The following is a 57,671-nucleotide window of genomic DNA, read 5'->3' as shown; positions in this document are numbered from 1 at the left end:
GTACGACTTGCCCACAACGAAAGCCAACACGTTCTCGAATTAAGGTTACGAGCGCACGTAATACAAATACGATAAGGAGCAGTACAAAGGGGGTAACCAATTGTTCCCGAGGGATATGATCCATAATCAGTGCTTGCAGTATCACCGCTAAGAACCATGCTTGAGCGATAATGAGCAGGCCACTAACAACGCCTAATAGCATAGAAATGCGTAACCAGCGTTTTGCCGATGTACTATGCTGTTTTAACCAACGTACCAATTCAGTCTGTCTTGTTTTATCCATAATGATCAGTGTGCAGGTATAGTTTTATATTGAGAGTGTGCCGCTAGCTAAAATAAGTGATAGGTTACAGCATAACGGAATTTTTTATCTATCATAACAGCTTCTTTGCGATATGTTGCATAATAAAAGTGTGTTATTAAAACAGCCCAGATAATTGTTATTGATATGTTTTATAAAGGTAAAGAACAATCGACGGTTATTTGAAATTAAAATCAAGAGAATGAATAAATAATTTATCGGTATCCTCTAATCGTGCCATTGATATATGAAGTTAAGGGGAGCCTAAGCAATTCCATCATATTTAATTGGGAATAAATATAATAGTAGGTAATAGCTTTACTTATCAGTATTGCTATTACCTCCAGTGTTAACTTGATTATTTTGGCACAATTTGACGCCATTCTTTAGGTGCTAAGCCAAATTGCCCATTTAACAGTTTATTCCAAGCCGTATTTAGCGATTCTGACGAATCATACTGGTGTGTTTGTGTATCCACAACGAGCCAATTTTCTTCTTTTTGCTGCCAAATAAGACAATCAAAATAATTGCTTTCTTTATATGCATAACACATCACAACGTCATCACGCCCATCTTGGTTGACATCGGCCATAAAACCAAGACAGTTATTAGGCTCAACACTTGCAGTACAGTACCATTCATATGATTTATCACTGATATTCCACCAACTATCAGGCAAATCTGCACTGTTTTTCGCTATTACTAACACATCTTTGAGTGATCTCCTGGATTCGTCATAAGGCATCACCATTTCAAGCTGTTTTTTATAGTCTGGATTCAATTTTAATTGTGCTAAGGCTTGTTTACCGTCGGGACCTAATTGACCTAAATCACGGGCAAGCATTGGGTTAACTTCAATTTTCCCCTTTTCAACACCGGCTAATAGGCTATTTAATGTTATCCGCTGGAAATCAAAAATAGGGCTATTAATGAGCAAAATAGTGGCAATTAAGCCTAAGAGTGCCACTTTGTTAATGGTGCCTAATGTTAGTACCCAACGTTGCCTTTTGAGGATCACCACAACGCTATACGCTAAAACAACAGCAGTGAAAAAGAGTGCGATTGTAGAGGCATATAAACGCTCAACACTCCAACTGTATTGATTGACACGAATAAAAATACCGTAGAGTGATAGGAAGGAGAAAACATTCAGCAAAAGAATGCTCAATAACATAAACGGGGTTAGCCATGAAGGGAGCTGATATTGATAACTACCATCGCCATAAGTTAGGTTAATTAAAATAATATTGAGGAGTAAAAACCACAATAGCGTGATAGAACCAAAATCTGAATATTTCAGTTCCGTAAAAGATGAAAAGAGAAGGCCAATCACGAATACAATGGCAATAACATGTAAAACGATCAAGAAGAAGCGGGCGATATAACTTACGAAATGACTTAATTGAAGCTCAAAGTTGGAGCGTAAAAAAATCAGCCCTATGTTAAAGCCTAATGTAAAGCTTAACCATAAGGTAAATTCATGGCTCAATATATCGTGCAAAAAAAATAAGTTAACAGTTTGAAATAAGAAACTGGCCAGTAAAATGAGTGCGGTCAGTAATCCGCCAATCACTGAGGCCAGTATGCCTAATAGCGTATTTTTGATATAGAAACTAATCAAACAGGCATAATTGATCTGCCATGTACCAGAAAATTGACGCATTTGCATCCAAGGCAGTAAGACGAAAAACAGGATGGTTAATGTCAAAAATGCGAGAAAGAAGTGGGCATCGCTGCTTGATGCTGAGTGCCTAGCCTGCCATAAACTGATCCAAATCGTTAATAAAATGATGATCAAAATATTAAGATAGAAAACGCCTGCTTTAACTTGGGTAAATAAGTAACTGGTGGCAGAAGGAACAAAAATCGCGAGTAATAATGACAAATAAAAATATTGTTCACTTAAGCCAATCTCTTGCTGTACTGAATAATTCGTTGAGTAAAGAATAATCGTTGCTTGCACAATGGCAAGTAGGGCAACAAAAAGATAGGCGTAACGACTAACTGATTCTTTCAGTGTTTGCTGACCCATGAGGTTCCCTTTAGTAGAAGCGTATATTGGCGATGAGTTCATTATAGATTGGAGGCATCAAATACCTATTGAACTTGTTCTGAAAAAAACGGATGTTTCGATGAATTTGAATGAGAGATAGAAATAAAAAAGGCACCAGTTTAAGGTGCCTAATGGTGTTGATACTCGGCTAATATTATTTTTTATCCGCTAAACCATCTAAATAACGTTCTGCATCAAGTGCGGCCATACAGCCAGTACCCGCTGATGTAATTGCTTGGCGATAAATATGATCCATAACATCACCCGCAGCAAAGACGCCAGGAACAGAGGTTTGTGTTGCATTCCCGTGAGTACCGGACTGCACTTTAATATAGCCATTTTCTAAATCTAGCTGGCCATCAAAAATACCCGTATTTGGGCTGTGGCCGATGGCAATAAATGCGCCCATTACGTCCAGTTCTTCAGTTTCATCGCTCTTTGTATTACGTAAGCGAACGCCTGTTACTCCCATATCATCGCCGAGAACTTCATCCAGTGTACGGTCAGTATGCAGGATAATATTACCGTTGTTCACTTTGTCCATTAAACGGTCAACTAGGATTTTTTCAGCGCGGAAGCTATCACGGCGGTGAATTAAGTGAACTTCTGAGGCTATATTGGACAGATAAAGTGCTTCTTCAACAGCAGTATTACCACCACCAACAACGGCAACTTTTTGGTTACGATAGAAGAAACCATCGCAGGTTGCACAAGCGGATACGCCACGGCCTTTAAAGGCTTCTTCAGAAGGCAGGCCGATATAGCGCGCAGATGCACCTGTCGCAATAATCAAAGCGTCACAAGTATATTCTTTTTCATCACCAAAGAGGTGGAAAGGGCGCTGCTTGAGGTCAACTTTATTAATGTGATCAGAAATAATTTCTGTTTGGAATTTGGTCGCGTGTTCATACATACGATCCATCAAACCTGGACCTGTTAGGCCTTCAGGGTCACCCGGCCAGTTTTCAACTTCGGTTGTTGTGGTTAACTGACCACCTTTTTCCACCCCAGTAATCAGTGCGGGACTTAAATTGGCACGAGCAGCGTAGACGGCAGCTGTGTATCCGGCAGGGCCAGAACCCAAAATGATTAACTTGCGATGTATGGCTGTGCTCATGAATACCTCATTTTTAATTAAAAATAGCAATAATGGGATTGTAGGAGAATTGGCTAGCTAAAAAAAGTGATTTAAATACTAAGTAAATTGTAACTGGGCTATTTTTGCGATAGATAATAGTGATTAAAGTAAAAATTTGCTATGGCAAGTATTGTAACATCGGGGAAGCGGATTTTTAGGAATATTCTTGAATCCGGCTAGCGAAACGTTTGAATAGAAAAAAAAGCGAAATCTTGTACTGATTTTTATTCATTTGCTTTGACAATCGGCTGTGCATTTGCGAAAACATCTATGTAAGAGTTAATTATCTAGTGAACCAATGTAAACGGTGCATTTTTGTTCTAGACGGAAAGTTAACTTTACAACACTTATAACTTAACAAACAGGTAATCATTGTGAACAGGGTTTCCGTTCACGTCGATCTCAGCATTGCGCATAAAATTTGCTCCTGAACACGAATACCTAATAAATAAAGTATGAGCGAGGATGGTGCTGTTTTATAGGTGTGGGAAATAACAATTAGAGAAAGAGAGATAAAGAGATGATTGACAATAAAAAGCGTCCTGGAAAAGACCTCGACCGTATTGATAGGAATATTCTAAACGAACTACAGAAAGACGGGCGTATTTCAAACGTAGAATTGTCTAAGCGTGTGGGGTTGTCACCAACGCCATGTTTGGAGCGTGTTCGTCGTTTGGAGAGACAAGGGTTTATTTCTGGCTATACAGCACTACTGAACCCTCACTATTTAGACGCATCACTACTGGTTTTCGTTGAAATCACCTTAAACCGTGGTGCACCAGATGTGTTTGAGCAATTTAATACCGCGGTGCAAAAACTCGAAGAGATCCAAGAATGTCATTTAGTTTCTGGTGACTTCGATTATTTGTTGAAAACGCGTGTGCCTGATATGTCCGCTTATCGTAAGCTACTCGGTGAGACTCTGCTGCGTCTACCAGGTGTTAACGATACGCGTACATATGTAGTTATGGAAGAAGTGAAGCAAAGTAACCGTCTGGTTATTAAAACGCGCTAACTATCTTCGATAGTCTCATTTCTGGGCAACATAACAGATTGTTGCCGCACTGCTGTTTCAACGCTGAGTTTACTCAGCGTTGTTCCGTTTTTGATGTTGGATTTTCTCTCTTTTTAAGTAATTTTCCATCCACTTTCAGTCACGCCGTGCGTTGTTGATATGATTTTTTCTGAAAATACCCTAGATAACCGCAAGTTCTAGTTTCAATCTATTGATATTAAAGCTATAAATAATTAAGATTTTTAACATCAAATAGAAATTGAATCATCAACTGTAAGATGAAATACTGCATCTTGCAGTGCCTATAGTTGTTTAGTTTGCCATAGTGGCAACAAGTCACGCACAAGACGGTGATTGGTGTTAGAATGGCTTTCACAATGTGCTTATCATCATAGCGAATTCCGATGAATTCGTTTCGACATGGGTGACATCATTAGTCAGTAAAGAAACAGTAATGAGCCAAGAATATACAGAAGACAAACACATTCGATTTAAAAAACTCAGTAGCGGCAGACGACTACTCGAAGTCATTTTGCTGGCCATTTGTTTGAGTGCCATATTCTTAATGGTCGCATTGTTGAGTTTCAACCCTTCAGACCCGAGCTGGTCACAGACCACATGGAATGCGCCAGTTAAAAACTTGGGGGGAAGTGTTGGCTCATGGAGTGCGGATATTCTCTTTTCTGCTTTTGGGATCCTTGCATTTGCCATCCCGCCGTTATTGTTGCTTGGTTGCTGGAGCATCTATCGCTATGAAAGCCAGCGTCGTTACATCGACTTTTTCTCACTCTCATTACGTTTGATTGGTGGGTTAGCACTGATCTTATCATCCTGTGGCCTCGCTGCACTTAATTTCGATGATTTGCCCAATTTCTCTTCTGGTGGCGTGATAGGGAGTGTGTTCAGTAACGCTATCATGCCATGGTTCAACGCATTAGGTGCTACACTTGCCTTGCTTTTTCTATGGGCAATCAGCTTTACGCTATTTACAGGCTGGTCTTGGTTGACGATAGCGGAAAAAATTGGTGCTGCGGTACTAATCCCTCTTACGCTGATGACTAACCGTGCACGTGGTGATGATACTGTAGACTATGACGTGGAAGAAGCAGAAGATGCTTTGCAACGGGCACAAGAAGCTGAACGTCAGGCCATCGAAAATTTCGATGCGGATAGCGACGATGTATTATTTTCTTCACCCACAATTAGTGAATTAGCCGCGGTTGACGTGGATGAACCACAAGCGACAACACAACCCGTGGCAATGCAGACTGAACACACGGATACCCCGGTGGCCTCATCCCTAGCAGCAGAGGATGAAAATTTACCCTCATTTTCAGCCACCGAGCAGCAAGAGGCATATCACTTTGAAGTGCCTGACGATTATCAACCAGTTGTGTACGATAGAGATTTTCAATTTAAAACGAATGAAAATCCGCAAGCACCAAGCCACGCGGTACAGCAACCTGAAAATAGTCTCAATGATGTTTCGACTCACTCAATGAATCCAAGTCGTGAACAATCTGTTGATTGGCAATCCTTAAATCATGCACAACCTCAAACAGCATCGCCATCATTAAGTTGGCAACAAGCTGAACAACAAAAGCAAGCACCGATTGAACAGAACACACTTTCTTCATTTTCGGGGCCGTCGGGTGCACAAAATACACCTGAGCCAACAATGCCTATTTCACCGGTAAGCGATGCCGTATCTCAGGCAAATGGGCAATCGATGTCTGATAGGGTTGCCGACCCTGCGGCATTAGCAGCAGCAGGAATTTCTGTTGCGGCACTGGAGCGCCATGCACAGGTAAAACAAAACTTAGAGCCTGAATTACCTCGTCCAAATCCTGTGCGCCTGCCAACGCGTAGAGAGCTGTATGGTATTCGAATTCCTTCACAGCGTGATGCTGAGCTTCAGCGTCGCAAGGAAGAAGCATTACAACGCGAGCAAGTTTATCAGCAATGGTCTTCTTCTGAAGAGAATCAGCAGCAAGATGACGATAACGAACAAGAAAATAGGCTACGTGAGCAATTTTTGCAGCAGCAACGTGAACGTTATGGCGTTGATGAAGATAGTGGCCATGACGATGATGCATCAATCCCTCTCGATATCACGCCATCGGAACCGAGGAGCGAAAAAATTGAGCCAGTTGCTACGCGTTATACTCAACCGGACATCGAGCACCGTTGGCCTACCTCATCAACGCAAGTAGAGCCTCAGGCTCATCAATTGACAACGCCTGATAATGGCCTATCGACTCAACCGTCAGAGCATGATAGAGCCAATGATAGCGTTGAGCCGAATTTTGACCTAAGTGAACATATTTCAGTGCTGGATAGTTTCTCTCCAGTTAATGATCTGGTTAATGAAGAACCGGCGGATCCACTGTTTATGCCATCATTTAGCGCGACAACAACGGCGAGTAACTCAAATACACCTCCAGTCGACAATACAGTAAAAAATGTGTCGCCAATGCTGGACAGCGCTGCTTACCGGACTGATACTGTTGTGCCGCAACAGCCGCAACAGCCGCAACAGCCGCAACAGCCGCAACAGCCGCAACAGCCGCAACAGCCGCAACAGCCGCAACAGCCGCAACAGCCGCAACAGCCGCAACAGCCGCAACAGCCGCAACAGCCGCAACAGCCGCAACAGCCGCAACAGCCGCAACAGCCGCAACAGCCGCAACAGCCGCAACAGCCGCAACAGCCGCAACAGCCGCAACAGCCGCAACAGCCGCAACAGCCGCAACAAGATAGTCTATTTCACCCATTCTTGGTGCGTAATGATCAGCCGTTGCCTAAACCAACAACGCCAATGCCTTCTTTGGACTTGTTAACCACGCCTCCAGCTCAAGAAGAGCCTGTGGATATGTTTACATTAGAGCAGACGGCGAGATTGATTGAAGCGCGTTTAAATGATTATCGTGTTAAAGCTGATGTTGTTGGTTTTTCACCGGGGCCTGTTATTACCCGATTTGAACTGGATTTAGCGCCAGGGGTAAAAGCCGCACGTATTTCGACATTATCACGAGACCTTGCTCGCTCACTTTCAACAACGGCAGTCAGGGTGGTTGAAGTTATCCCAGGTAAACCTTACGTAGGCCTTGAGCTACCTAATGAGAAACGGCAAACCGTTTATCTAAGAGAAGTGTTAGATTGCGAACAATTTAGGCATAGTTCATCACCATTAACCATGGTGTTAGGGAAAGATATTGAAGGGGATCCTGTTATCGCAGATCTGGCAAAAATGCCTCATCTATTGGTCGCGGGAACAACGGGCTCAGGTAAATCTGTAGGGGTCAACGCCATGATCCTCAGTATCCTATATAAATCTAAGCCCGAAGATGTACGCTTTATCATGATCGACCCGAAAATGTTGGAATTGTCTATTTATGAAGGCATTCCTCATTTATTGACGGAAGTTGTTACCGACATGAAAGATGCTGCAAATGCATTACGTTGGTGTGTCAACGAAATGGAACGCCGTTATAAATTAATGTCGGCGCTCGGGGTGCGCAATTTAGCAGGCTACAATGATAAAATTAAAGCCGCTGAGGAGATGGGAAGACCCATTCCAGATCCTCATTGGAAACCGAGCGATAGCATGGAAATGGAACATCCCATGCTGAAAAAAGAGCCGTATATTGTCGTGATGGTTGATGAATTTGCCGACCTAATGATGACTGCCGGTAAAAAAGTTGAAGAGCTGATTGCTCGCCTTGCACAAAAAGCACGTGCGGCAGGTATTCATCTAGTCTTGGCGACACAACGCCCATCGGTGGATATTATTACTGGTTTGATTAAAGCCAATATTCCAACTCGAATTGCATTTACTGTTTCGAGTAAAATTGATTCACGAACCATCCTTGATCAGGGCGGTGCAGAGTCCTTGCTGGGAATGGGGGATATGTTGTATTTACCTCCTAACTCATCGATTCCTGTTCGCGTTCATGGTGCGTTTGTTCGTGACCAAGAAGTGCATGCGGTGGTGAATGACTGGAAAGCACGTGGGCGTCCTCAATATATCGATAGCATCACTAAATGCAGCGATGAAAATGAGGGAGGCGGCTACGATAGTGCGGAAGAGGAGCTCGATCCATTATTTGACCAAGCCGTTGAGTTTGTTGTCGATAAACAACGTGTTTCAATTTCTGGTGTTCAGCGTCAGTTCCGTATCGGTTATAACCGCGCAGCGCGAATTGTCGAACAGATGGAAACACAAGGTATTGTGAGTGAGCCGGGCCATAATGGTAACCGTGAGGTACTCTCTCCGCGGCAAGCTGATTACTAATTTATAGTGTGGGTTGTTGCAAGCGCAATGGCCAAAGCGTAGTGCTTATTACGGTATCAATAAAAGGTCTTTGTTCGATGAAAAAAATGATGTTATTGGGGGCATTAGCCCTAAGTTTACATATCGGCTCAGTGCTGGCAGATGCCAGCAAAGACCTTCAGGAACGTCTGAATAAGGTCAATAGCTTTCATGCTAGCTTCTCTCAAAAAGTCACTAGCCCTGAAGGTGATTTGGTTCAAGAAGGTGTTGGCGAGTTATGGTTACAGCGCCCGAATTTATTTAATTGGAATATGACATCGCCTGATGAGAGTGTCTTAGTCTCTGACGGTAAAAACTTATGGTTTTACAACCCATTTGTAGAACAAGTTACGGTGACAAATCTTGCAGATGCGACCCAAGATACGCCATTTTTATTAATTACCCGCAATAATCCGTCAGATTGGAAACAGTATTCGATTATTCAGCAGGGGAATACGTTTGATTTGAAGCCTAAGCTCACGAATGGCACTTTGAAACGCTTTTCTATTACCGTTTCACCTGAAGGTACCATTGAGAAGTTTTCTGCGATTGAACAAGATGGGCAAACAAGTGCCTACCAACTTAAAGAACAAAAGAATGGGCCTGTTGATAAGCGTCAATTCACCTTTACTGTACCAAAAGGTGTCACACTCGATGATCAACGCTCTGGTGGTCAATAAGAGGAAATAGTGGGTAACCTATCACTCGATTTTTCACAAAATGAATTTCAACCTCTAGCGGCGCGTATGCGCCCAGAGGTGCTTGAACAGTATATAGGACAACAACATTTGCTGGCGGAGGGAAAACCATTACCGCGGGCAATTAAGGCTGGCCATCTACATTCAATGATTTTGTGGGGACCTCCGGGAACAGGTAAAACGACGTTAGCTGAAATTATTGGCCACTATGCTCAAGCCGATATCGAACGGATTTCTGCGGTTACATCCGGTATTAAGGAGATTCGAGAATCGATCGAAAAAGCACGGCAAAACCGTGATGCAGGGCGTCGAACGATTCTATTTGTCGATGAGGTACATCGCTTTAATAAAAGCCAACAAGATGCTTTTTTGCCACATATTGAAGATGGCACGATCACTTTTATCGGCGCAACAACAGAAAATCCCTCATTTGAATTGAATTCAGCGCTTTTGTCTCGTGCACGTGTTTATCTACTCAAATCATTAGATGCCAGTGATATTGAAAAAGTGTTGTTGCAAGCCATGAGCGATACAAAACATGGTTTGGGTGGACAAAATATTATTTTGCCTGAGAGTACTCGTAAATTAATTGCTGAATTAGTGAATGGTGATGCAAGACGCTCTCTCAATTTGCTAGAAATGATGGCGGATATGGCGGAAAGTGATAGCCATGGTCAGCGTGTTTTAACTGCCGAATTGTTAAAAGAAGTCAGTGGAGAACGCGCCGCACGTTTCGATAATAAAGGCGACCGTTATTATGACTTGATTTCAGCCTTACATAAGTCAGTAAGAGGGTCAGCTCCTGATGCTGCTTTATATTGGTATGCGCGTATTATCACTGCGGGGGGCGATCCGTTATATGTGGCCCGTCGCTTGTTAGCAATAGCATCTGAGGATGTTGGTAATGCGGATCCTCGAGCAATGCAGGTCGCAATTTCGGCGTGGGATTGTTTTACCCGTGTAGGGCCTGCGGAAGGTGAGCGAGCAATCGCTCAGGCCATTGTTTATTTAGCATGTGCACCGAAAAGCAATGCGGTGTATACCGCTTATAAGGCGGCATTGGCAGATGCACAGATGCAACCAGACTATGACGTTCCCGCTCATTTGCGCAATGCCCCAACAAAGCTATTGAAAGAGCTGGGAGCTGGAAAAGAATATCGCTACGCTCATGATGAGGAGAATGCGTATGCCGCTGGAGAGGTCTATTTTCCACCTGAAATGCAGCATACCCAATATTACCATCCCACAAATCGGGGTCTGGAAGCGAAAATAGCAGAAAAATTAAACTGGTTAGCGCAACAGGATCAAAATAGCCCAACAAAACGCTATCGCTAATGTGGGCAATGCGGTAAGGTTATAAAATAAGATTTTTTATAAAATTTTTTGAGTCGCATGGTCACCAGCGACTTGAAGGTGTACAGGGTATAATACTGGAACGTGTTATACTCTCTTTCAATATTTACTAACAATAATCACAGGATAAGCATGCTCGATCCCAATTTACTGCGTACGGAGCTAGACGCGGTTGCTGAAAAACTGGCTCGCAGGGGTTTTACCCTTGATGTGGAAAAGCTGCGTGAATTAGAAGAACGCCGCAAAGTTTTACAAGTTGAAACTGAATCCCTGCAAGCAGAGCGTAACTCGCGATCGAAATCCATTGGTGCCGCTAAGGCGCGCGGTGAAGATATTGAGCCTTTACGTCAGGAAGTGAATCAGTTAGGCGAAAAATTGGATGCCGCGAAGGTAGCACTAGATAAGCTACAACAAGAAATCCGTGATATTGCATTAAGCATCCCAAATATGCCTGATGATGCTGTACCTGATGGTAAAGATGATTCAGATAACGTTGAGGTGGCTCGTTGGGGAGAACCTCGCCAATATGATTTTGAGGTTAAAGACCATGTTAGCCTCGGTGAACTAGCGGGCGGATTAGATTTTCCAGCTGCGGTTAAACTCACAGGTGCACGTTTTGTGGTGATGAAAGGGCAAATAGCTCGTTTACATCGCGCACTGGCACAGTTTATGTTGGATCTACATACTGAGCAACATGGCTACCAAGAGTTGTATGTTCCTTACTTGGTTAACCATGATACGCTTTATGGTACAGGCCAATTACCTAAATTCGGTGAAGATCTATTCCATACTAAGCCGCTGGAAGAAGAAGCAGAAAGCACTTATGCGTTGATCCCGACGGCTGAGGTTCCTGTGACTAACTTAGTTCGTGATGAGATCCTTGAAGAAGATGCATTACCACTGAAAATGACAGCGCATACACCTTGCTTCCGTTCCGAGGCGGGTTCTTATGGCCGTGATACGCGTGGTCTTATCCGTATGCACCAATTCGATAAAGTAGAATTAGTGCAAGTGGTTCATCCAGAAAAATCGATGGAAGCGTTAGAAGAGCTAACCGGTCATGCTGAGAAAGTTCTACAACTGCTAAAACTGCCGTATCGCAAAGTGATCCTCTGCACGGGGGATATTGGTTTTGGTTCGCGTAAAACTTATGACTTAGAAGTTTGGCTGCCTGCTCAAAATACGTATCGTGAAATCTCTTCTTGCTCGAATATGTGGGATTTCCAAGCACGTCGTATGCAAGCTCGTTTCCGCAGTAAGGGTGATAAGAAAACTCAATTGGTGCATACACTGAATGGCTCAGGCTTGGCTGTGGGCCGTACATTAGTTGCTGTATTGGAAAACTACCAATTAGCAGATGGTCGTATTGAAGTGCCTGAAGTATTACGTCCATACATGAAAGGCCTCGAATATATCGGCTAATTGATTGAGTTAAATTAACTAGAAATAATAACGCCACTTTTTAGTGGCGTTATTATTTTGACGGTATTTGCCCGTTTGCATTCTATTAGAGGCTCAAATATAAAACCACCCGAGTGGGTGGTTTTGATTTGTAGCCTCTAATTTCAGTCAAAGCGAAAGAGGATAAACTTAGTTAATTAATTTTTGTTTATCATCATTTTGTGCAAAGAATAGGTTACGGTAGGAAGTGTAATAACAAACACACATGATAGGCATCGTGATTAAAAGACCTAATCCGAATGGGATTGCGGAAACAAACAGAATGATGGTAATCACGATAAAGAATAGAATACCTGGAAGGATATTTTTACTGACCGCTTTTAGGCTTGCAGAGATCGCTGCACCTACTTTGAAATTATGGTTCATGATAAGAGCAGGAGCGAACCAAGTCATTGCGGCAGCGACGATACCAGTGATGGCCATAATGATGGCGATATAGAAGAATGAACCACCTAAAGCAAAGATAGCTTCTGGTGAAATTTGTCCACCTTGACCTGCTTCTAATAGAACAGCCATTAATGCCGTACCCCCGATCATGGTTGCAATAAAACCACCAACGAGTGTCACAGCAAAGTTAATTGCGCCGACAGCAAATAGAGCACCAAATTTCGTTTGGAAACCAGCAAATAAGGTACCAATATCGACTTCACCTGTTGTACGCTGTTTTTCACAGATAGCAATGATACCACCAATAAGAATTGGGCTTACGAAAGTCACAAAGAAATTCACCAATGGGATCATTGAAAGAACTAAGATAAAAGCAAAGAAAATAATATTAATCAGTACCCACATACCTAACTTTTCTTTAACCATAGCCCATGCTTGGCTAATCCAATTAATTCCTTCGCCAGCATCAACAGCTCTTGGCTCAGCGAGAAATACAGAATTATCCATAGGGGTTTGTTTGTTTACAGAAGATGCAGGTGCATTTTGGGAATCGAAATTTTCGTTATTCATGATAGAAAAATAACCCGTAATGTGTAATGAAAGTGTAATGTTTTTAATGGAAATATGGTCAAAATTTAAATAACAAATAAAAATATACTTGAGTTATTCAAGTACCGTGTGCCGTGCATGATTATGTAGTTAAATAAAATTTATTCAAAGCAGACTATTCTGGGAAGAAAAATTCAATGTAAAGAGTTGGGAATAGGGTTTTTATTAGATGGTTATACAAATATTTATCCTTTTTTATGCATTTTTTGAGTATTAGTGCTAAAAATATGACAAAAGGTCTACACGGATATTTTAAACATGAGGAAGAATAAGCTAAATAAAAGTGAGCCGTTTTTACAACTCACAAAAATTTATCAGTAATAATATTCGTTAACTATTTACTGTTGTTACGGGATAAGAAACTAATGGCTTAATTTCTTTAAGTACGAACATACTTTGCATCTCCTTAATCCCCGGAAGTCGGCGGATCACTGACATCGCAAAATCGGCATAGGAATCTAAATCATGTGAGACAACTTGTAATAAGAAGTCCGCATCACCACCAATACTGTAGCATGAAACCACATTTTCTAATTCACTGACTTCTTGCTCAAACTTTTTGGCTTCTGTTTCGCTATGACTATCGATTGTTACTCTGACAAATAACATCACGCCTAAACCAATTTTTTTACGGTTGAGAATAGCACGATAGCCTTGAATAACATCATCCTCTTCCAATTTACGGACTCGTCGCCAGCATGGCGAGGCCGACATACCCACTTTGTCTGCTAATACCTGATTGGTGATGCGGGCATCATCTTGCAGTAACTGAAGAATTTTTATTTCTGTCTTATCTATGGCCATAATGGGAATTTCCTTGCTTAATTTGGCGAATCATCGGTCAATTATTTCTTTTTATTACTCTACTATAGATAAGATAGACAACAAATTTCTATTTATTGATGCCATAATTATCGCGTATTACACCTTGTCGTATGAAGTCACTTCCCATTATGAATTAAAGAGGCAAGTATGCAATTTGATGTATCTACTCATCGTTGTGCCATTATTATTAATCAAGACTTAGCGTTAGGCTTAGCTATGAATGCAGCAAGTATTATCGGTGTTGGCATTGGGAATAAAATTGAACAACTGATAGGGCAAGATTTGGCGAGTGCAGATAATATTCATTATCCCGGCGTCATTCTAGCATCATTACCAATATTAAAAGGTTCTGCTGATCGAATTAAACAAATACAAAAAGAGTGTTATGACATTGAAGATGTTTATTTATTACCTTTTAGTCTAATTGCTCAGTCCTGTAAAAATTATGATGAGTATAAGCTCAGATTAATGAGTACTCTAGATCAAGATATTCAATTAGCGGCTATTGGTTTAGTGGGTAAAAAAAATAAGATAAATAAATTAACGGGAAATTTATCGTTATTTAAATAAGCGATTATCTCACCACTCTTCTATAGGTTAATAATATGATAAGCATCACACAGTTACTCTCTTATGGGAGTGCGTTGGCTATTGCTGCCATTATTCCGGGACCGGGAATGACGGCCGTCGTCGCACGTACCTTGAATGGAGGGGTTGTAATGGGTTTCGCACTACTGAGTGGATTAATATTGGGGGATATTCTTTATCTTTCGTTTGCGATATTTGGCTTGGTTTTGGTCGCAGATTATTTAGCTATTATTTTTAATGTTATTTATTGGGGAGCCGCCTTGTATTTATTATGGTTAGCATATTCATTATGGCGACAGGATATTCAACCATTAAAGACTTCAGATTCTATCTCAACAAAACAATTCGCGATAATCGGTGCTTCAGGGCTGATGATCACCTTAAGTAATCCAAAAACAATCGCTTTTTATATGGCGATATTACCTTTAGTGATTTCTTTGAATGAGATTACCATAACAATTTGGAGCACAATATTAATACCGATTACATTATCAATATTACTTTTAGTCGGAATGGTATTTATTTTGGGGGCTAAGAAAGCGAGCCAGTTCTTATCGAGTAGACGATCACAAAGGATAATATTTAGAGGAACGGCATTGATGATGGCTGCTGCTGCAATAGGTATGTTACTCAAGACACAATAAATAAGAGTGGCTCTACGCGAGGGTAGAGCCATTATTGTCAATACATTACCTTGTGGCCGTAGCTTTCTAGGATACTTTTCACGCGTTCCATGCTCTCTTTTGAAGGTGGTTTTACACCATCGAGTTTATATTCTTCCCCCATGGTTTCCCACTTGTGTTTACCCAGTTCGTGGTAAGGAAGTAATTCGATTTTCTCGATATTTTTCATATCCTTGGTGAATTCACCTAAGAGATGTACGGAATGGTCATCATCACTCCATCCTGGAACAACCACATAACGTACCCATGTTTTTTGGTTACGTTTGGCAAGATAACGCGCGAATTCAAGTGTACGATGATTAGAGACGCCGACTAAAGTTTGGTGTATCTCATCATTAAGCTGTTTTAAATCCAGCATGACTAAATCAGTGGCATCCATAAGCTCATCGATAACGGGATCATAGCGACGAACAAAACCGTTAGTATCAAGGCAGGTATGGATATTTTGTGTTTTACATGCACGGAACCAGTCACGAACGAACTCTGCTTGTAAAATCGCTTCACCACCGGATGCCGTTACACCGCCACCACTCGCATTCATAAAATGGCGATATGTCACAGCTTCTTTCATTAACTCTTCGACAGTGACCATTTTGCCAGTATGAGTGTCCCAAGTATCACGGTTGTGGCAGTATAAACAACGCATTAAACAACCTTGAAAGAAGACAATAAAGCGTATTCCAGGCCCATCAACGGTCCCACAAGACTCAAAGGAGTGGATACGCCCGAGAGTTGCAGGCGGTGAAGTGGTACTGATATCTGTGGTTGGAATCGTATTGGTTGTTGTCGACATAGCAGGAACTCCAAAAAAAGACCCGTCATACTTCAAGCGGCGGAGAGTAAGGCTATTGAGTGGCCGCTTACTTACAACTCGAATTATTTAAGGTATTCATCATTAATAATTTGAACTGTAGATTTATTGGTTATTTATTATGTGAAAACAACTTTCAGTGACCAATAGCTTAAAATATTCGGGTTTAGTTCTAAAAAAGCCCCATGGTTGGGGCTTTTTAGTTATTTTATTAATTTATGATGCTCATTATTACATTGAACTGGTGAAAGTACGAGTAATAACGTCTTGTTGTTGCTCTTTAGTCAGTGAGTTAAAACGCACTGCATAACCAGAAACACGGATGGTTAACTGAGGATACTTCTCTGGGTTTTCCATCGCATCCAACAACATTTCACGGTTCATCACGTTAACGTTCAGGTGCTGACCGCCTTCGATAGACGCTTCATGGTGGAAGTAACCATCCATCAAACCGGCTAGGTTAGCCTTACGTACTTCATCATCTTTACCTAACGCATTTGGTACGATAGAGAAGGTATAAGAAATACCATCTTTCGCGTAAGCAAATGGCAGTTTAGCAACGGAAGTCAGTGAAGCAACCGCACCTTTTTGGTCACGACCGTGCATTGGGTTCGCACCTGGTCCGAATGGAGCACCTGCACGACGACCATCTGGGGTGTTACCTGTTTTCTTACCATAAACCACGTTAGACGTGATGGTTAGGATTGACTGAGTTGGTACTGCATTACGATAAGTAGGCAGTTTCTGAATTTTCTTCATGAAACGTTCAACTAAGTCGCAAGCGATATCATCGACACGTGAGTCGTTGTTACCGAATTGTGGGTATTCACCTTCAATTTCAAAGTCAATAGCAATACCGTCTTCATCACGAATTGGTTTAACTTTGGCGTATTTGATAGCAGACAGTGAGTCAGCTGCAACAGAGAGACCCGCGATACCACAAGCCATTGTACGGTAGACATCACGATCATGCAGTGCCATCAATGCAGCTTCATAGCTGTATTTGTCATGCATATAGTGGATGATGTTCAGCGCAGTGACATATTGAGTTGCCAACCAGTCCATGAAGTGATCCATGCGATCCATCACAGTATCGAAGTCAAGGACTTCATCCATGATTGGTGCATGTTTAGGACCAACTTGCATTTTCAGTTTTTCGTCTACACCACCGTTGATAGTGTATAGCATGGTTTTCGCTAAGTTAGCGCGAGCACCGAAGAACTGCATTTGTTTACCAACGATCATTGGGCTTACGCAACATGCGATAGCATAGTCGTCATTGTTGAAGTCAGGGCGCATTAGGTCATCGTTCTCATACTGAACAGATGAAGTATCGATAGACACTTTTGCCGCGAATTTTTTGAAGCTAATCGGCAGTTGCTCTGACCACAGGATAGTCATGTTAGGCTCTGGAGATGGGCCCATGGTATACAGCGTGTTCAGGAAACGGAATGTGTTTTTAGTCACCAGCGTACGGCCGTCAAGACCCATACCTGCTAGTGATTCTGTTGCCCAGATTGGGTCACCAGAGAACAGTTCATCATACTCAGGCGTACGTAGGAAACGTACCATACGCAGTTTCATGACTAAGTGGTCGATTAGCTCTTGCGCTTCTTGTTCAGTCAGTTTACCTGCTTCAAGGTCACGCTGAATATAGACGTCTAAGAAGGTTGAAACACGACCAAATGACATTGCTGCGCCGTTTTGCGATTTCACAGCCGCTAAGTAAGCGAAATAAGTCCACTGAACGGCTTCTTTTGCGTTAGTTGCAGGACCAGAGATGTCATAGCCATATTTTGCAGCCATCTCTTTGATTTGACCCAATGCGCGGTGTTGCTCAGCAATTTCTTCACGCAGTTGGATGGTCATCTGCAAGTCTTCACCTTTTTCTAATCTTTCTTGCAGTGAACCAAACTGATTAAACTTATCTTTCATTAAGTAATCAATACCATACAGAGCTACACGACGGTAGTCACCGATGATACGACCACGACCATAAGCATCAGGTAAACCGGTTAAGATACCTGATTTACGGCATTTTAGGATGTCTGGTGTATAGACATCGAAAACACCTTGGTTATGAGTTTTACGGTATTCAGTGAAGATTTTTTTCAGGCTAGGATCTAAAGTGCGATCATAGGCTTTACATGAACCTTCAACCATTTTGATCCCACCGAATGGAATGAGTCCACGTTTTAGAGGTGCATCAGTTTGTAGACCAACGATTTGTTCTAAATCTTTGGCGATATAACCCGCATCATGGGAAGTAATCGTTGATGCAACATCAGTGTCAAAATCAACGGGCGCATGCGTACGGTTCTCGATTTTGATTCCTTCCATGACTTTGTCCCACAGCGTATCAGTTGCTGGGGTAGAGCCTGCTAAGAAAGATTCGTCACCTTCATATGGAGTATAGTTTTTCTGGATGAAGTCACGTACATCGACGTTATCCTGCCAGTTACCTTGGTTAAAACCTTGCCATGCTAAAGCGAATTTTTCATTTAATTCTGACATGATACTTTTACCTTTTAACAATGGATCTTTTAAGGATCTTAATAAATCTTTTCGTGAGTGTCAGTGGCTATTAATGTTTTTGGCCACCACGTAAATGCATGAACCAATAAATTAGGCCGACTAAAAGTGCGCCGCCAATAATGTTACCGATAGTGACTGGTATAAGGTTGTCTGTAATAAAATGACTAACAGTTAACTGTGAAAAGTGTTCTGGTGAAACACCAATCTGTGTCCAGAATTCAATAGGGGCAAACTCTTTGATCATGATGCCTAGCGGGATCATAAACATGTTTGCGATGCTATGTTCAAAGCCGCTAGCGACGAACATGGCGACAGGGAGCACAAGAACCAATAATTTATCGGCTAGGCTACGACCCGAATAACTCATCCAAACAGCTAAACAAACCATTAAGTTAGCTAAAATACCTAAACAAACAGCCTCAATAAATGTATGGTGCAGTTTATGATCGGCAGTTTGTAAGACATTAAGTCCCCACTGACCATTTGCCGCAGTATATTGCCCAGCGAACCAAATCAACGCGACAAAGAACAGTGCGCCAATCAGGTTGCCAATATACACGTTGAACCAGTTTAGAAACATTTGTCCCCAAGTGATTCGCCCTGTTGCTTTGGAAACAATGGTCAATACAGTGGAAGTAAACAAATCTGCACCGCATATGACAACGAGCATTAATCCAAGAGAGAAGCAGACACCACCAATGAGTTTGGTAAAGCCGAAGGGAGCTGCTTGTGCGCCAGTGGTCGCAGTAATATAAAAAACAAATGCGATTGAGATAAAGATACCGGCAGTGAATGCTGACAAGTATGTAATTGCAGGATGTTTGTTGGCTTTGTAGACACCAGAGTCATCTGCAACTTGAGCCATTACAGCAGGAGGCAAAAGATTAAAAGGGTTGTCAGCTTTCATACTAACACTCTCTTACAAAGTTGATTAATTATAGCACGCAATCATAGTAACAAACGGCATAACAGAGAAATTTGATATGGATCATGAACTGTCGTAAGAAATCGACTTAAATTGTTGAAAAATAGTTAATTTTTGATTTATCTTCTTGATTTATATAAATTAAATAAATTTTAAAATTTACTAAAAATTTTTATGTTTTACCGTTTAACCCAAAATACAAGTAAAAAAACGGGCCTATTTGTTATCTAAATATTGCAAATTTAGACGTGTTTTTAATTAATTTAGTTTATGTGAAGATAATGGCCTAAAGGCCATTATCTTAAAAAGATGATCGAGAATGGGATTAGGCATTTTCACGTTTAGCTTTTTGCAGTTTTTCATAGGCTGCAAGTAACGCTTGGTGTGCTGGTAATGCCGTTAATTCATCATCGATAGACCACAAACCATAAAAGCATGATTCACCTGAAAGAGCGGCGGAAGCGGCGTCGACAGTTTTTTGACCATACATGCGAACAAATGCAGTGTAGTATTGTGACTTATCACGCTGCTCTTCTTGATTTAATAACAGCAAGGTGTGTAAACAGCGGTAATAATTCGCTCGTTCAGCTGTAAATACGGAGCTGTTAAAGTCTTGTGTCCACTCAACCCAAGCGAGCGCTTGCTCAAGGTCGCCACCGGCTAAGGCTAACATAGACTTTAATTCGCCAATACGTAAGTGACTCCAGCCATTATCTTTGCCTACGGCAAGACCCAATAATTCACGTACACGAGTAAAATCATCTAGGCCTTCATCGTCAAGCTGCTCAATAAGATTGAGGTAATCTTGTTTTTCCCATTGACTATCAGGCAGGTTAATAATGGTATCGCGTAAATGTGCGCCCATTGCATTGTTGGCAATATGCAGATCTTCTACGGGATAAATATCAGACATACCAGGCACAAGAATACGGCATGCATAGACGCCTAAATGGTGGTAATCGGCGATATACACTTCCGCATCTAATTGATTAAAGATCCCCATCAATGTGGCGAACTCTTCTTGAGTGGTGCCTTTGAAACTCCAATCAACAAATGGGTAATCGGCTTCATCTTTAAACAGATCCCAGCTAATAAGTCCACTTGAGTCAATGAAGTGGGTTTCTAAGTTTGTGTGTTCAGCCACCTCTTCATCGTCAAATGTTGGCGCGTTAAACACATCAAGATCTTTGAGGCCACGGCCTTGTAGCAGTTCGGTGACTGTACGCTCTAAGGCAACACCAAAATCAGGATGCGCACCAAAAGAAGCAAAACAGGTGCCATTTTGAGGATTAAATAGCACAACACAGATCACAGGAAATTGGCCGCCGAGAGACGCGTCATAACAGAAGATTGGGAAGCCTTCTTTTTCTAAGGTTTCAACGGCTTCAACAACATTTGGGTAGCGAGCCATAACGTCTGTCGGGATTGCAGGTAGGCTGATACTTTCCGCAATAATACGATTTTTCACAAAACGCTCAAAGACTTCAGATAATCCTTGCACACGTGCTTCATTTGCCGTGTTACCTGCCGACATGCCATTAGACACATACAGGTTACCAACAATATTCATTGGAATATAAACGGTTTGATTATCAGATTGGCGAGTAAAAGGTAGCGCACAGATACCTCGCTCTTCATTTCCTGACTGCAAATCAATTAATTGACTGCCTGCTAATGCACCATCAGGATCATAAAATTGGCGTAAGCGAGCATCTAAAATACCTTCTGGCAAACTATCATCATCGGTGAGTGGGAACCATTTTTCATTTGGATAATGAACAAAATCGCCTTCAGCAATAGACTTGCCTAAATAAAAATCGGCAAAGAAGTAGTTAGTGGATAAACGTTCGAAGTATTCGCCAAGGGCTGAAGCAAGAGCGGCTTTTTTGCTGGCGCCTTTACCGTTGGTAAAGCATAGCGGACACTCTTTGTCACGAATATGGACTGACCAAACGTTAGGCACAGGATTTAGCCATGAGGCTTCTTCAATATCAAAGCCTAGTTTTTTCAATTTAGTTTGAAAAGCGTCAATAGACACTTCAAGGGCGGCGTCTTTGCCTGGGATAAAGGTTTGGGTCATGGTCAATCACTTGTTAAAAAGGGGTATAGGCGGCCTATGATACGGATTTTTCCATGTCTGCTCACGCTTTTTATTCTTATTAGAGTAAATCATCTAAATATTCATAATTTCATCTAAAATAGATAGAGGCATCACGGAAATACTGTTTCAATTCCACATAATAACGTAAGTTTATTTAAAATAGAGGTCATAGGATGAAACAAGGTAAAAAGGTATTACTGGCGACAGCGCTCACACTCTGTACTGCATCGGTGTATGCATTACCTAATATTACGGTCTTAGCAACGGGAGGCACGATTGCAGGTGGTGGTGATTCAGCCACATCTTCCAGCTATCAAGCCGGTAAAGTGGGGATTGATGCGCTTATTAATGCGGTGCCTGAGATTAAAAAAATTGCCAATCTTACAGGTGAGCAGATCGTCAATATTGGCTCTCAAGATATGAATGATCAGGTGTGGCTGACATTAGCGAAAAAAATCAATCAAGAGTGTGATAACACCGATGGATTTGTGATTACTCATGGTACAGACACATTAGAGGAAACCGCTTTTTTCCTTGATTTAACAACATCCTGCCAAAAACCAATTGTGCTAGTTGGCGCAATGAGACCATCAACTGCATTGAGTGCTGATGGTCCTCTTAATCTTTATAATGCAGTGGTGGTGGCAGCGGATAAATCTGCTGGTGAACGTGGTGTGTTAATGGCCATGAATGACAAAGTCGTTCAGGGACGTGATGTGGTGAAAATGAGCACCACAGAAGTACAAGCGTTTGATGCTGTGAATGCTGGCCCACAAGGTTTTATCCATGACGGTAAAGTAACCTTTTATAAACCAGCCGAACCAAGGGCAACGAAGGCAGCTTTTGATGTGAGCAAACTGGATAAGCTACCTCTAGTCGGTATTGTTTATAACTATGCAAATGCTTCAGCCGCACCTGTCAAGGCTTTGCGTGAAGAGGGAGCGAAAGGGATTGTCAGCGCTGGTGTCGGAAACGGTAATATGTATAAAACAGTTTTTGATGCGCTAGCCACAGCAGCTAAAGAAGATATTGTGGTTGTTCGTTCGAGCCGTGTACCAACAGGTTACACGACACGCAATGCCGAAGTTGATGATAACTTATATGGCTTTGTGGCTTCAGAACGCTTGAACCCGCAAAAAGCACGTATTTTATTGCAACTCGCCCTGACTGAAACTCAAGATCCACAAAAAATCCAATCATTATTTGAAAAATATTAATGCGGATATAACGTCACCAAAGAGGGGCTATTTATGCCCCTCTTGTTCATTTTTAGATGACAAATTAACCCTGTTTGCGACAATATTTGCCGTGATTAATGCAAAGCAAGGTACTAACGAAAATAAGACAAATAACCAAAGAGACGCTGATTTTGCACCATCCATCCCGCCAGGTACAGAAAGCCCTGCAAGATTTGCGATCATCCCTGCTAGTGAGGCACCGAAAGCGGTAGAAAATAACTGTAATGTTGTAATCGCAGAAGAGGCTTTCTGGGATTCACTGCCAACTGACACTTGCAATACTCGCGTTAATAAATGTGGCCATGCCGCGCCAATACTTGCCCCTGTGATAAATAAAGCGAGGCAAATTATCCATATTTGCAATTGCTCTAGCTGAATGATTTTCGTCATGAATAAGGCAAGTGTGATTAAACCGATAAGTGTGAATAGGGGGCCTAAACGAATAATACGAACGGCAATATTCGGTTTAAAAGAAGATGACAAGATAGCCGCACTTGACCAACCAGCGCCGACAAGCGCAGCCAAATAACCCGATAATAATGGGGCAACGCCATGCAATATCTGTAAAAAATAAGGAACAAAAACTTCAGTCTGTACGCTTAGGCCAAGTAGTGCCATGGTCAGGTAGATTGGCGCGAGCTGTGCGGAAAAATGAAATGTGCCATGCGGGAAGAGCGTATTGTGTCCACGGCGTTCAATAATGACAAGTCGTACACACAATAAGATAGCGATTAACATTCCCCCGATGGGAATAAATTTATCTTGGCTTAGACTTCCTAAAGAGATAGCGAGAACAGCAAAGGAAAGCAATAAAAGCGCTTGCAGTGGGATAGGTTGCTGTGGGCATTGTTCATTAGGATTTTGCGCAGGTAATACTCGCCAAGTTAGCCATAGATAGGGGATACCAACCACCACTAGACACCAAAAAGCGCCTCGCCACACATCATACTCAGCAAATATTCCCCCTAGAGCAGGGCCTAATAGCGTTGCCATTCCCCACATACTCGACATCATGGCTAATACTCTCGACCATAAGTGCTGAGCAAATACGATATGCACCATGGAATAAGATAATGTGAGTAAAATACCCCCACCCACACCTTGAATAACTCTGCCTAATAGCATGATAGGCATGGAAGGCGTCATAGCACAAACCATTGAGCCGATCAGAAAAATCAATGTAGCAAGGCCATAACTTTTTCTTGGGCCAAAATAATTAAGAAGTCGTGATGTTAATGCTGATGAAATAATCGAAGATAGGATAAACAGTGTGGTATTCCAGGCATAAAAATCAATGCCGCCAATATCCCGTACAACAGAAGGTAGCGTTGTTATGGTGATATAAACGTTAATAGCATGAAGGCATATACCGCCGGACAAGGCGAGTGTTAAACAGAGATTTTTGCCAGTAAGGAGTGTTCGCCAGCCTTCCTGATGTTTCCCGTCAATATTTTCGTGCGATTGTTCCATCGTATCTCTCTAATTTCATTTTTCTTTGCTTACATGGAAATATTCACTTGGTTTATTTGTGATTAAAAAACGTGTTCTCAACTAAAGCAGTTATGCATCAACTTAGCAAGTTTGATTGAAACGCTTACAGGCAAAGAATGTTATTTTTTATATTGAAATAAGTGTTAGGTGGACCCTCAATACAGGGTTTTTTATCTAAGTTTAATCTTTAATTCAGGATATTAATGCGAAAAACATTATCGGTTCGAATGATTAACACTGAGAATGAATAGAAAAATTAATGTGTCTTGGGTCATATTTTAGGAATAAATATATTTTTAACCTTGATAATTCGCGTCGCGAAAAATAGGCTAAGTAGGTACTCGTATTTTGTTTATTGAAATTAATAATTACCTAATGGGCGACTACTGAAACTTATCACTAAAAAATAATATAAAAAACTGAGGAAACAGCGAATGGTTAATAAAAATGTCAATCGTGGCAGGGGGATGCTCGTGCTTAAAATAGGTATCGCACTTCTTCCTATGAGTTATCAACCAATAAGTTTTTCTGAGCAATTTTTAGATGATTCAACACTTAAAGGCGGTTTGTATTATTGGCAACGCGATCGTTCTAGAAAAGAGTTAAACCCTGAAAGCGATAAATATAAAAAATATGCCGATAACCTTAAGCATTCTACCGTAAATGCCAGTCTTGATTATTCTTCAGGTTATTTTCAGGATCTCATCGGTTTAGATTTAGCGGCATTTACTGCCATTGAATTATCAAATAGTGGTCCCGCGGCACCTAATGAAATTGGTTTTAGTGATGCGAAAACGCGTTGGGATGAAAAATGGTCAGGCGACCGTAGCGGCGTCAGTGTTTATAAAGCGGCTGCCAAAATGAAATATGGTCCATTTTGGGGGAAAGGAGGCTATATCCAACCCACAGGACAAACACTGTTGGCTTCCCATTGGAGCTATATGCCCGGTACTTATCGAGGAATTGAGGTCGGAGCGGTATTTGATTTTGAAAACAAGGGGGCTTTGAGCATGTCCTATATGTGGACTGATCGATATAAAGCCCCTTGGTATCGTGATATGTACAACTTCCGTGAAGCTGACAGTAAAACAGGGATTAGCTATCTACAATCGATTGGTTTTAAATATGATTTTAAAAATTCATTAGTATTAGAAGGGGCTTATGGACAAGCTAAAGACTATATAGATCAATACTTTGCAAAGGCCTCTTATGCGGTACCTATTGTTAATCGTGATTTACGAATGTCTTATCAATTCTATGGCGCAAAAGATAAGGTATCTGATGGCGGAGTGAATGATGTTTATGATGGCCTCGCTTTCTTACAGGCGGTGACATTAGGTTATACCTACGAGCAATTTGATTTTCGCGTGGAAGGAACTTACGCCAAAGCGAAAGGTAATCAAGGCTATTTCTTACAGCGCATGACGCCAGGCTACGCGACATCAAATGGTCGATTGGATATTTGGTGGGATGGGCGTTCAGATTATAACGCGAATAATGAAAAAGCGGTTTTTGCTGGTGTCATGTACGATTTAGCTCATTGGGATCTGGCTGGTTGGAAAGTAGGTACATCTTATATTTATGGTTGGGATGCTAAACCAAGTACTAATACACAATATGCCCAAGATGTAAAATTAAGAGAAAGCGCTTGGAATATCGATATTTTATATAGTATCCAAACAGGTAGAGCTAAAGATACTTTATTTAAATTGCACTTTACTAAATATGATAACCATACCGATATTCCAAGTTATGGTGGTGGGTTCGGTAATATATTTCAGGATGAAAAAGATATTAAGTTTATGGTCATGATGCCATTCACTATTTTTTGATAGCACGGTCACTGCTATTAAAAATATTATGTGGCAGTGGCTAAATTGAATTTAATATTGAGGTCACAATGAAAAGACATTATTTACATCCTTTAGCGTTATTAATTTCAGCCACCTTTATTTCTACGATGGCGAATGCTGAGCAAACATCGGATCAAATCGTTGATGCATTAAGTCATATCGATGTAAAAATTAATGTGGTTGATAACCAAGCAGGTGAGCATGGCATGGATTGCGCTGCACTTGGGGCGGATTGGGCGGCTTGTAATCGCGTTGATATTACGTTGACCAATGGTGATCAAGCGATTGAATCGGCTGATTGGGCACTTTATTTTCATAGTATTCGGCAAATACTCAAACAAGATAACCCACAGTTTACTATCACCCATTTAACGGGGGATTTGCATAAAATCACCCCCACTGAGCAGTTTAATGGCATAAAAGCACACGAAAAAATTGTGTTGCCAGTGACGGGGGAATATTGGCAAGTGAGCTATTCTGACTTTATGCCTCGTTGGTATGCGACCTCGGGTGATGCTCGGCCTAGTAATTTGAAAAGCACAGATACTCAAGACTCAACCATGTTCGTTGCACCATTTGAAATGAAAAACTGGAAAAGAACGGGAGCCGATAATAATGTCTTAATGACCCCCGAAAATCGTTACCAAAAAAATCTTTCTTTGCAAACATTATCTGAGCAACAGTTACGAGGACAAATCTTACCGACGCCACTCGATATTAAGATACAAGAAGGGAATGCGGATCTTTCCAACGGTGTTAAATTACAACTTGATGGCCTGACTCAGGGAGAATTAGCTGTCATTAATGAGCATTTACAACAGGTCAAATTAAAACAGAATGTTCAGGGATTCCCTATACTCGGGAAGATCGCACCTAGACAGTTCGCGCCAGAGAATCAAGTCAGTGGTGCATATGAGTTAGTGATCACACCACAACAGGCTGAAATTATTGGTTATGACCATGTCGGCTTATTCTATGGTATGCAATCACTGCTTTCTGCCGTAACAGAAGCCGATAAGCCTAGTGTGGCGACAATGATTGTGAAAGATAAACCTCGTATGGATTATCGAGGAGTATTTTTAGATGTAGGAAGAAACTTCCATAGTAAACAGATGGTTAAACGTTTAATTGACCAAATGTCTCGTTATAAATTAAATAAATTCCACTTTCACTTAACCGATGATGAAGGATGGCGAATTGAAATTCCGGGGTTACCTGAGCTTACAGAGGTGGGAAGCCAACGCTGTCATGATTTGGATGAACAAACGTGTTTATTACCGCAGTTAGGATCGGGGGCAGAGAATAATAATATGGGAAGCGGCTATTTTACCCGTGATGACTATATTGACATTTTACGCTATGCCAAAGATCGTAATATTGAGGTCATCCCTGAAATAGATATGCCTGCACATGCCCGTGCCGCCGTTGTTTCAATGGAAGCTCGTTATAACAAATTAAAAGCGGCTGGCAATGAGGCTGCCGCGAGTGAATACCGCTTAGTTGATCCATCGGATACATCAGTAACAACCTCTGTCCAATTCTACGATAAACGCAGTTATTTAAATCCTTGTTTAGATTCCTCTAAAAACTTTGTTAATAAAGTGGTCAGTGAGGTTATGCAAATGCACAAGGAGGCGGGGGTTCCATTAAAAACATGGCACTTTGGTGGTGATGAAGCGAAAAATATTCGTTTAGGTGCGGGTTTCCAAGATAAAGCAGGCAATATCGAACCGGGCAAAGGCATAATCGATAAACAAATAGAAGATAAGCCATGGGCGAAATCGGAAGCGTGTCAGGCATTGATCAAGCGAGGTGATGTGAGTGACTTTGATCATCTCTCCAGCCATTTTGCTAAACAAGTGAGTGAAAGTTTACAGCAAAAAGGGGTGACAACAATGCAAGCTTGGCAGGATGGTTTGAAAGATGCTTCTAGTGCAAACGATTTTGCAACGGATAATGTCAGGGTTAACTTCTGGGATACACTGTATTGGGGAGGATTCGATTCGGCGAATGATTGGGCTAATAAAGGTTATCAAGTGGTCATTTCGAACCCTGACTATGTGTATTTAGATATGCCTTATGAAGTCAATCCAAATGAAAGTGGCTATTACTGGGCGACCCGAGCGAGTGACGAACAAAAAATCTTTTCTTTTGCGCCTGATAATTTACCACAAAATGCGGAAACTTCCGTTGATAGGGATGGTAACTCATTTAGTGCGAAAAGTGATAAGCCATGGCCAGGTGTCTATGGTCTTTCTGGACAACTATGGAGCGAAGCTGTAAGGACGGATGATAAGGCGGAATACATGCTATTTCCTCGCATCCTGCCTTTAGCTGAAAGGGCATGGCATAAAGCGCAATGGGAAAATCAGTACCAAATAGGTCGTGAATATATCGGCGGTAAAACCAATTATGTTTCACAGCAAAAACTGGCAGATGATTGGAGCCGTTTTGCGAGTCTCGTTGGTATGAAAGAGTTACCCCGTCTAGATAGAGCAGGGGTGGCTTATCGTATCCCTGTGCCTGGTGCGAAAATTGAAAATGGCCTTTTACTCGCCAATATCAGTTATCCAGGTTTAGTGATTGAATATGCTTTAGCAGATAGCGACCATTGGCAAACGTATTCAGCACAAAAGCCTCCAAAGGTTAAGGGTAATGTAAAAGTACGAGCCAAAAACCCAGCTGGAACAAGAACAAGTCGTGTAGAAACGGTGGTACAAAAATAACGAGAGGCTATGAGGGTGGTGCCAGAGCGTACCACCTTTTTAAATGCTAGGTTTAACCGCCTATTACAGTACTCGTGTATGTTTAATAGACGATGATTGCCAAGAAATTAACGCTTTCAGCTTCAATAGACACCGCTTTTTCTATATCCAGACGACATGTATTTTGAGGAGAATCAGTAATCTCGTCATTGGCACTTAGGTGCTTTATCTTTTCTAATACACCTTTCCCTGACAATCGCAGCATCAGGTTCATCGTAAACTGTTAGCTATTTATAGTTAGCTGAGTTTATAGATACAATATAATGATGCGACTGTTTGATTAACGTCTGTTTTGTCATGAGATCGATGATTGGAAAATAGAAGGATGGGAGAGATGATGACTCAGGATGTTTTTCTTGATAAATAAGGCAAGCTGACGCAAGACATGCGTCAGTATTTAGCGATAAATAAAAGAAAACCCCATGTGATTCATGAGGTTTATCAGTATATATAAGGAGCTAAATACGTTCCTTTTTATGAATTATGTTAATGGTTTTTCAACCATTAAATTACTCTTTTGCTTCGTGAGCATCCGCATTTTCGCGGCAATCGCCATCAGCACAGTGACCATATAGGTACAAGCTGTGGTTAGAGAGTTTAATACCATGGCGTGCAGCAATATTGGTCTGACGTTCTTCAATGGATTTATCAGAGAATTCGATAACTTTACCACAATCTAAACAAATCAGATGATCGTGGTGGTGCTGTTGAGTCAGTTCAAAAACGGATTTACCGCCTTCAAAGTTATGACGTGTGACAATGCCAGCATCATCAAATTGGTTCAATACGCGGTATACCGTAGCCAGACCGATCTCTTCGCCCATATCAATGAGTTTTTTATAGAGATCTTCCGCACTGACGTGATGGCACTCAGGCTCCTGAAGTACTTCCAATATCTTTAATCTTGGAAGAGTGACTTTGAGTCCAGCATTCTTCAATGCTTTGTTGTTGTCTGTCATGCGGGTTTGTCCTGTATCTTAAATCATAAATTTAACAATAATGAGACATTTTTAACATAAGCTCAGTTGTCATCGAAACTGATTTACAATTATAGGCATGGAAATAAAAAATAGAAACCATGCTCTGTCTCATTATTATAATAGTTTCATTTTATTTCTATCGTCAGCTTAGCCCAAAATTTCGGCTAGAGACATCTCTTCTGAAATTTGTTGTACCCATGCATCAACGCGTTCTTCAGTCAGCTCAGGCTGGCGGTCTTCATCAATAGCAAGGCCGATAAAGTGATTATCATCTGCCATACCTTTAGACACTTCAAAATGGTAGCCATCTGTAGGCCAATGACCGACAATGACAGCGCCACGTGGTTCAATAATATCGCGAATGGTCCCCATTGCATCACAGAAGTATTCTGCGTAGTCTTCTTGGTCACCACAGCCAAATAGCGCGACAAGTTTGCCATCAAAATCAATTTCTTCGAGGGTTGGGAAAAAGTCATCCCAATCACATTGAGCTTCGCCGTAATACCAAGTTGGGATACCGAGAAGTAGAATATCGAATGCTTCAATATCTTCTTTGCTGCATTTAGCAATATCATGAACTTCCGCGTTCTCACTGCCTAATCTCTTTTGGATCATCTTGGCAATATTTTCTGTATTACCAGTGTCACTACCGAAGAAAATGCCTATGACTGCCATAAAGTGAATAACCTCTTGTTTTTCCAATCTGGTTTGTTCAAGCCAGATAGGGCTAAATTTGAACTAAAATAACGAGAATTTTGGCCCTATTTTGGCGAAAAAGCGTGAATAAATCTGTCGAATTTGTGTGATTTAGAAGAGGAAATCATTCACTAGAAGGCTCGTAGACCAGTGCTAGTTGTGACATCAACATTTCTTCTATTAGCTCACTACGGCTCATGTTTTTTTCATCAGCCAATTGATTCAATATGGCCACTGCATCTTCATTGAGTTTTAATTCGACGCGGCGTAGTCCTTTGACCTTATCACGCTTAAGTTGGTTTCGTTTGTTAATTCTTAATTGTTCATCCCGCGATAGCGGACTTGTTTTAGGTCGCCCAGGCCTGCGTTCCTCAGCGAACAAATCAAGGGTAGTGCGATCAGTTTGTTCTTTTGCCATATTTTTTTAATGCTAAAGGGCGTGTACCAATAATCCAGCGCGCAATGATACCCTAGCTGACTCCCTTGTACCATAGCGTATATGGAGCGAAAGTTATTGATAGTAAAAAAAAGAATGATTTGCTTGAAAAAGCACCAATCTAGATTCTATTGGTGCTAATTAAGCACAATTTACTGGGTCTGCTGCCGCCACAGATGGGCATAAACGCCATTTTTCTGTAGTAAATTTGGGTGGGTATCGATTTCGGCAATTTCGCCATTGCGAATAACACAAATCCTATCGGCATACTGAATCGTGTTTAAGCGATGTGCGATACTGATGACTGTCCTTCCTTTAGTAATAAGTGGCATATTCTTCATGATTGCGGCCTCTGAGTCATAATCTAACGCCGATGTGGCTTCATCAAGGATCAGAATATCGGGTTTTGTTAACAGTGCTCTAGCGAGTGCGATACGTTGACGTTGTCCCCCTGATAGATTAAGCCCGCGTTCAGACACAGGATAATTAAAATTATCGGGTAGTGACATGATAAAATCATAGGCACCGGCGAGAGTGGCAGCTTCAATCACCTCTTCATGGCTCGCTTGGGGGTGACTCAAACGAATGTTTTCCTCAATAGTACCGACAAATAGCTGGCTTTCTTGTAGTACTACACTCATGCGACGTCGCAACGCGATGGTATCACTGACAGCTAGGTCCATACCGTCAACGATAACTTGTCCCTGTTGCGGAATATATAACCGTTGTAGCAGTTTGGTTAAGGTACTTTTTCCAGACCCCGATGGTCCTGTAATACCAATAAACTCGCCCGCTTTAATGGTTAACGTTAGGTTACATAGCACCTCAGGTGTTTCTGGGTGATAACGAAAGCGAATATTATGGAAATCAATATTGCCTTGTATAGAAGCACTACTGGTAATCCCTTTTCTTTCATTTTCAATCGGCTCATCAAGGATGTCCCCTACACGACGAAGCGATATGATGGTATGTTGAAAATCTTGCCAAATTTGAGCTAAGCGCAGTACTGGTTGAGTGACATGAGCACTTAACATATTGTAAGCGACTAATTCACCCGCAGTCATTCCACCACTCATCACTTCTTTTACTCCGATCCAAAGTAACAAAGCGGTGGTGATTTTACTGACGAGCGTCATTAATTGTGTTGCCACTATACTCCGTAAAGTCACTTTGAAACCTTGAATAAGCTGTTTACTGAGCCGTTTTTGCCAGCGGCGATAGACGTATTTTTCGGTCGCGGTGGTTTTTATGGTTTCAATGCCAGTCATTGCCTCAGTCAAGAAAGTGAGACTATTTTCATCTGCTTGATAGGATTTTTCAGTGTGTAGACGAATGATTGGGCCGAGTATCATCCATAGAATACAAAAGAGTGCTAAAGACCCCATTAAGATCCATGACATGACAACACTGTAAGAAAATAAAACAGCCATAAAGAGAATGACAAATACTAGGTCGATAAATAACATTAATGTTGACCCCGTTAAAAACTGGCGAATGCGTGTCATTTCTCTTATACGAGCAATAATTTTTCCTGTTGGGCGCTGTTTAAAATAGTCGAGAGGTAACGCCATTAAATGGCGATATAACTTACCTGATAACTCAGCGCTAATCTGTGTACTGGTATAACTAAAAATTTTATTACGCAAAAAACTATAAATAGGTTCAGCGAATGCTAAACCTACAATTCCTATGGCCAACACCTGTAAGCTATTTAAGCTGCGTCCGACTAAAACTTTATCGATAACATTTTGAAAAAACAACGGGTTAATTAAAGCAAAAATTTGCACAATTGCAGCCAAAATAAAGACATTTTTTAATTGCGACCGTTGTCTAAGTATTGAAGGGATAAACCAACTAATACCAAACGTTGTTTTTTTCTCTGTTTCAAATTGTTCTTTTATGAGTAAGAGTGTTAGGTTTTCAGGATAAGCTGAATGACGTTCATGCCAATGAATGAATTCATTATTAATTGGATTAATTAAAATTAATTCATTCGATTTATCTTTGGACAGAATTCTCCAAAATCCATTTAAATAAATAAGGGCTGGTAATGGCACATCATGGATATTGGAGGTATCTAATAGGGTGATTTCAGTTTCATAGCCTATAATATGTGCACATTCTCTGAGCTCCCAATCTGTGGGGGAAGGCGCATGCATACCAATTGCATGCATCAACTGATCTTTTGTGACATTTTTTTGGTAATAATTTGCAATCCATACCAGAGCCTCTAGACCTGAGTTATTTTCAATTCCGTTCATGGATTATTTTTCCCTCATGGCAGTGGTCGTATATTCTTGGATTGGGCTTAACAAATAATCGATAATACGCCGTTTTTCGGTTTTTATTTCTGTCGTTACAGAGAGACCCGGTGTTAATTCAATTTTCTCGCCTTCAACAAATAAATTTTTCTTCTTTAACGCAATTTGTCCTAAAAAGACTAAGCCTAATTGTTCATCTTGAGTGCTATCTCTAGAGATAGAAACGACTTCTCCTTCAATCGTGCCATAGCGAGTGTAGGGAAAGGCATCGATTTTAACCGTTACATTTTGGCCTTCTCGAATAAAGCCAATATCTTTATTGAGAATTTTTACCTCGGCCAGCTGAACATCTTTGTTGGGGACTATTACCATCAGTTGCTGAGTAGGTTGTAGTACCGCGCCAAGTGTATAGGTAGCCAATTGTTGTACGGTACCATCCACTGGTGAACGAACGATCTTTAACTGTTCTCTTTCTTGATGTTTTAGTAATTCTTGCTCAGCAGAATCCTGTTTAAACTCTGCTTGTCGATATTTTTCATACCATTCTTGTCTTTTTTGTGTTTGTAACCGATGACGTTTTTCTTGTAATGAATCATATTGGTTATTGAGAATGGTTAGTTCTGACAGTTTTGCGGTTTTTTCTTTTTTAGCCATTAACAGTTCTTTTTCGTGTTCTAAAAATTCCTTTTGGCTAATCAGGTGTTTCTTGCTTAACATCCGGTGTGCATCAAGACGTTTTTGGATATTATTTAATAGTGCATTCACATCTTTTAACTCATGCGTTCTTGCGGAATAATGGGTACGATTAAGAGCCATTTCATTTTCGGTTTCTTTAATTAATGCGTCATACTCATTTTTTAAATTTTGATAGCTTTTTAAAACGCGCTGCTGCTCAGGGGCTAATAATTGACTAAATTCATGAGCGAATTTGGGATGAGTTTCTTCTAACAATGCATGATGTACTAATTTTTCAATTTTTTGAAAACTAATTTGATAGTTGAGAGTGAGGATATCTTGGCTTACCCCTAACACATTGACTCTTAATAAAGGGTCGCCTTGTTTAACTGTTTGGCCATTAGTCACATAAATATGTTGTAAACGACTCAACTCAAAAGCTTGAATAAATTGCGTATGACCTGAAACCACGAGTTTACCTTGTGCTGTGGCTTGAATATCCAATTTACCGATATATGACCAAACAATGGCTAATAAAATACCGATACTGATGGTTATGGCTGTTATTAATGCAAGGTATGACGGTGGGTTTTTTAATAAAGCCAAATGGGACGGTAAAAAATGATGATACCGAGTGTTCGCTGATCCTAATTTCATTGGGTTAACATCCATGTAATTATTTAAAAGATTGTTGTAGTGTCCACAAATGCTTATAAAATTGGCCTTGCTCAATGAGCTGTTGATGACTACCTTGCTCGACAATTTTACCTTTTTGCATAACGATAATGCGTTGATGATGACGAATGGTAGAGAGACGATGAGCAATCGTAATAAGGGTTCTACCTTGAGCAATAAGCTGCATATTTTCCTGTATAACGGCTTGAGACTCATCATCTAATGCGCTTGTTGCTTCATCAAAAATAATAATTTTAGGATTCGCTAGCAGTGTTCGTGCTATCGCTATTCGCTGCCTTTGCCCGCCCGATAATGAGGCGCCACCTTCAGCTAATAAAGTGTCATACCCCATGGGCAGTTTTAAAATAAATTCATGGGCGCCGGCCATTTTAGCTGCATGGATCACTTCATCCATGGATGCGTTGGGATAAGTCTGGGCGATATTATCGAAAACAGTCTGGTTAAAAAGAAAGTTTTCTTGTAAAACGATACCGATTTGTTTTCTTAAAGAGTGTATGTTCAGCGATGATATTGGCGTATCATCTAAAAAGATCTCGCCTTTTTCTGGGGTATATAGCCGCAGTAATAAGCGTGCTAAGGTGCTTTTTCCCGAACCTGATGTGCCGACGATACCTAATGTTTCACCTGAACGAATGGCTAAATTAAAATTATCAAGAATATAAGCTTGATCAGGTTGATAACGGAAAGAAATATTACGTAAATAAATATTGCCGTTTAATTGATTATTATCGCGACCTTGTATTTGCTCGATCGGTAAATTAATCATTTGTGCGAGTTTTTCAATAGCCACTTTGGTTCTAATATAATCTCCCCAAAGCTTAACTAATTTCAGTAATGGTTGGCTTGCGTGATTAACCATTAGATGAAAAGCAATAAACTGTCCGATAGTCAGCTGTAATGCCAGCACTTCTGTTGCTCCAAGCCATAAAATAATGGCGCTGGTTAATTTTTCAATGACCATCACAATATATTCGGAACGAGAAGCGATTTGGCCAGCAGTGAAAGAAGTCTGGCTCATATCAGAAGTTTGTTGATCCCAACGGCGCGTAAAATGAGGTTCAATAGACAGGCTTTTAGCGGTCTCAATACCATTAATACTTTCTGTTAAAAACGAAGTGTTTATCGCTATGTTGGTAAATTGTTCATGTGCCGCAGCTTCAATTTTAGGCGTTAGCCACCAAGCAATTAATAGATAAAAAGGAATAGAACAGAGAAAAACCAGCGTGAGCGTCAGAGACAATACACTCATGACATATATAAAGACAAATAAGAAGAGAATATCGACACAAAGTGTAAAAAAGCTTCCTGTTAAAAACTCACGTATAGTTTCTAGTTCTTTAACTCTTGTGACAATAGCGCCGATTTGACGATTTTTGAAAAAAGAAAGGGGGAGGTGTAGCAAATGATTAACTAGCTTTAATCCTAAAGTGATATCGATTCGATTTACAGTATGGTTATAGATATATTCTCTCAACCCTTTGAGAGTCACCTCCATCATGGCGGCGACAATCAGACCAAAGATAAGAACATCTAGGGTCATCATACTATTATGAACTAAAACTTTATCCATAATGACTTGGATCATAAGAGGGCTGATCAAAGCAAGTATTTGCAACATAAATGAAAATAATAAAATACATGCAATAATTTTTTTATGTTTTAAAAACTCAGTTCGAAACCATGTAATATCAAATTGACTTTGCTTGGATTTAACGTGTAGCCATTTCCCACTCCATTTTTGCTTGAACTCCGCTAAGCTCCAAAGTTCCGGTGGATAATGACCAAATCGTTGAATAAGAACTTTTTCATGATTGAAATTAGCTAATAAATAAGCGGTGTCATCATGGTCGTAAATAATAGAGGGCGTATCTATTTTTTCAATGTTTTTGTTTTTTTGATTTTTATATTGAACGGTGACATGAACCTTTTTTTTAATGACGTGTAATGCCTCATTGAGATCTTTGGTATTATCAATGAGTTGATTAAACGCTTCCTGATTCATCCCATGAGTTAATCTTATTATCACACCAATAAAATGTAGTATTGATTGAGTATTATTATTGTCCATTATATCTGTGAACATTCCTTTGTTTTATTGCTGGTTGTAAAAATACATAACATCTATTTATCATCAAAATTGATGATAAAATAATTATTAATAGCAATAGATTGAGTTGAATAAATAGCTTGTCCAAAGATAATACAGAAATAATAATTATCAGTGTATTAAAGTTTGTCTTATATATTTTTATTTCGGGGATATTGATAATGAAGGGTTATTTATTCCCTTCATTATCAATGAAGCCTGAATTTATTCGTATTCAGGCAATGAGAGAAAACGATGAATGGCTCTTAGCACATGATCGGGTTTTTCAGCGTGAACCCAATGTCCAGCATCCGCAACCACCCAAGCTTTCGCATTAGGAAATTGTGCTGCAATTTGCTCGCGGTATTCCGCCTGAACATAAGGAGAGTTGCCACCGGGAATTAACAACACTGGTTTATCCCAGGTTGGTACAGTTTTCCAACCTATGATGGATTCATAATCATCTTTGATGGCAGGAAGGTTAAATTTCCATTCACCCTGACGGAATGATTTGAGTAAAAACTGAATCACACTGTCTTCATCAAGATATTCACGCATAATGGCTGTGGCTTCTTGGCGGTTTTTAGCTCCGTTTCGGAGAACGGCTTCAAGGGCGGCGATAATCGTATCATGGCGACGAACCTGATAAGCAACAGGAGCCATGTCAATGGCGATAACTTTCTCAACAAAATCAGGCGCGATTTCTGTTGCGGCCATGGAAATTTTCCCTCCCATTGAATGACCTATCAGTATGGCGCTGTTATAGCCGAGGGATTGTAATAATGTAATGACATCTTGGGCCATTTGACGATATTCCATGGTATCTGCACGAAATGAATCGCCATGGTTTCTGACATCAACTTGGATAGTCTCAAAATATTTTTGTAAATCGCGACCTAACACGCCGAGATTATGCAAATCACCAAATAGGCCGTGAATAAGAACAACGGGGGTCGATGAGATTGGAGCTTCAGGTTTATGAATGGTATGGTTTAGCAGGGTAGTCATAATTTATTAATCAGCCTTTTAATCCTATATAAAGATATGATGACATGTACGCTATCAAAAACCAAATTGGCTGATTAATTCATCTATGCTATCAATAAAAGAATAAACATAACATAAAGGAATTGATTTAGTTATCTATGTATTTTTTTCTTAATTAAACACAAAATAATCAATCAGGTGATAACTTACTGAAATATCGCTGAAGTTAGCGAGCTGTTTACTTTAAGTTATTGAAATTTTAATTGTTTTGTTTTTTTGAAATCTATCTTATAATCGCAAAGCAAATTTTAGTTAAAAAAGTACTGGGAAAAAATGAAAACGATAGAAGTTGATGAAGAGCTTTACCGCTATATAGCCAGCCATACACTGCATATCGGTGAAAGTGCATCGGATATTTTGCGCCGTATGTTAAATTTAAAGTCCGGTCAGCCAGTACAAGCCACCAAAGAACTCGGCAATGAACAACTGCCACAAACGGTTGTTGAAGAGACAAAGAAAACAACGATTACGCCGCAAAATCCAGTTAGGGTCATGAGAGAACTTCTGCTTTCTGATGCGTATGCAGAAAAAGGCAAAGCCATAGACCGTTTTATGCTAATTTTATCGACACTCTATAGCTTAGATGCGACTATCTTTGCTAATGCCACAGAGTCAATGCATGGTCGTACCCGCGTGTATTTTGCTGGCGATGAGCAAACACTGCTAGCCGCAGGCAAGCAGTCAAAACCTCGCCATATCCCAGGAACGCCATTCTGGGTAATCACCAATACAAATACCAATCGCAAACGTAGCATGGTTGAAGCCATCATGCAGGAGATGCAGTTCCCTGCCAATGTGATTGAGAAAGTTTGTAATACTATCTAATCTAAAAATTGAGGCATCGCTGGTGCTATGACCAAGGACCAGCGCATTGGGAGATAACAAGTGACAATTCATGAACGTGCAGGGCAGCTTCCATTTCAAACAGATTTGATTAATGTTGCACAACTAACCGCTCAATATTATCAATTGCAACCACAAGTCGGTAATCCTGAGCACGCTGTCAAGTTTGGCACGTCAGGGCATCGAGGTAGTGCCAGTAGAAAGAATTTTAATGAAAATCATATTCTTGCTATTGCTCAAGCGATTGCAGAGTTACGCCAACAGCAAGGTCTAACTGGCCCATGTTTTGTTGGTAAAGATACTCACGCGTTGTCTGAAGCTGCATTTATTTCTGTTATTGAAGTGTTAACTGCAAATCAGGTTAACGTTGTTATCCAAGCAGATAATGGTTTTACCCCAACGCCTGCCATATCTCATGCCATCCTTAGTTATAACCAGTCCCATCAAGATGTCGCCGATGGCATTGTGATTACCCCTTCACATAATCCCCCTGAAGATGGCGGTATTAAATATAACCCATCAAATGGGGGACCCGCGGATACCGATTTAACGTCAGTTATTGAAAAGAGAGCGAATCAATTATTGGCAGAAAAATTGGCTGGCGTGAAACGTATTTCTTTTGAAGAGGCTCTCGCCAGCGATTATGTGACAGAAAAAGATTTAGTGATGCCGTATGTCGCAGCACTCGGTGACGTCATTGATATGCAAGCGATTCAAAAAGCGGGCTTGAAATTAGGCGTGGATCCGCTTGGTGGCTCAGGTATCGAATATTGGCGAAAAATTGCGGAATATTATCAATTAGACCTAGAACTGGTTAACGATCAGTTAGATCAAACCTTCCGCTTTATGCCTCTCGATCATGATGGCGTGATCCGTATGGACTGTTCGTCACGTTGGGCGATGGCGGGGTTGCTAGGGATGAAAGAGAAGTTTGATTTAGCCTTTGCTAATGATCCCGATTATGACCGCCATGGTATTGTGACCCCAGCAGGCTTAATGAATCCAAACCACTACCTTGCTGTCGCGATCGATTATCTATTCCAGCATCGTCCTCAATGGCGAAAAGAGGTTGCTGTCGGTAAAACGCTGGTATCCAGTGCCATGATTGACCGTGTTGTTGCTGATAACGGTCGTGAGCTCGTGGAAGTTCCGGTTGGTTTTAAATGGTTTGTTGATGGACTCTTTAGCGGGTCATTAGGATTTGGGGGTGAAGAGAGCGCGGGTGCCTCTTTCCTAAAATTTGATGGTACGCCATGGTCCACAGATAAAGACGGCATTATTTTGTGTTTGTTAGCGGCTGAAATCACGGCAGTAACGGGGGAAAATCCTCAGCAGCGCTATAATAAATTAGCTGAAAAATTTGGCGCGCCAATCTATAGCCGTATCCAAGCTAAAGCCACTCATGCGCAAAAAGCGAAGTTAAGCAAATTATCACCTGAAATGGTCACCGCAGATTCTTTAGCGGGTGATAAAATTATTCAACGATTAACAACGGCTCCTGGTAATGGCGCTTCTATTGGCGGATTAAAAGTCATTACAGAGCATGGTTGGTTTGCTGCACGTCCATCAGGAACGGAAGAGGCTTATAAAATCTATTGTGAAAGCTTCCGTGGTGAAGAACATTTGCGTCAAATAGAGCAAGAAGCAATAGAAATTGTCAATAAAGTGATTGCTTAGTCACTCAGTTATTCACTGAAAAATATTTAAATCCCGATTATGGCCAACGAGCGATAATCGGGATTTTATTTTTTTTTAGCCTGCGATTGCTTGATAATATTGTGACGGTATTTGTTGTGACGCGATTAACAAAATTCCGCTCTTTTTTTACCTTTCATTCGCCTCATTCTATTTCTGCCTAACCCGACAATAACCGTTGCAGCCAGCGACGGGGGATGATACAACCATAGTCACTGAATTAATTTAACAAACATTGTTGAAATTGAAGATAGGGTGAAATCAATGAGTCAGGTTTATAATTTCAGTGCGGGTCCTGCAATGCTACCCGTCGAGGTCATGCGTCGTGCTGAACAGGAGTTTTGTAACTGGAAAGGTTTGGGCGTTTCTGTCATGGAAGTTAGCCACCGCGGTAAAGATTTTATTGCTGTGGCAGAAGAAGCAGAGCAAAATCTACGTGATCTGTTAAATATCCCACAAAATTATAAAGTGTTATTTTGCCATGGGGGTGCCCGCGGTCATTTTGCGGCATTGCCGATGAATCTATTAGGCGATAAATCCACCGCTGACTATATTGTTGGTGGATATTGGGCCGAATCAGCAGCAGAAGAAGCACAAAAATACTGCTCACCTAATATTATTCAAGTAAAACAAGAAAAAGACGGTGTTTTAGGTATTAAACCGATGAGTGAATGGCAATTAAGCCAAGAGGCAGCTTATGTTCACTACTGCCCTAATGAAACCATTGATGGTCTCGCTATTCATGAAGAACCTGATTTCCCTAAAGATAAAGTCATTATTGCAGATTATTCATCATCCATTCTTTCTAAACCTATCGATATTAGCCGTTACGGGGTTGTTTACGCTGGTGCACAGAAAAATATTGGTCCTGCCGGCTTAACAATTGTGATTATTCGTGAAGATTTACTCGGTAAAGCAGCAAAACAAACACCTTCCGTGCTGGATTATACGGTGCTGGCTAAATATGACTCTATGTTTAATACACCGCCTACCTTTGCTTGGTACTTATCAGGCATGGTTTTCAAATGGTTAAAAGAACAGGGCGGCCTGCAAGAGATGGCAAAACGTAACTATGAAAAATCCCAGTTACTGTATAACGCAATCGATGACAGTGAGTTTTATATCAACCGAGTCGCGGTGGAAAATCGTTCGTGGATGAACGTGCCTTTCCAAATGCAAAACCCTGCACTGGATGAAAAATTCCTTGAGGAAGCAAAAGCACAAGGCCTATTGTCACTCAAAGGGCACCGTGTTTCTGGTGGTATGCGTGCATCAATCTATAATGCAATGCCATTAGCTGGGGTCCAAGCTCTTGTTGACTTTATGGCTGACTTTGAACGTCGCCACGCGTAATCGATTTCCCGACCTAAGCATTGAATGTTAGGTCGGGTTTTACTCTCTTCTATTTTGAAAACGATAATAAATTATTAGGAAAACAGTATTGGAGAACCCGCGCTTTATGCAATCCCTGACATTACAACCTATCTCTTCAATCAACGGAACGATCAACCTGCCAGGGTCTAAAAGTGTATCGAACCGAGCGCTTTTATTAGCGGCAATGGCTAACGGCACAACGGTGCTGACAAACTTATTAGACAGTGATGATATTCGCCATATGCTGAATGCATTAAGCCAATTAGGTATTGATTATCAATTGTCTGAAGATAAAACCCGTTGCAGTGTTAAAGGTCTTGGCGGCATTCTGTGTCACCCAGAACAATTAGATATTTTTCTAGGCAATGCGGGTACGGCAATGCGTCCTTTAACGGCAGTACTCTCGTTAGCCGCGAATAACATTATTCTAACCGGCGAGCCTCGCATGAAAGAGCGCCCAATTGGGCATCTAGTTGATGCTTTACGTGAAGGCGGGGCCGTTATTGAATATTTAGAACAAGAGAATTATCCCCCCATTCGTTTACAAGGTGGTTTTTCTGGTGGCGCAATATCGGTGGATGGTTCGGTTTCCAGCCAATTTTTAACCGCGCTTCTCATGGCAGCGCCCTTGGCGAAGAAAGATACCGTCATTACGATTTCAGGTGATTTGGTTTCAAAACCTTATATTGATATTACACTTGCATTGATGGATACATTCGGTGTCAAAGTAGAAAATCATCAATACCAGCAATTTATTATTCAGGGACAACAGCAGTATCAATCACCGGGTGAATATTTGGTTGAAGGTGATGCTTCGTCCGCTTCTTATTTCCTCGCCGCAGCGGCAATTAAAGGGGGAACAGTAAGGGTGACAGGTATTGGCCGTAATAGCCTACAGGGTGATACTAAATTTGCCAATGTACTGGAAAAAATGGGAGCGACAATCCGTTGGGGGGATGACTTTGTTGAGTGTGAACGAGGGACTCTTAGCGGCATTGATATGGATATGAATGCTATCCCCGATGCGGCAATGACAATTGGTACCGTCGCCTTATTTGCGAAAGGGGAAACCGTGATCCGCAATATTTACAACTGGCGTGTAAAAGAAACTGACAGGTTGTATGCAATGGCGACAGAATTACGAAAAGTCGGTGCTGAAGTTGAAGAAGGATATGATTTTATTCGTATTGTTCCTCCAGCACAATTGCAGCATGCGGAAATTGAAACGTACAACGATCATCGAATTGCAATGTGTTTTTCACTGGTGGCTCTATCCGATACACCAGTGACAATTCTTGATCCTGGCTGTACAGCAAAAACATTCCCTGATTATTTCCAACAGCTGGCACGTTTGAGTTAAATTTTAATCAATCGACTGACTGACATAAATAGCCGTAATGTCAGTCAGTGCCTTCATTTCATCGTTGCTAACGTTATTTGGTCTAGGTTTTTTCTTTAACTCATTGGCAAGCACTTATTTCACAAAATCGTCGAGTAGGTATAATACAGCCACAGATTTTAATTGCAGGTGCTTAAATCACTTGCAGATGAAGGAGACCTTTTATGGTGGCTGTAGCCCCTGTAATCACCGTTGATGGACCAAGCGGAGCTGGTAAAGGTACATTATGCCAAGCGCTGGCAAATCAGTTTGGATGGCAACTCTTAGATTCTGGCGCTATTTATCGCGTTCTCGCATTAGCAGCACTGCATCATCATGTTGATATTCAGTCAGAAGATGCGTTAGTGCCTTTAGCGGCAAATCTCGATGTACGCTTTGTACCTGAAGAAGACCAGTTAAAAGTGATTTTAGAAGGCGAAGATGTTTCAAATCAAATTCGTACTGAAGATGTCGGTAAGACAGCATCACAAATAGCGGCTTTCCCCCGCGTAAGGGAAGCTTTGCTGCGCCGTCAGCGCGCTTTTAGGGCTATGCCTGGGCTGATTGCGGATGGCCGTGATATGGGAACCGTTGTTTTTCCTGATGCGCCAGTCAAAATTTTCCTGGATGCCTCTGCCGAAGAGCGAGCTCATCGACGTATGAAGCAGTTGCAGGAAAAAGGGTTTGATGTTAACTTTGAACGACTTTTGACCGAAATACAAGAACGTGATTATCGGGATCGTAACCGTAAAGTTGCGCCTTTAGTCGCCGCGAAGGATGCTTTAATACTGGATTCCACAAGTATGTCTATTGGGGAAGTCATTGAAAAAGCACAGGCCTATGCGAAAAAAATTCTACAATTATCTTAATAATTGGCTGTATTTTAGCTTATAATGTAGATAGTATACGCACTTAATACTATGTTGATTTTTAGTTCAACATGGTAGCAACCTTATGACATGGAAAGTTGTGGGGTATGTGAAACAACCCCATTTGGCCGGAAGCTGAATGGACGTTAATTAAAAACCCTTGAAGATCATTAATATGACAGAATCTTTTGCTCAACTCTTTGAAGAATCCCTGCAGAATATTGAAACCCGTCCTGGTTCTATCGTCCGTGGTACAGTTGTTGCCATCGATAAAGACGTTGTTCTAGTTGACGCAGGTCTGAAATCTGAATCTGCTATCCCAGTAGAACAATTCAAAAATGCTCAGGGTGAGCTAGAAATCCAAGTTGGCGACGAAATCGACGTAGCTCTGGATGCAGTTGAAGATGGTTTCGGTGAAACTATCCTTTCTCGTGAGAAAGCTAAACGTCATGAAGCATGGCTGATGCTGGAAAAAGCTTACGAAGAAGCTGAAACTGTAACAGGTGTTATCAACGGTAAAGTTAAAGGTGGTTTCACTGTTGAACTGAACGGCATCCGTGCGTTCTTACCTGGTTCACTGGTAGACGTTCGCCCAGTTCGTGACACTACGCACTTGGAAGGCAAAGAGCTAGAGTTCAAAGTTATTAAGCTGGATCAGAAACGCAACAACGTTGTTGTTTCTCGCCGTGCTGTAATTGAATCTGAAAGCAGCGCAGAACGTGATCAACTGCTCGAAAATCTGCAAGAAGGCATGGAAGTTAAAGGTATCGTTAAGAACCTTACTGACTACGGTGCATTCGTTGACCTCGGCGGTGTTGATGGCCTGCTGCACATCACTGATATGGCTTGGAAACGTGTTAAACACCCAAGCGAAATCGTCAATGTTGGTGATGAAATCACAGTTAAAGTTCTGAAATTCGACCGTGAGCGCACTCGTGTTTCTCTGGGTCTGAAACAACTGGGCGAAGATCCTTGGGTCGCAATCGCTAAACGTTACCCAGAAGGTACTAAACTGACTGGTCGCGTTACTAACCTGACTGACTATGGTTGCTTCGTAGAAATCGAAGAAGGCGTTGAAGGTCTGGTTCACGTTTCAGAAATGGATTGGACTAACAAAAACATCCACCCATCTAAAGTTGTGAATGTTGGTGATGTTGTTGAAGTTATGGTTCTGGATATCGATGAAGAACGTCGTCGTATCTCCCTGGGCCTGAAACAATGCAAATCTAACCCATGGCAGCAATTTGCAGAAACTCACAACAAAGGCGACCGCGTTGAAGGTAAAATCAAGTCAATCACTGACTTTGGTATCTTCATCGGACTGGAAGGCGGTATCGATGGCCTGGTTCACCTGTCTGACATCTCCTGGAACGTTGCAGGCGAAGAAGCAGTTCGTGAATACAAAAAAGGTGACGAAATCGCAGCTGTTGTTCTGCAAGTCGATGCAGAGCGTGAGCGTATTTCTCTAGGTGTTAAGCAGTTAGCTGAAGATCCATTCAACAACTACTTAGCAGCAACTAAGAAAGGCGCAATCGTAACTGGTAAAGTTATCGCAGTTGATGCTAAAGGTGCAACTGTTGAGCTGACTCTGGGCGTTGAAGGTTACCTACGTGCTTCTGAAGCTTCACGTGACCGTGTTGAAGATGCAACACAGATTCTGAAAGTAGGTGATGATGTTGAAGCTAAATACACGGGTGTTGACCGTAAAAACCGTGTAATCAACCTGTCTGTTCGTGCAAAAGACGAAGCTGATGAAAAAGACGCTATCGCTACTGTGAACAAGCAAGAAGATACTAGCTTTGGTAACAACGCAATGGCTGAAGCTTTCAAAGCAGCTAAAGGCGAATAATTAAGGTGGGGGCACGAAAGTTGCCCCTTCGTAACGGTAGTTTAGGGAGGTACTATGACCAAGTCTGAGTTAATCGAAAGACTGGCTAGCCAGCAATCTCATTTGTCAGCAAAAACGGTCGAGGAAGCTGTTAAAGAAATTCTCGAGCATATGGCAGATACCCTGGCTGGTGGTGAACGTATAGAAGTCCGCGGATTCGGCAGTTTTTCTCTTCACTACCGTGCTCCGCGTGTTGGGCGTAACCCAAAAACTGGAGACAAAGTGGAGTTGGAAGGTAAATACGTTCCTCACTTTAAACCCGGTAAGGAATTACGTGACCGTGTAAATATTTATGGTCAGTAATTGACTATAAATCTTAATTATTAGTTCAAAACGGCGTTTACATTATGTAGCGCCGTTTTTTATTATTTAACTAACTAACTAACTAACTAACTAACTAACTAACTAACTAACTAACTAACTAACTAAACAAATAAATGGTAAGTAGAGGGGTTTGCATCTTAAATAAGAAAATTATTCGCAATTTGCGAAGGCGCACTTAAAAAAGATCACATTTTTCTGATTTGCATTCATAACTGGGAAGCTGCTCGTATCATTGATTATGATACGTTTATTAATATTATTGGCCTAAGTATGCTAATTATTCACGTGGCGTACTGAGAGGCGATACTATGCTTGAAAGTTGGTTGGCGCTTTTTCGAGGGGGAAAACTTTCCTATACTTTAGCAGCAATAGCCATTTTCATAGGCGCACTACCTATTTTATTTATTCATGATATTCCCCAAATAAATTATTTATTAATAATTTTATTGCTTTTCTTCGCTTTTATTAAAGCCCAACGCAATTTAAAGTTTTTTATTTTAATCATCATCTCTTTTATATGGGCATGTTGGCATGCAAATGAGGTTATCGAAAAAATAAATCTCTTATCTCAACGGTATCAACCTTTAGATATTACGATTATCAGTTCTCCTTTATTCAATCAAGAGAAAGGGAAAATCAAGGTCAGAATAGATAAAATAGAGGGGAAATTTGTTTTTCCTCCACTTTATGCGGTATGGCAAGCGAAAGGTAAAACGAATAATAAACTTTGTGAAGGGCAGTCTTGGCGGATTCATGCGCGTTTAAACCCATTACATGCCTCTTTGAATGAAGGAGGATTCGACCAACAACGTTATCGCTTATCTCAACGTATTATAGGGAAATTAAAAAGCTCACAATCTACAGTGATTAATTCCCAGTGCTCACCTAGACATAATATCATCGAGTCGTACAAGAAGAATATATCCATATTAGAAAATGCAGGTATCACTTATGCATTAATGTTTGGAGAACGCGGGTTATTAACAACAAAATTATCCATGCTGTTGCAAAATACGGGTGTGAGTCATCTGATTGCGATATCTGGTTTACATATTGGTTTATCTTATCTTTTAGGCTATTGGATTGCGCGGCTTTTACTTTACCGACTTCCCCGTTACTTCATTAATCCTAACATACCGATTGTCATCGGTTTTATTTTTGCTGGGCTTTATGGATGGATTTCAGGCTTCGCGATTCCTGCGGTAAGAGCTCTAATTGCATTAGGGTTATGGATATATATTACACAGCAAAATAGCCGTTATTTCTCATGGCAATGGGCAATATGGAGTATCGGGCTAATTATTGCGGCGGACCCTTTAGCAATATTGTCTGATAGTTTTTGGCTGTCCAGTTTTGCGGTGTTAGCCATTTTATATTGGTTCCAATTATTCCCTTTGGCGTCATATTCTCATTACCCTAAAATAATGCGATGGATTATTCCCTTTATTCATCTACAAGTCGGGTTATTAATCTTATTAGCGCCAATACAAATCATGCTATTTCAAGGTTTTAACTTAATGAATTTTTGGGCTAATTTATGGTTAGTGCCAATTGTGTCATGGTTAGTTGTTCCTTTCATTTTGTTATCATTTCTATTGTTGCCGTTTCCAGTACCTGATATCCATCAGTTTATTTTACAGCTTATCGATAGGATCATATCGCTAGGCATAAAGCCATTAAAGGGGTTAAGTCATTTTTGGTTTGAGCTACCATCAATATCAGTATGGCTCTTTTTATTTTGTTGGCTAATCGGCGGATTTATCACATTTGGTTGGTATAAATCTTATATTGGATTATTAGGTTGTATTATTGCGATATGTATAGGGACAGAGAACAACGCTGATAAAGAGGAGCCACAATGGAGCTTAACTACCCTTGATATAGGCCATGGGCTTGCTGTCATTATACAACAAAATGGGGTGGCGTATCTCTATGATACAGGAAACCGTTGGGCTGATGGAAATAATGCACAACGGCAGATAATCCCTTACCTCAAACGCAAAAAAATTATTCCTATGGGGATTATTTTGAGTCATAACCATCTCGATCATACTGGTGGTGTTAATTTCCTAACTAGGCAATACCCTTGGTTAAATATACGCAGCAGTTTTGGCGGTAAAAAGCACCTTCCTTGTTATAAAGGGCAGCGCTGGCAATGGGGCAAGCTGAATTTTGAAGTACTGTGGCCGGAACAGTTATCTAAAAAGTCACACAATAATGATTCTTGTGTCATTATGTTGAGTGATGGAAAGCATAAAATTTTACTGACAGGTGATATAGAAAATCAGGGAGAAAAAGCGATCACCGCACTTTATAAGCATCAATTAGATTCAGATATTCTGTTTGCACCACACCATGGTAGTAATACTTCATCAACCTCATTATTCATTAGAACCGTTTCACCAAAGGTGGTATTAGTCTCTTCTGCAAGATACAGCCCTTGGAAAATACCATCGCATAAAGTGTATTTACGGTACAAACACAGTAATATTAAATGGATTAACACGGCGGAATCTGGACAGATAACCGTTTGGTTTAAAAAAGAAAAATTACAAATAGCTCGGTATAGACAGGAAATACATCCACGCTGGTATCATCTCTGGTTTGGTGATCTGACATTTCCCGAGTAGAATAGTGCGCTTACATTAAGTTTGGTAATAATAATATGATTGATAAAGACCTTTCGACACGACAAACGTTTCGCCGGTTATGGCCTACTATTTCGCCGTTTAAAGCGGGTTTGGTTGTTGCAGCTATTGCCTTGATCATCAACGCAGCAGGGGATGCGTTTATGATTTCTTTATTAAAACCTTTACTCGATGAAGGGTTTGATAAAGCAGATAATGACGTTTTAAAATGGCTCCCTATTGCGGTGTTAGGTCTAATTGTTATCCGCGGATTGTCCAGTTTTGTTTCGACCTATTGTGTTTCTTGGGTTTCTGGGCAAGTCGTCATGAGTATGCGTCGTAGGTTATTCCGCCATATGATGGGGATGCCAGTCAGCTTTTTTGATCAGCAATCAACTGGCACGCTACTGTCCCGTATTACCTATGACTCTGAACAGGTTGCAGCATCATCTTCCGGTGCATTAATCACCATTATTCGCGAAAGCGCATACATCATCGGTTTATTTGCGATGATGTTCTATTATAGCTGGCAACTGTCCCTCATTCTGATTGTTATCGCACCTATTGTCTCGATTACGATCCGTATCGTTTCAAAGCGGTTTCGTAAGATCAGCAAAAATATGCAAACAGGCATGGGGCATGTGACGGCCAGTGCTGAACAAATGCTAAAAGGGCATAAAGAAGTTTTAATTTTTGGTGGACAGAAAGTTGAAACTGAGCGCTTTAATAAAGTCAGTAATAATATGCGTAGCCAGTCGATGAAAATGGTTACCGCATCGGCGATTTCAGATCCTATCATCCAGTTAATTGCCTCTTTTGCACTGGCATTTGTTTTATATGCAGCAAGCTTCCCTGAGATTCGTGAGCAATTAACGTCGGGAACTATTGCGGTTGTCTTTTCATCAATGTTTGCATTAATGCGCCCTTTGAAATCGTTAACTAATGTTAACTCTCAATTTCAACGTGGTATGGCTGCATGCCAAACGCTGTTTGCGATTTTAGACAGTGAACAAGAAAAAGATGAAGGAACTAAAGTACTCTCGAATGTGAAGGGGGATATTGAGTTTAAAAATGTGACCTTTACCTATGCGACGAAAGAGCATCCAGCATTAGAGGATATTTCTTTCACTTTACCCGCAGGTAAATCTGTTGCTTTAGTCGGGCGTTCAGGTTCTGGTAAATCTACCATCGCCAATTTGATTACGCGTTTTTATGATATTGATAAAGGCAGTATTTATATTGATGGCCACGATATCAAAGAATACACGCTGGAGTCACTTCGTAGCCAAGTTGCTTTAGTATCGCAACACGTTTATTTATTCAATGACACTATTGCGAACAACATCGCTTATGCTACCGATGGGCGTTTTAGCCGCGAACAAATTGAAAAAGCAGCAGAGATGGCTTATGCGATGGACTTTATCTCAAAACTTGATAAGGGATTAGATACGGTTATTGGCGAAAATGGGGTGATGTTATCTGGAGGGCAGCGCCAACGTATCGCGATTGCGAGAGCATTACTGCGCGATGCACCGATCCTGATCTTGGATGAAGCAACATCAGCGCTTGATACGGAATCTGAAAGAGCGATTCAAGCCGCGTTAGATGAATTGCAAAAAAATAGAACATCTTTAGTGATTGCTCACCGCTTATCGACGATTGAGAACGCGGATGAAATTGTCGTTGTCCAAGATGGTCGTATTATTGAACGTGGTAACCATAAAGAATTATTGGCTAAAAATGGTGCCTATGCTCAATTACATAAGATACAGTTTAGCCAATGATAGAACGAATCTGGGCGGGCCAATCATGGCTTTATATCTTACTCCTTCCGCTATCACTACTATATGGTGTGATCGCGTTAGTTAGACGTATGGCTTATAAAGTTGGCCTATTGCCTTCTTGGAAGGCACCCGTCCCAGTGATTGTTGTAGGTAATTTAACGGCAGGGGGAAATGGTAAAACGCCTGTCGTTATTTGGTTAGTTGAATCACTAACCCAAAAAGGTTATCGCGTTGGTGTTGTTTCTCGTGGCTATGGTGGGAAAGCTCAACACTATCCGTTAGTCGTTTCATCCACCACTACCACCTCAGAGGCCGGTGATGAACCAATTTTAATTCATTATCGCACTCAAGTCCCCGTAGCTGTGGCTCCCAAGCGTAGTGATGCAGTGAAAGCATTACTCGAAGCTTATTCATTAGATGTGATCGTGACTGATGACGGTTTACAGCATTATGCCCTTGCTAGAGACTATGAAATTGTTGTGATTGATGGTCAGCGTCGTTTTGGAAATGGCTGGTGGCTACCCGCAGGGCCAATGCGTGAACGAGCAGGGCGTTTGAACTCCGTTAACGCGGTGATTGTCAATGGTGGGCAACCAAAAACTAATGAAATAACCATGGCATTAGAAGGTGATGCAGCAGTTAATTTACTCAGTGGTGAAAAATGTGCCGTTAGCGATCTTAAGCAAGTGATTGCTATGGCTGGTATTGGCCATCCCCCTCGTTTTTTTGATTCTCTTGAAAAAAAGGGCATACAGGTTATTCAATCTTACGCTTTTGCAGATCATCATCCTTATCAAAAACAGCAACTGTCAGCGCTAACACCAAATGATGAGCCATTATTAATGACAGAAAAAGATGCGGTTAAATGCCAGTCTTTCGCTCAAGCTAATTGGTGGTATCTACCTGTTGATGCATCTTTTGATGCTCAAGGTGAGATAAAAATACTCAATGAAATAAAAAATACGATAGAGCGCCATAAAAAAACTTGTCTATAACCATTTACTGTGATAATAATATCTACAACGTGATATAGATCTCCTTATTGTATGTATAAATGTAATACATTGATAAATAGAGACTATGTTTAATTGACTCACGACCTGTTTATTTAGTTAGTCTTTATATCCTCGCAATTTCCACGTTTACTCATCAGTTTTGTCATCTTAATGTCAAAGAGTGCTGTTAAGTTACAGTGGATTATTGGTACGTGGAAGGTCGTTAATTGTATGTGTTATTTGATAAAGCACATCTAATGGTAATAGTTTACTTGCTCTTAAAGCGTTTTAATAAATCGGCAATTTATCATGGGGTATAACGTGTAAAGAGTAATAGTAAAACAATAAATAGAATTATTGTTCTAAGAACAAAAGGAGTTTTAATATGAATTTTCAATTACATATGGGCCGAGTGAAATGGTTTGATGCAAATAAAGGTTATGGATTTATTTCACCAATGAATGGCGGTGACGATATCTTTGTTACACGTAAATCAATTGCAAATAAAAAAATCAAATCATTATCTGAAGGTCAAAACGTCGAGTTTTCTGTTACTCGCAATTCTGATGGCATAACGGCTGCTGATGTCATCGCTTATTAATTAAATAATTAACAGAGCTATTATCTCCTGCACCTATCCTCTCAATCGCTCGCAGGAGAGTCTATTCAAAAAGATTAAAGTTAACGGTGATATCTGCTTGTGCTATCCTGATGGGAAGTGAGTTAAATCCATTTGGGAGAAAACATGGATCACCGTTTACTTGAAATCATTGCTTGTCCTGTTTGTCATGGCAAATTAAGCTATCACAAAGAAAACCTTGAACTTATTTGCAAATTCGATCACCTCGCATATCCTATTCGTGATGGTATTCCTGTCCTGTTAGAAACGGAAGCACGCCAAGTTGCACTGGATGAAGGACAGTAATCATTATGTTTACCGTCATTATTCCTGCTCGTTATGCTTCGACTCGTTTACCGGGTAAACCACTGGCTGATATTCATGGCAAGCCGATGGTGGTAAGAGTCATGGAACAAGCGATTAAATCAGGTGCATCACGTGTTGTTGTCGCAACAGATCATCCTGATGTTGCGCATGCGGTTATTCAAGCAGGCGGTGAAGCCTGCATGACTGACCCGAATCATCAATCAGGTACAGAACGATTAGCTGAAGTGATTGACACCTACGGGTTTTCTGATGACGAGATTATCGTGAATGTACAGGGGGATGAGCCTTTGATCCCACCTGAAATTATCAGTCAAGTCGCTAGAAATCTTCACGGTAGTCAGGCACAAATGGGAACATTGGCTGTTCCTATTCATGATGTCCAAGAAGCTTTTAACCCAAACGCGGTGAAGGTGGTAACGGATCATGAAGGTTATGCGCTTTATTTTTCTCGAGCGACCATTCCATGGGAGAGAGATAGATTTGCGATTAATCAAGACACGATTGGTGATCACTTCTTACGTCATATTGGGATCTATGCTTACCGAGCGGGTTTTATCCGTCGCTATATTAAATGGGAAACAAGCCCATTAGAAAAAATCGAAATGCTAGAACAGTTAAGAGTGCTGTGGTATGGAGAGAAAATTCATGTCGCGGTGGCCGAAAAAGCACCGGGGGCGGGCGTGGATACACCCGAAGACCTTGAAGTCGTGAGAAAGCAATTCAAATAATCCGCCCATAGCTTATTGTGAAATAAGGTGTGTACTCATCGTTGAGTCACACCTTTTTTGTTAGCTTTAATTTATTCAGCCTCTACGGTATCAGGGGTGAGTAAAGGCGTTTCAAGGGGCTGAGTATTATCGGGTTTTAAATAAAACCAGATAGAGCCGATTAATTCATACCAAGCCCGTTCGCTATGACTAAAATAATAGGCTGAAGGGATATATTTTTCCCAAGGATTCAACGCACTTTTGATGGCGAGCTGATTTGCGGGGGCGGCAATTGGCTGCATACCTCGGGCAGTAAACATGGACATGGCTCTTGGCAAATGATTGGCGGATGTCACTAATAAAAATGGCTCTTTACCGGTAATTTTTTCGACTTCAAATGCTTCTTCTTGAGTGTCTTTAGGTTCGGTCAATGCAATGGTATCTTCTGCGGGTACACCTAGCGATTGGGCGACCATTGCAGCCACTTCCGCGCTACTTATCGAGCTACTTGCTTTCCCCCCCGTAAATATCAATTTGCTTCCAGGGTGTTTTAGGTATAAACGAATGCCCTCGGTAACGCGTGGCAGACTGTTATTTAATAAATTAGAGCTTGGACTCCAATCGGGGTTGTAGGTAAAGCCCCCACCGAGTACGACAATATAGTGAATATTGTCTGGTGGATTATTCGTAATTAACTCATACCGTTTATCAAAGCCCTCTTCGACAGGAGACAGTAAGTTGTCAGCAATGGGCTGTAAGCCTAATAAGGTAATCAATATTAAGCTTATAGAAACACAGGTTTTGCCGCTTTTTTGCCAACGAGTGAACCATAATAATAGGATGCCAATGAATCCGAGAATCAGCAGCAGAGGCAATGGCATAAGCAATGCCCCAAGGTATTTTTTTAAAAGAAATAGCATAAGTGAACCTATTTTTTGGAATTTATCGTCAATTCGTTGTTCCGATTGCTGAATTCAGAACAGCACTATGCCAAAATAAGGCTATTATCTGTTATACTCGCAGGACTTCAAGTTGCAGCGTTGTTGACTATGTTTATACGTATGAGTCATAGAGTTATCGAAACTCTCAGCGACTAATGTCCTGGTCGCCAACTGCACTTCGAATTAGTTAGAGTATGTCATTTAGGCGTCAGCCACCTTGCATACTTTGCATGATGTTCGAGCCTATTTTAGCTGAGCGTGTTTTGGATCATATTCTGGATTTGATCTTATTTCATCATTTACAAGATGAGAACAGGCTGATTTTGGCGTTTATTAGGCGATTGGCGTTAGGTTAACGGACATAAATTGCCCATTTTTAGGACCACCGGATAATACATGGTAGACCGCAACTTTGATGATATTGCTGATAAATTTGCAAAAAATATCTATGGCACAACAAAAGGTAAAATACGTGAAGCGGTTGTTTGGCAAGATTTAACACAACTGATTAACTCTCAGTTTGATGGACAAACATTGCGTATATTGGATGCAGGTGGTGGAGAAGGGCATTTTTCACGCAAACTTGCAGCAATGGGACATCAAGTCATACTTTGCGATTTATCTGAAGAAATGTTAGAGCGTGCCAGCGAACTTGCTCAACAACAAGGGATTAGCGAGAATATGCGCTTTATCCATTGTGCAGTACAGGATATTGATCAACATATTGAAGAACCCGTAGATTTAGTGTTATTTCATGCTGTACTTGAGTGGATTAGTGATCAGAAATATGCAATTGAACAGTTGGTCGATATAATTAGGCCAGAAGGCGTCTTTTCTGTGATGTTCTATAATGCTAATGGTTTAGTCATGCGAAATGCAATTTTAGGCAACTTTCATCTTGCTACACCGCATATTCAGCGTCGACGTAAACGTTCATTATCGCCACAAAATCCATTATTACCCCAACAGGTCGATGAGTGGCTGTCGGATTGTAAAATGGATATTATTGGCAAAAGCGGTGTCAGAGTATTTCATGATTACCTACAAAGCAGGCAATTACAGCAACAAGATTTCCCTGCACTGTTGGCTTTAGAGCAGCAATATTGTCGTCAGGAGCCCTATATCAGTATGGGACGTTATATTCATGTCATGGCACGAAAACCAATAATAAAGGACGATTTATGAGTGATTTTTCCCAGACCGTCCCTGAACTCGTGTCCTGGGCACGAAAAAATGATTTTTCAATTTCACTGCCAGCAGAGCGTTTGGCTTTTTTGTTGGCAGTCGCAGTATTAAACAGCGAACGTGTTAACGGTGAAATGAGTGAAGGGGAATTGATCGACGCATTTCGTGAGGTGTGTAAAGGGTTTGAGCAAACCACGGAATCGTTATCTGTCAGAGCGAATAATGCCATCAACGATATGGTTCGCCAGAAAATATTTAACCGTTTCACAAGTGATATTGCGGAAGGCAACGCAATATACCGTTTAACATCGCTTGGTATCGGTATTAGTGACTATTATATTCGTCAACGTGAATTTTCCACTTTAAGGCTGTCTATGCAGCTATCCATTGTAGCGGGAGAGCTACAAAGAGCCGCAGAGGCGGCCGAGGAAGGTGGTGATGAATTCTATTGGCATCGTTTTGTCTTTGCGCCATTAAAATATTCAGTTGCTGAAATATTCGATAGTATTGATTTATCTCAGCGCGTTATGGATGAGCAGCAAAACAGCGTCAAAGAAGATATTGCGGCACTGTTAAACCAAGACTGGCAAGCCGCTATTGCTAACTGTGAACAATTATTATCAGAAACGTCAGGCACATTGCGCGAGCTTCAAGATACACTAGAGGCCGCAGGCGATAAGTTACAAGCGAATTTATTACGCATTCAAGAAGCGAATATGAATGCGCCTGTCTTTTCCGATATGGTTGATCGGTTAGTTTATGATCTGCAAAATAAATTAGACCGTATCGTCAGCTGGGGACAGCAGTCTATCGACCTTTGGATAGGCTATGACCGCCATGTTCATAAATTTATCCGTACGGCAATTGATATGGATAAAAACCGTATTTTCTCCCAACGTTTACGTCAGTCGGTTCAACAATACTTAGATAGTCCATGGGCATTGACTTATGCCAACGCTGATCGCTTATTTGACATGCGTGATGAAGAGCTGGCATTAAATGACGAAGAAGTCATGGGAGAGCTGCCTCCAGAGCTTGAATTTGAAGAATTCAGTGAAGTGAATGATCGACTTGCAGAATTGATGGAAACTGAGTTGGCATTCTATAAACGAGAACAACAGCCACTGGATGTTGCTCGGGTAGTACAAGCGTACTTAAAGCAGTATCCTCAGAAACGTCATTTTGACGTTGCACGAATTATTATTGATCAGGCTGTAAAATTAGGTATTGCAGAAGCTGATTTGGCGGGGCTTCCGTCAGAGTGGCAGGCAATTAATGATCACGGAGCCAAGGTGCAGGCACATGTCATCGACAAATATTGAACAATTTATGCCAATTAAAATGGCACAAGCATTGGCTAATCCCATTTTTCCAGAGCTAGATAGCCAGTTGCGTTCAGGACGTCATATTAGTATTGATGATCTTGATAACCATGCCTTTTTGATGGATTTTCAAGAAGCACTGGAACAATTTTATGCACGCTATAATGTAGAATTGATTCGAGCTCCAGAAGGCTTTTTTTATTTACGTCCTCGCTCAACGACCTTGATTCCTCGCTCAGTGCTATCTGAACTGGACATGATGGTAGGTAAAATTCTTTGTTACCTCTACTTGAGTCCAGAACGATTAACTAACCAAGGTATTTTTACGGCGCAAGAGCTGTTTGAAGAACTATTGTCTTTAGCGGACGAGAGTAAGTTGCTGAAGTTTGTTAACCAACGCTCAACAGGTTCGGACTTAGATAAACAAAAACTGCAAGAAAAGTTGAGAACATCTCTGAACCGTTTACGCCGCCTAGGTATGGTGCATTTTATTCAAAATGACGCGAATAAATTTATTATTTCTGAATCAGTCTTCCGTTTTGGTGCCGATGTTCGTAGTGGTGACAACGTACAAGAAGCACAATTACGCATGATCCGTGATGGTGAGGCGATTTCCCTTGAAGGTGGATTATCCTTACAAGATAGTGAAGATGACGAGAGTGATGAAAATCAAGATGCGCCTGAGAGTGATGAGGATGAACAAGTATGATTGAACGTGGTAAATTTCGCTCACTGACGCTGATTAACTGGAATGGTTTTTTTGCGCGTACCTTT

At 41.0% G+C, this 57,671-nt stretch carries 45 protein-coding genes and 2 pseudogenes (2 of these 47 running past the window's edge); 28 read left to right on the top strand and 19 right to left on the bottom strand.

Features of this window, described 5'->3' with window-relative positions; all coding sequences use genetic code 11:
- From cydD to trxB, 3 genes are all read right to left on the bottom strand, one after another.
- A protein-coding gene (gene cydD, locus G3341_RS14320; RefSeq protein WP_154623166.1) for a heme ABC transporter permease/ATP-binding protein CydD crosses the window boundary here: on the bottom strand, positions 1 to 283 show its 5' end (the start). 1,484 nt of this gene lie to the left of the window's left edge; the window shows 283 of its 1,767 coding nt (coding positions 1–283); its start codon is at positions 281 to 283; the stop codon falls past the left edge of the window.
- Between the two features lie 376 nt (positions 284 to 659).
- Complete coding sequence (locus G3341_RS14315) at positions 660 to 2,333, bottom strand: DUF7057 domain-containing protein (protein WP_163862661.1); 1,674 nt, start codon at positions 2,331 to 2,333, stop codon at positions 660 to 662.
- Between the two features lie 175 nt (positions 2,334 to 2,508).
- A complete protein-coding gene (trxB, locus tag G3341_RS14310) occupies positions 2,509 to 3,471 on the bottom strand; it encodes a thioredoxin-disulfide reductase (protein ID WP_154623163.1) in 963 nt (320 codons plus the stop codon).
- A 541-nt stretch (positions 3,472 to 4,012) separates the two neighbouring features.
- Here trxB and lrp point away from each other — a divergent pair.
- From lrp to serS, 6 genes and pseudogenes are all read left to right on the top strand, one after another.
- A complete protein-coding gene (gene lrp, locus G3341_RS14305) occupies positions 4,013 to 4,507 on the top strand; it encodes a leucine-responsive transcriptional regulator Lrp (RefSeq protein WP_004918089.1) in 495 nt (164 codons plus the stop codon).
- Positions 4,508 to 4,961: 454 nt separating this feature from the next.
- Positions 4,962 to 5,474, top strand: a pseudogene (locus G3341_RS20985) (DNA translocase FtsK 4TM domain-containing protein); the annotation flags it as partial.
- A gap of 1,548 nt (positions 5,475 to 7,022) precedes the next feature.
- Positions 7,023 to 8,801, top strand: a pseudogene (locus G3341_RS20980) (DNA translocase FtsK); the annotation flags it as partial.
- Between the two features lie 77 nt (positions 8,802 to 8,878).
- Entirely contained in the window at positions 8,879 to 9,499 is a 621-nt protein-coding gene (gene lolA / locus G3341_RS14295) for an outer membrane lipoprotein chaperone LolA (RefSeq protein WP_154623160.1), read from the top strand.
- A 9-nt stretch (positions 9,500 to 9,508) separates the two neighbouring features.
- A complete protein-coding gene (locus tag G3341_RS14290) occupies positions 9,509 to 10,852 on the top strand; it encodes a replication-associated recombination protein A (RefSeq protein WP_163862659.1) in 1,344 nt (447 codons plus the stop codon).
- Between the two features lie 150 nt (positions 10,853 to 11,002).
- Complete coding sequence (gene serS / locus G3341_RS14285; protein WP_154623158.1) at positions 11,003 to 12,292, top strand: serine--tRNA ligase; 1,290 nt, start codon at positions 11,003 to 11,005, stop codon at positions 12,290 to 12,292.
- Positions 12,293 to 12,460: 168 nt separating this feature from the next.
- Here the strand turns inward: serS and G3341_RS14280 are convergent, their stop codons facing one another.
- Positions 12,461 to 13,288, bottom strand: coding sequence for a BPSS1780 family membrane protein (locus tag G3341_RS14280; RefSeq protein WP_163862657.1), 828 nt, complete (start codon positions 13,286 to 13,288; stop codon positions 12,461 to 12,463).
- 369 nt (positions 13,289 to 13,657) lie between these two features.
- Positions 13,658 to 14,131 (bottom strand): Lrp/AsnC family transcriptional regulator, encoded by a 474-nt coding sequence (locus tag G3341_RS14275; RefSeq protein ID WP_163862655.1) that lies wholly within the window; start codon positions 14,129 to 14,131, stop codon positions 13,658 to 13,660.
- Between the two features lie 168 nt (positions 14,132 to 14,299).
- Between G3341_RS14275 and G3341_RS14270 the strand changes: the two genes are divergently transcribed.
- Together G3341_RS14270 and G3341_RS14265 are read left to right on the top strand one after the other, a co-directional pair.
- Entirely contained in the window at positions 14,300 to 14,722 is a 423-nt protein-coding gene (locus G3341_RS14270) for a DUF2000 domain-containing protein (protein ID WP_154623615.1), read from the top strand.
- A gap of 35 nt (positions 14,723 to 14,757) precedes the next feature.
- Complete coding sequence (locus G3341_RS14265; RefSeq protein WP_163862653.1) at positions 14,758 to 15,384, top strand: LysE family translocator; 627 nt, start codon at positions 14,758 to 14,760, stop codon at positions 15,382 to 15,384.
- A gap of 37 nt (positions 15,385 to 15,421) precedes the next feature.
- On the opposite strand, the gene pflA is transcribed toward G3341_RS14265, so the two are convergent.
- The 4 genes from pflA to ycaO all read right to left on the bottom strand — a co-directional run bounded on the left by pflA (position 15,422) and on the right by ycaO (position 21,774).
- A complete protein-coding gene (gene pflA / locus G3341_RS14260; protein ID WP_154623617.1) occupies positions 15,422 to 16,216 on the bottom strand; it encodes a pyruvate formate lyase 1-activating protein in 795 nt (264 codons plus the stop codon).
- Between the two features lie 249 nt (positions 16,217 to 16,465).
- Positions 16,466 to 18,748, bottom strand: coding sequence for a formate C-acetyltransferase (gene pflB, locus G3341_RS14255; RefSeq protein ID WP_154623618.1), 2,283 nt, complete (start codon positions 18,746 to 18,748; stop codon positions 16,466 to 16,468).
- A gap of 70 nt (positions 18,749 to 18,818) precedes the next feature.
- Positions 18,819 to 19,676, bottom strand: a complete 858-nt coding sequence (gene focA / locus G3341_RS14250) for a formate transporter FocA (RefSeq protein WP_154623620.1) — start codon at positions 19,674 to 19,676, stop codon at positions 18,819 to 18,821.
- A 343-nt stretch (positions 19,677 to 20,019) separates the two neighbouring features.
- Positions 20,020 to 21,774, bottom strand: a complete 1,755-nt coding sequence (ycaO, locus tag G3341_RS14245; RefSeq protein WP_154624609.1) for a 30S ribosomal protein S12 methylthiotransferase accessory factor YcaO — start codon at positions 21,772 to 21,774, stop codon at positions 20,020 to 20,022.
- A 194-nt stretch (positions 21,775 to 21,968) separates the two neighbouring features.
- Here ycaO and ansB point away from each other — a divergent pair, with 194 nt between their 5' ends.
- Positions 21,969 to 23,012 (top strand): L-asparaginase 2, encoded by a 1,044-nt coding sequence (gene ansB / locus G3341_RS14240; protein ID WP_154624610.1) that lies wholly within the window; start codon positions 21,969 to 21,971, stop codon positions 23,010 to 23,012.
- A gap of 27 nt (positions 23,013 to 23,039) precedes the next feature.
- Here the strand turns inward: ansB and G3341_RS14235 are convergent, their stop codons facing one another.
- On the bottom strand, positions 23,040 to 24,503 hold the full coding sequence (locus G3341_RS14235) for an MFS transporter (protein WP_163862652.1): 1,464 nt from the start codon (positions 24,501 to 24,503) through the stop codon (positions 23,040 to 23,042).
- A 524-nt stretch (positions 24,504 to 25,027) separates the two neighbouring features.
- On the opposite strand from G3341_RS14235, the gene chiP reads away from it, so the two are divergent.
- Both chiP and G3341_RS14225 read left to right on the top strand, forming a co-directional pair.
- Positions 25,028 to 26,356: a chitoporin ChiP gene (gene chiP / locus G3341_RS14230; RefSeq protein ID WP_244316515.1), complete on the top strand. Its 1,329-nt coding sequence runs from the start codon at positions 25,028 to 25,030 to the stop codon at positions 26,354 to 26,356.
- Between the two features lie 68 nt (positions 26,357 to 26,424).
- Positions 26,425 to 29,103 (top strand): beta-N-acetylhexosaminidase, encoded by a 2,679-nt coding sequence (locus tag G3341_RS14225; protein WP_163862648.1) that lies wholly within the window; start codon positions 26,425 to 26,427, stop codon positions 29,101 to 29,103.
- Positions 29,104 to 29,185: 82 nt separating this feature from the next.
- On the opposite strand, the gene G3341_RS14220 is transcribed toward G3341_RS14225, so the two are convergent.
- The 8 genes from G3341_RS14220 to G3341_RS14185 all read right to left on the bottom strand — a co-directional run bounded on the left by G3341_RS14220 (position 29,186) and on the right by G3341_RS14185 (position 37,980).
- Entirely contained in the window at positions 29,186 to 29,347 is a 162-nt protein-coding gene (locus G3341_RS14220; protein WP_163862645.1) for a hypothetical protein, read from the bottom strand.
- A gap of 304 nt (positions 29,348 to 29,651) precedes the next feature.
- Positions 29,652 to 30,101, bottom strand: coding sequence for a ferric iron uptake transcriptional regulator (fur, locus tag G3341_RS14215; protein WP_154624615.1), 450 nt, complete (start codon positions 30,099 to 30,101; stop codon positions 29,652 to 29,654).
- Positions 30,102 to 30,269: 168 nt separating this feature from the next.
- Complete coding sequence (gene fldA, locus G3341_RS14210; RefSeq protein ID WP_154624616.1) at positions 30,270 to 30,797, bottom strand: flavodoxin FldA; 528 nt, start codon at positions 30,795 to 30,797, stop codon at positions 30,270 to 30,272.
- Between the two features lie 145 nt (positions 30,798 to 30,942).
- Positions 30,943 to 31,236 (bottom strand): LexA regulated protein, encoded by a 294-nt coding sequence (gene ybfE, locus G3341_RS14205; RefSeq protein WP_163862643.1) that lies wholly within the window; start codon positions 31,234 to 31,236, stop codon positions 30,943 to 30,945.
- 170 nt (positions 31,237 to 31,406) lie between these two features.
- Positions 31,407 to 33,515, bottom strand: coding sequence for a type I secretion system permease/ATPase (locus G3341_RS14200; protein WP_163862640.1), 2,109 nt, complete (start codon positions 33,513 to 33,515; stop codon positions 31,407 to 31,409).
- 3 nt (positions 33,516 to 33,518) lie between these two features.
- Positions 33,519 to 34,847: an HlyD family type I secretion periplasmic adaptor subunit gene (locus tag G3341_RS14195; RefSeq protein ID WP_163862637.1), complete on the bottom strand. Its 1,329-nt coding sequence runs from the start codon at positions 34,845 to 34,847 to the stop codon at positions 33,519 to 33,521.
- Positions 34,848 to 34,866: 19 nt separating this feature from the next.
- The gene (locus tag G3341_RS14190; RefSeq protein ID WP_163862635.1) at positions 34,867 to 36,954 is read right to left on the bottom strand and encodes a peptidase domain-containing ABC transporter; all 2,088 of its coding nucleotides are present in this window, start codon (positions 36,952 to 36,954) and stop codon (positions 34,867 to 34,869) included.
- Between the two features lie 243 nt (positions 36,955 to 37,197).
- Positions 37,198 to 37,980, bottom strand: a complete 783-nt coding sequence (locus tag G3341_RS14185; RefSeq protein ID WP_154624621.1) for an alpha/beta fold hydrolase — start codon at positions 37,978 to 37,980, stop codon at positions 37,198 to 37,200.
- Positions 37,981 to 38,292: 312 nt separating this feature from the next.
- Between G3341_RS14185 and seqA the strand changes: the two genes are divergently transcribed.
- From seqA to kdsB, 13 genes are all read left to right on the top strand, one after another.
- Positions 38,293 to 38,844: a replication initiation negative regulator SeqA gene (seqA, locus tag G3341_RS14180; protein WP_154624622.1), complete on the top strand. Its 552-nt coding sequence runs from the start codon at positions 38,293 to 38,295 to the stop codon at positions 38,842 to 38,844.
- A 60-nt stretch (positions 38,845 to 38,904) separates the two neighbouring features.
- Positions 38,905 to 40,539 (top strand): phosphoglucomutase (alpha-D-glucose-1,6-bisphosphate-dependent), encoded by a 1,635-nt coding sequence (pgm, locus tag G3341_RS14175; RefSeq protein WP_163862632.1) that lies wholly within the window; start codon positions 38,905 to 38,907, stop codon positions 40,537 to 40,539.
- Between the two features lie 282 nt (positions 40,540 to 40,821).
- On the top strand, positions 40,822 to 41,910 hold the full coding sequence (gene serC, locus G3341_RS14170) for a 3-phosphoserine/phosphohydroxythreonine transaminase (RefSeq protein ID WP_154624623.1): 1,089 nt from the start codon (positions 40,822 to 40,824) through the stop codon (positions 41,908 to 41,910).
- 106 nt (positions 41,911 to 42,016) lie between these two features.
- The gene (aroA, locus tag G3341_RS14165; protein ID WP_163863630.1) at positions 42,017 to 43,291 is read left to right on the top strand and encodes a 3-phosphoshikimate 1-carboxyvinyltransferase; all 1,275 of its coding nucleotides are present in this window, start codon (positions 42,017 to 42,019) and stop codon (positions 43,289 to 43,291) included.
- Positions 43,292 to 43,494: 203 nt separating this feature from the next.
- On the top strand, positions 43,495 to 44,178 hold the full coding sequence (gene cmk, locus G3341_RS14160; protein ID WP_154624624.1) for a (d)CMP kinase: 684 nt from the start codon (positions 43,495 to 43,497) through the stop codon (positions 44,176 to 44,178).
- Between the two features lie 175 nt (positions 44,179 to 44,353).
- Complete coding sequence (gene rpsA / locus G3341_RS14155; protein ID WP_163862629.1) at positions 44,354 to 46,027, top strand: 30S ribosomal protein S1; 1,674 nt, start codon at positions 44,354 to 44,356, stop codon at positions 46,025 to 46,027.
- Positions 46,028 to 46,081: 54 nt separating this feature from the next.
- Positions 46,082 to 46,369 (top strand): integration host factor subunit beta, encoded by a 288-nt coding sequence (gene ihfB, locus G3341_RS14150; RefSeq protein ID WP_042846474.1) that lies wholly within the window; start codon positions 46,082 to 46,084, stop codon positions 46,367 to 46,369.
- A gap of 329 nt (positions 46,370 to 46,698) precedes the next feature.
- Entirely contained in the window at positions 46,699 to 49,020 is a 2,322-nt protein-coding gene (locus G3341_RS14145) for a DNA internalization-related competence protein ComEC/Rec2 (RefSeq protein WP_163862626.1), read from the top strand.
- Positions 49,021 to 49,055: 35 nt separating this feature from the next.
- Complete coding sequence (gene msbA, locus G3341_RS14140) at positions 49,056 to 50,801, top strand: lipid A ABC transporter ATP-binding protein/permease MsbA (RefSeq protein ID WP_154622449.1); 1,746 nt, start codon at positions 49,056 to 49,058, stop codon at positions 50,799 to 50,801.
- Entirely contained in the window at positions 50,798 to 51,796 is a 999-nt protein-coding gene (gene lpxK, locus G3341_RS14135; RefSeq protein ID WP_163862624.1) for a tetraacyldisaccharide 4'-kinase, read from the top strand. Before msbA ends, lpxK begins: the two co-directional genes overlap by 4 nt.
- Positions 51,797 to 52,181: 385 nt before the next feature.
- Complete coding sequence (locus G3341_RS14130) at positions 52,182 to 52,397, top strand: cold-shock protein (RefSeq protein ID WP_154622451.1); 216 nt, start codon at positions 52,182 to 52,184, stop codon at positions 52,395 to 52,397.
- 144 nt (positions 52,398 to 52,541) lie between these two features.
- Positions 52,542 to 52,721 carry a Trm112 family protein gene (locus tag G3341_RS14125; protein ID WP_154622452.1) on the top strand — a complete coding sequence of 60 codons (180 nt, stop codon included), beginning with the start codon at positions 52,542 to 52,544 and terminating at the stop codon, positions 52,719 to 52,721.
- Between the two features lie 5 nt (positions 52,722 to 52,726).
- On the top strand, positions 52,727 to 53,470 hold the full coding sequence (kdsB, locus tag G3341_RS14120) for a 3-deoxy-manno-octulosonate cytidylyltransferase (protein WP_154622453.1): 744 nt from the start codon (positions 52,727 to 52,729) through the stop codon (positions 53,468 to 53,470).
- Between the two features lie 71 nt (positions 53,471 to 53,541).
- Here kdsB and elyC read toward each other — a convergent pair whose 3' ends face one another.
- Positions 53,542 to 54,369, bottom strand: a complete 828-nt coding sequence (elyC, locus tag G3341_RS14115) for an envelope biogenesis factor ElyC (RefSeq protein ID WP_154622454.1) — start codon at positions 54,367 to 54,369, stop codon at positions 53,542 to 53,544.
- A 417-nt stretch (positions 54,370 to 54,786) separates the two neighbouring features.
- Between elyC and cmoM the strand changes: the two genes are divergently transcribed.
- The 4 genes in view from cmoM to mukB are tightly spaced (each overlapping or abutting the next) and all read left to right on the top strand, a layout consistent with a single transcriptional unit that may run on beyond the window.
- Entirely contained in the window at positions 54,787 to 55,575 is a 789-nt protein-coding gene (gene cmoM, locus G3341_RS14110) for a tRNA uridine 5-oxyacetic acid(34) methyltransferase CmoM (protein ID WP_154622455.1), read from the top strand.
- The gene (gene mukF, locus G3341_RS14105) at positions 55,572 to 56,897 is read left to right on the top strand and encodes a chromosome partition protein MukF (protein WP_154622456.1); all 1,326 of its coding nucleotides are present in this window, start codon (positions 55,572 to 55,574) and stop codon (positions 56,895 to 56,897) included. Before cmoM ends, mukF begins: the two co-directional genes overlap by 4 nt.
- A complete protein-coding gene (gene mukE, locus G3341_RS14100) occupies positions 56,878 to 57,606 on the top strand; it encodes a chromosome partition protein MukE (RefSeq protein ID WP_154622457.1) in 729 nt (242 codons plus the stop codon). The genes mukF and mukE overlap by 20 nt, the downstream gene beginning before the upstream one ends.
- A protein-coding gene (mukB, locus tag G3341_RS14095; RefSeq protein ID WP_163862621.1) for a chromosome partition protein MukB crosses the window boundary here: on the top strand, positions 57,603 to 57,671 show its start. The gene runs 4,377 nt beyond the window's last position; the window shows 69 of its 4,446 coding nt (coding positions 1–69); it begins with the start codon at positions 57,603 to 57,605; its stop codon lies off the right edge, out of view. The genes mukE and mukB overlap by 4 nt, the downstream gene beginning before the upstream one ends.

It is taken from the genome of Providencia vermicola, from assembly GCF_010748935.1.
Classification (GTDB): domain Bacteria; phylum Pseudomonadota; class Gammaproteobacteria; order Enterobacterales; family Enterobacteriaceae; genus Providencia; species Providencia zhejiangensis.
Note: the sequence above shows the minus strand (reverse complement) of the source record. Positions and strands in the feature narration are given on the sequence as shown.

What these genes read in the sequence shown, in the direction of transcription:
- mukF (WP_154622456.1), top strand. Translation starts at nt 55,572, where the DNA reads ATGAGTGATTTTTCCCAGACCGTCCCTGAACTCGTGTCCTGGGCACGA.
- kdsB (WP_154622453.1), top strand. Translation starts at nt 52,727, where the DNA reads ATGTTTACCGTCATTATTCCTGCTCGTTATGCTTCGACTCGTTTACCG.
- lolA (WP_154623160.1), top strand. Translation starts at nt 8,879, where the DNA reads ATGAAAAAAATGATGTTATTGGGGGCATTAGCCCTAAGTTTACATATC.
- cmk (WP_154624624.1), top strand. Translation starts at nt 43,495, where the DNA reads ATGGTGGCTGTAGCCCCTGTAATCACCGTTGATGGACCAAGCGGAGCT.
- focA (WP_154623620.1), bottom strand. Translation starts at nt 19,676, where the DNA reads ATGAAAGCTGACAACCCTTTTAATCTTTTGCCTCCTGCTGTAATGGCT.
- G3341_RS14265 (WP_163862653.1), top strand. Translation starts at nt 14,758, where the DNA reads ATGATAAGCATCACACAGTTACTCTCTTATGGGAGTGCGTTGGCTATT.
- ycaO (WP_154624609.1), bottom strand. Translation starts at nt 21,774, where the DNA reads ATGACCCAAACCTTTATCCCAGGCAAAGACGCCGCCCTTGAAGTGTCT.
- G3341_RS14125 (WP_154622452.1), top strand. Translation starts at nt 52,542, where the DNA reads ATGGATCACCGTTTACTTGAAATCATTGCTTGTCCTGTTTGTCATGGC.
- G3341_RS14195 (WP_163862637.1), bottom strand. Translation starts at nt 34,847, where the DNA reads ATGAAATTAGGATCAGCGAACACTCGGTATCATCATTTTTTACCGTCC.
- G3341_RS14270 (WP_154623615.1), top strand. Translation starts at nt 14,300, where the DNA reads ATGCAATTTGATGTATCTACTCATCGTTGTGCCATTATTATTAATCAA.
- fldA (WP_154624616.1), bottom strand. Translation starts at nt 30,797, where the DNA reads ATGGCAGTCATAGGCATTTTCTTCGGTAGTGACACTGGTAATACAGAA.
- fur (WP_154624615.1), bottom strand. Translation starts at nt 30,101, where the DNA reads ATGACAGACAACAACAAAGCATTGAAGAATGCTGGACTCAAAGTCACT.
- G3341_RS14220 (WP_163862645.1), bottom strand. Translation starts at nt 29,347, where the DNA reads ATGCTGCGATTGTCAGGGAAAGGTGTATTAGAAAAGATAAAGCACCTA.
- aroA (WP_163863630.1), top strand. Translation starts at nt 42,017, where the DNA reads ATGCAATCCCTGACATTACAACCTATCTCTTCAATCAACGGAACGATC.
- ihfB (WP_042846474.1), top strand. Translation starts at nt 46,082, where the DNA reads ATGACCAAGTCTGAGTTAATCGAAAGACTGGCTAGCCAGCAATCTCAT.
- serC (WP_154624623.1), top strand. Translation starts at nt 40,822, where the DNA reads ATGAGTCAGGTTTATAATTTCAGTGCGGGTCCTGCAATGCTACCCGTC.
- G3341_RS14190 (WP_163862635.1), bottom strand. Translation starts at nt 36,954, where the DNA reads ATGGACAATAATAATACTCAATCAATACTACATTTTATTGGTGTGATA.
- elyC (WP_154622454.1), bottom strand. Translation starts at nt 54,369, where the DNA reads ATGCTATTTCTTTTAAAAAAATACCTTGGGGCATTGCTTATGCCATTG.
- rpsA (WP_163862629.1), top strand. Translation starts at nt 44,354, where the DNA reads ATGACAGAATCTTTTGCTCAACTCTTTGAAGAATCCCTGCAGAATATT.
- seqA (WP_154624622.1), top strand. Translation starts at nt 38,293, where the DNA reads ATGAAAACGATAGAAGTTGATGAAGAGCTTTACCGCTATATAGCCAGC.
- G3341_RS14185 (WP_154624621.1), bottom strand. Translation starts at nt 37,980, where the DNA reads ATGACTACCCTGCTAAACCATACCATTCATAAACCTGAAGCTCCAATC.
- pflB (WP_154623618.1), bottom strand. Translation starts at nt 18,748, where the DNA reads ATGTCAGAATTAAATGAAAAATTCGCTTTAGCATGGCAAGGTTTTAAC.
- G3341_RS14145 (WP_163862626.1), top strand. Translation starts at nt 46,699, where the DNA reads ATGCTTGAAAGTTGGTTGGCGCTTTTTCGAGGGGGAAAACTTTCCTAT.
- G3341_RS14315 (WP_163862661.1), bottom strand. Translation starts at nt 2,333, where the DNA reads ATGGGTCAGCAAACACTGAAAGAATCAGTTAGTCGTTACGCCTATCTT.
- cmoM (WP_154622455.1), top strand. Translation starts at nt 54,787, where the DNA reads ATGGTAGACCGCAACTTTGATGATATTGCTGATAAATTTGCAAAAAAT.
- msbA (WP_154622449.1), top strand. Translation starts at nt 49,056, where the DNA reads ATGATTGATAAAGACCTTTCGACACGACAAACGTTTCGCCGGTTATGG.
- G3341_RS14275 (WP_163862655.1), bottom strand. Translation starts at nt 14,131, where the DNA reads ATGGCCATAGATAAGACAGAAATAAAAATTCTTCAGTTACTGCAAGAT.
- G3341_RS14225 (WP_163862648.1), top strand. Translation starts at nt 26,425, where the DNA reads ATGAAAAGACATTATTTACATCCTTTAGCGTTATTAATTTCAGCCACC.
- G3341_RS14280 (WP_163862657.1), bottom strand. Translation starts at nt 13,288, where the DNA reads ATGAATAACGAAAATTTCGATTCCCAAAATGCACCTGCATCTTCTGTA.
- serS (WP_154623158.1), top strand. Translation starts at nt 11,003, where the DNA reads ATGCTCGATCCCAATTTACTGCGTACGGAGCTAGACGCGGTTGCTGAA.
- trxB (WP_154623163.1), bottom strand. Translation starts at nt 3,471, where the DNA reads ATGAGCACAGCCATACATCGCAAGTTAATCATTTTGGGTTCTGGCCCT.
- lpxK (WP_163862624.1), top strand. Translation starts at nt 50,798, where the DNA reads ATGATAGAACGAATCTGGGCGGGCCAATCATGGCTTTATATCTTACTC.
- ybfE (WP_163862643.1), bottom strand. Translation starts at nt 31,236, where the DNA reads ATGGCAAAAGAACAAACTGATCGCACTACCCTTGATTTGTTCGCTGAG.
- lrp (WP_004918089.1), top strand. Translation starts at nt 4,013, where the DNA reads ATGATTGACAATAAAAAGCGTCCTGGAAAAGACCTCGACCGTATTGAT.
- G3341_RS14130 (WP_154622451.1), top strand. Translation starts at nt 52,182, where the DNA reads ATGAATTTTCAATTACATATGGGCCGAGTGAAATGGTTTGATGCAAAT.
- mukE (WP_154622457.1), top strand. Translation starts at nt 56,878, where the DNA reads ATGTCATCGACAAATATTGAACAATTTATGCCAATTAAAATGGCACAA.
- ansB (WP_154624610.1), top strand. Translation starts at nt 21,969, where the DNA reads ATGAAACAAGGTAAAAAGGTATTACTGGCGACAGCGCTCACACTCTGT.
- G3341_RS14200 (WP_163862640.1), bottom strand. Translation starts at nt 33,515, where the DNA reads ATGAACGGAATTGAAAATAACTCAGGTCTAGAGGCTCTGGTATGGATT.
- G3341_RS14235 (WP_163862652.1), bottom strand. Translation starts at nt 24,503, where the DNA reads ATGGAACAATCGCACGAAAATATTGACGGGAAACATCAGGAAGGCTGG.
- chiP (WP_244316515.1), top strand. Translation starts at nt 25,028, where the DNA reads ATGAGTTATCAACCAATAAGTTTTTCTGAGCAATTTTTAGATGATTCA.
- pflA (WP_154623617.1), bottom strand. Translation starts at nt 16,216, where the DNA reads ATGTCGACAACAACCAATACGATTCCAACCACAGATATCAGTACCACT.